Below are 57,671 nucleotides of genomic sequence, written 5' to 3'. Positions count from 1 at the left end.
GCAGCGCCTGGCGGGCTCAGCAAGAAGATATTGGTAGCCGTTCGTCGTCATCCACCGAGCGCGGGCAGCCGTGACCGTTCATGGTGAAGATGCGGACCTTGCCGGCGTCAAAGACGATCTGCGATCGATAGCCGTCGAACTTGACCTCGTGAATCCATCCGCCCCCCTCGGAAGGTTCCTCTACGAGCGGCGGAGCGCCGCACGGAAAAAGGCCTGGTGGCCCGTGCCCTGCCTCCCCCGTCAGGGCGCTGCGGCATTGTCAGGTTCGCAAGGCGGCTGGCCTTTGAAGTCACGAGCAAGGCATCCATACTCGTCGAACGTCTGCCCGGTTTCCCTCGCAGCTTTGGCCATACCGCAGCCCGATATGGCCAGGCAGGAGAGCAGAGCAATCGCAGTTCTCTTAGCGAGCATCGATTCATGTCTGTCTCGGGGTAACTTAAAAGCAAGGATTCCCGTCCGGAAAAACGCGAGGCTGCATTGTGACTTCTCTGACATCTGACATTCCTCTGACAGCTTCGTCATAAGGCTTCGAACATCCTCCCGGCAGGGCTCCAGTCCCCTATTGGCCGGCGCTGCGGGACAGGAGAAATGGATCGGACGCGGTAGCCGCCTGAGCCTGGCGCGTGCGGGTGATGCCCCCATCTCCCGTCCGGACCGCACCGCGTCCTTAAAGCCCATTTAGCATGCCATTGAGGTGTGAGAGGGTAACATGCCAGTGAACGACGAGCGCAACCAACCCCTCCGCCGCTCGTTGACCCTGGTTGATCCCAGCACTCCAGGCCCTGCCGCCTTCCCACAGGCGGGCTTTTTTGATCTCAGCAAGATCCTCAAAGGCTCAGAGCAGCAGGTGAATTGCCAGAAGCTCGATGATCAGCAAAACGGCGCACACCGCGCCCCCAAGGGCATAGCCTCGCCAGTACTGGCGGATATCCTCATCGGTTTGGAATGCTTCTACCCAGAGCGCTTGAGGGGCGAGGCCAAGGCAAATGGGGACCGGCATCGTGGCGGGCACGACTGTATCACGCGCTAAGGCAGGTCGATCCGACATGCAGGCGGCCCTCTCGACCGCGAACAAGTCAGCATATTAGTTGTCTCTAACTAATGGCGCAATCGCCTTCGACTGTCCGACGTGCACAGGCACACATTCGCCGGTCTGTATGACATCTGCCTTGCTCTTACCAAAGGGCAGCGGGTCGTCGGCAATGATCTGGATGCGGACGACAAGAACATGGTCGTCATCACCGGCGCCAACCAGGGCGGCAAGTCAACGTTTCTGCGCGGGGTTGGCCTTGCGCAATTGATGATGCAATGCGGCATGTTCGTGCCGGCGGCCTTTTGCGGCAGTGTCTGTGATGGCGTCTTCACACACTACAAGCGCGGGGAGGATGCCACGATGAAGAGCGGCAAGCTGGACGAAGAATGAGCGAGATCGTGGATCATATGGCATCCGGCTCAATGGTCCTGTTCAACGAGTCGTTTGCCGCGACGAACGAAAGAGAGGGATCGCAGATCGTAACCCAAATCGTAAATGCGCTGACCGAGGAGGGATCACGGTCTTCTTCGTCACGCATCTGTACGAGTTTGCACATGATCTTCACGACACGAAACGGCCTGGCGTGAAATTCCTGCGTGCCGAAAGGCAGGCGGATGGCTCACGAACTTTCAAGTTGAGTGAGGCTGAGCCGTTGCAGACAAGCTACGGCGAAGATCTGTATCATAGGATATTCGAGGCCCCTTCGACCGGCTATGAATCCCACCAGTAGTAGCATGCATGCCGCAAGTCCAAGCACGCGGGGAGGCCGGGTCGTAGAGGCAGGACGATCTGAGGACCTTTTTGACAATCCGCAGAGTCCACGTCTTCGGCGCTTTTTGATGCTGTGCATGCCCGGCCACGTGCGTGATGATCTACAGTCCACGTTAATAGCGATAGGGACGAGGATAAACTAATCCGTCACTTTACACGCGGAAGATCGTTTGGAATGCGAACTTCGCAGGCGACCGCAGAATGAGCTCGGCTCTTCGCGGGTACCACTCTCCACAATGCGCCAAACGCGGCCGCTCTCGTAGGATAGCGAGTAGCCACCTGCGGTTATTCTCGGACGGGAGAAACCCGATCGCTGCCCCAACGAGATTGCCGCTCTCGCGGCTCTTCAAATGGCGCGCAGCCAAGCCTCCCAACGCGGGTCGTACATGACATCGCGTGCGCGCATATACTTCCAGACACCGTATTTCTGTAATCGAAATCCCACGTCTTGAGCTTGCGATTCACCACCGCCCAGGACGCCCATTTGACGTCGGCCAATGCGCGGTTGAGCATAACGCGGGCGACAATATCAGGTCTGATCGAGCCATAATATTGCTCGATCAGCTCAAGGATGAGTTTCTCTTCGTAGAACATTTCCGCAAACAGGACGCCGAGTTCGTAGGCGCGCTCATTGTTGGAAGCGAACTCGTAGTCGATCAGCTTCATCGGCAGCTGGTCCGCGGTGCCGCCGAGGCTGATCAGGAGTTTGCCGGGCATCGGGTCATTGAAGCAGGGAACGAGATCCAGGCCGGACGCCATGAATGCGGATCTGGCTTGCTCGTAGCGATGTTCGATCCACGGCATGGCAGGCGGAAAATGCGAGCCGAGCTGGCGGCCATGGTCGATGTGCTCATCGATCATGTCGAAGATGGTTTTAGTCAGCGACAGCGCCGGGCTCGCGTGAACACGGCGATAGATGTCGAGAACCGCGCTCTGGATCGCGGCGTTGGAGAAGTCCGCATTCGTACGGGCCCGATATCCCTGGAGGAATTCGCTGATCTCGACGCCGTCGACAGGGTCGAAGAACACGACCCGAGGGCCTACGCCAATGGCATGCGCGTTGCGTGCGGCCTGGTTGGCGACCACGCGGTCGACGAACATTTCCGATCCCGCGCCCGGGACCTTAACGAAATAGATTCGGCTGTCTCCGGCGACCTCGACGACCCAATTCTGGTTCATCAGGCCACCGACGAGTGCGCCATAGCGGATATCGCGGCCCTGCCATTGCGGCACCCGGCCGATGACCTGTTCCAGCGTGCGTTCGTGATCGTTGGCTGCCTGGCCAAGGGGCTTTCTGACGGACATCAGATCCTCCGCAGCGCTTGGCCGAAGCGCGGGTCGCGCAGGGCCATCCGGCAACGCAGGAATCGCCAGCTGGCGAATTTGTAGAATTCATGCGTATCGCGCGACGACTTCGCCGCAACCAGCGCCCCGATCAGGCCCCAACGCAAATCATCGGCGATTCCGTAGAGCCACGCCCGGTTGAAGGCTCTTTCGTCGAAGCCGCCGGTCATGCGCGAAAAGGCGTCGCGGGCTTCGGGCACCTCGTCGAAGGCCTCGACAAGAAAACTGCCGAGATCTTCCAGCGGATCGGCATTGGCCGCCCGGTCCCTTTGCCGAGCTCAGCCACCTGTTCGGCCGGCTCGACCCAGCGCACCCCACGACGAAGTCGGTCCTGAAAGTGGTTGCAGGCACGATTGAAGACATCCCAGTGCACCGGCTGCATGCACCCGACGCCACCGCCTGGGGACGCGCCGGCATGCTTGCCGGCCTGCTGTTCCGGCTGAGCCGTCTGCCGAAAGGGGAGGGGCATGAACGCCGCTTCCTCAACGATGCGCTGATCTTTCACCAGGCCGGTCTGCTGGGCGCGACGGTCCTGACCGGCAATGTTCGGGATTTCGATTACCTCAACCAGCTTGTTCCGTCGGTGCGTGTGATCTTCTACCGACCGGTGACAGACTTGCGCCCGCAGGGTTGAAAGCGTCTGTGGCAGATATGCCCGTGCACCGTGATCGTCCACCCTCTTTTAATGACCACCAGTCTTCAAAAAGGTCGCTGACACTCTCCTGCGACCGTTGAAACGCGGGCGACAACGGCCATTTCTAACGTAAGGACAAAAACGAGCGATAATGCCTCCGCGCGTTCGACTGGGGCACGTCGCATCGTGGCCTGCATCCTTCGCTAGGGGCTGCCTTCGCCAATTCCTGCCAGCCCTTGCAGCTGGGAACTGCATCATGCGGAAACCATCGGGGGGTGACCCCGCTGACTTTCATGACCTGTGATTCGCTCACGCACAGATGGCATCAGTCGAACAACCTTCGCCTGCCAGTGAACACTCAATGCCCAATCGATTGCACTGTTTGTCAAACAAGCGCTGGAAACATGGTGCTGTGCGTAGAAGCAATCCGCCTGCCCATCACCACTGGGGCAGGAAGTCCGATCGATCCGTAATCCGTTATTTCACCGGGCCGCGTGCTGCGCGAACGTCCGCCGGGCGAACGGAGCCCTTGGTCTCACCGAAGTGGGCCAGAACGAAATTCGCAAGCTGAGCAACCTCAACATCTGAAAGGATGGGAGCGAATGCCGGCATCGTTTCTCCTGTTCGACGCTCTTCGTTCGATGAGCCCTGCAGGATTACCCGCAGCAGATTGGCCCCCTTCGGATCGGCGAAACTATGGGCGCCGTCGATTGCCGCGCGCGGGTTAGATTTGCCCAGGGCATCCCACCCGTGACAGGCGGCACAGGCGCCGGCAAACAGTTTGCGCCCGGGATCATCGGATGTCGCGGAGATCTGATCGAGACCGGAATTCGTGCGAATATTTCTGTCCACGCTTAGTGAGAGACCGGTGGAAACGGCGGGCACTGTTCGCAAATATGCGACGATGGCCTCGATGTCGGTTTTCGGAAGCTTGCTCAAGCTGAGATCGACTGCCTCGCGCATAGAACCAGATGCTGATCCATGGCCATCAGAATGGCCACTGGCAAGATAGTCCGCAATCTCGCCGTCAGTCCACCAGCCGATGCCGGTCTGGTTGTCGCTTGTGATATTCCAAGCTTTCCAGCCGTCGACCTCGGCCCCGGACAGAGCTTTGCTTTGCACCCGCTGAAACATGAGGCCACGAGGGGTATGACACTCGCCGCAATGGGCGAGCGCCTCGACGAGATAAGCACCCGTGTTCCACTGCTGGTCGTGCGCGAGATCGGCCTTCATTGCGTCGTGCGGGACGAAAAGAATTTTCCAGGCTCGCATCAAGTAGCGCTGATTGAAGGGGAAGGCGAGTTCACTCGGTCGGGATGCAGCCGCCACGGGCTGAAGCGTACTGAGATAGGCTCGGATGGCTAGAACGTCGTCGTCGGAAAGAAGCGCATAGGACGCATAAGGAAACGCCGGATAGAGATCCTCGCCGTGTTTTCCAACTCCCGCCTTCACGGCACGGACAAATTCTGCGTCGCTCCAAGCGCCGATCCCTTCGACCGGATCAGGCGTGATATTCGATGAAAATATTTCTCCGAACGGAAGCGCAAATGCGACCCCTCCCGCGAATGGCTTGCCGCCTTTCGCCGTATGGCAAGCTGCACAGTCGGCGGCGACCGTCAGATACCGGCCACGTTCCACCAGTGTCGTACCGGTTGGCTGCCTGCTGCTGGCAGAGACCTCATTCAGACCGTGGGGCCAAAAGAAGAATGCCGCCGCGCCCGCGGCGCAGATCACGGCGACCACAGCCACCGAATAGATTGCTTTATGAAATCGCGTCACGGCCGATACCTTTTTGAATTCGACTGACTGAGCGAGCCCGGGTTACCGGGGCCTCGGCTTGCCGAACACGATGCGTCCCCATTTAGGGCACGATCTCGTAGCCAGTTGTTCCGGGGGTATATTGTAGGATTCAGGCCCGGGACCGCCGGTCGCTGCGAACTGGCTCCTTTGAAACCCACGCAGCGCTGGATGATACAATTCTTGGAGCCCGTCGTTGAGTATCCAAGCGCGAGGCGTGGTCCGTCCGTGCATGCGCTCCGCTGAGGGAGCTGTTGCCGACGATCCCCAAAGCGAGATGAAAAATCGATGAAAACCCTGATGGTCAACGATCGTCGTTACGAGGTGGACGTTCCCGATGACATGCCACTCCTCTGGGTCTTGCGGGATGTCATGGGGATGACCGGTACGAAATACGGCTGTGGTATCGCTCAGTGCGGGGCCTGCACTGTCCACCTCGACGGCGAGGCCGTTCGGTCTTGCCAGATTACGATGGCAATGATTTCCGATCAGAGGATTACCACCATTGAGGGCGTAGGTTCGACTGAAACCGGCAAGCGCGTGCAAGCCGCGTGGCTGGATAAAGAAGTCGTCCAATGCGGATACTGCCAGTCGGGCCAGATCATGTCGGCGGCGGCACTCCTGAATGTTCAACCACTTCCGTCAGATGAGGACATCGATGACGCGATGGCCGGCAACATCTGTCGATGCGCAACTTACATGCGAATTCGTGAAGCCATCCACCAAGCTGCATCAGTGTGAGGGTCCGATGATCGAAAACCTTGTTTCACGCCGCGGGTTCTTGAAGGGAACCGCGCTTGCGACCAGCGGCCTTCTCCTCTCGTTCGGGCTGCCCGGCGTTCTGCGCAGTCGTGCCGCGTTGGCCGAGAACACGGCGCCGAATTTCGCTCCGAATGCATTCATGCGGATCGACGGGGACGGGGTCACGCTCATCATGCCGCACACCGAAGTCGGGCAGGGCATCTATACTTCCAGCGCCATGTTGTTGGCCGAGGAGTTGGAACTCGAGCTGGATCAGGTGAAGGTTGAAGCAGCGCCTCCGGACCTGTCCAAATACATGGATCCGATCTTGCACGATCAGGCGACGGGTAGTTCGACATCCACTCGATCGGATTGGCTACGCCTGAGACAGGCCGGTGCTGCCGCTCGGCTTATGCTGGTTGCCGCAGCGGCCGCGCGCTGGGGGGTGGATGCCGCCACGTGTCGGGTCGAGAAGGGCATTATCCGGGATACTTCCTCCGACCGAGCGCTCTCCTATCTCGATGTCGCCACCGAGGCCGCGCTGCAGCAGGTCCCACAAGCGATACCTTTGAAGAAGCCCTCAGAGTTTCGACTGATCGGCACTCGAGCCAAGCGTCTCGACACGCCGGCCAAGGTCAACGGCTCTATGGTCTATGGAATAGACGTCCGCGTGCCGGACATGAAGCATGCCACGCTTGCACTCAGCCCCGTGAAGGGAGGTTCGATCGCCTCGATGGACCTCGCTGCCGCGCGAGCAGTTCCTGGCGTCATTGAGATCGTGACGTCGGCCGGTGAGGCGGTCGCTGTCATCGGCGAACATATGTGGGCTGCGAAACAGGGTCTGGAAGCTCTGCAGATCGAGTGGAACGCGGGAGTACATGGAACGGTCAGCACCGGTTCGATCATTGCGAAGATGAAGGCCGCCTCGCAGTATCAAGGGGTGGTGGTCCGCGACGATGCGAACGCTGTCGAAATGATAGAGGGCGCCGCGATCAAGTTGTCGGCGGTCTATCAGTCTCCATTCCTTTCACATTCCCCGCTCGAACCTCTGAACTGTACGCTCCATATTCGTGATGATGGCGCGGACCTTTGGGTGGGCACGCAAGTACCGGTTCGAGCCCAATTGGCCGTCGCCCATGCGACCGGCCTGGCTCCCCAGAATGTCACGGTGCCTAACCTGCTCATGGGTGGGGCGTTCGGCCGACGGCTTGATATCGACACGATTGAGGTCGCTGCGCGTCTGCTGAAGGACATCCGCTATCCCGTCAAGCTCGTTTGGACGCGCGAGCAGGATATGATGCACGACTACTACCGGCCCTATTACTATGACAGGGTCGCCGCGGGCCTGGACAAGCATGGGAAGATCGTCGGTAGGACGCATAGGGTCACGGGTTCGTCCATCTTCGCCCGATGGGCGCCGGCCGCTTTCAAGAACGGGATAGATCCTGACGCAGTAGATTGTGCCGCCGAAACGCCCTACGACGAGACTGCCGTCTTGGCGGATTACGTTCGCGACGAGCCCGATGGCATGAATACAAGCTGGTGGCGCGGCGTCGGGGCGACCCACAATCTCTTCGTGATAGAAAGCTTTGTCGATGAGATGGCCCACGCCGCAAAGCTTGATCCGCTCACTTTTCGCCGCCGGATGTTGACGAAAAATCCCCGCGCTTTGGCGGTCCTTGATCTTGCGGCCGAAAAGGCAGGTTGGGGCAAAAGCCTGGCGCCGGGGCGGGGGCGTGGAATCAGCCTACAGGTGGCGTTTGGCAGCTACCTCGCCCATATCCTTGAAATCGAGGTCAGCGCAGATAACACGATCCGGCTGCTTCGTTCCGTAATCGCTGTTGATTGCGGCATCACCATCAACCCCGATACTGTAAGAGCGCAGATGGAAGGGGGCGTCCTGTTCGGACTGAGTGCTGCGATGTTCAATCAGGTGACTGTCACGAATGGCGCAGTGGACCAGGCGAATTTCGACAGTTATCGCGTCCTGCGGATCAACGAGGTCCCTCGGATAGAGGTTTACCAAGTCGTAAGTGACGAAGAGCCTGGAGGCGTGGGTGAGGCAGGAACAGCCGCAGCGGCAGGCGCGCTGGGGAATGCCATCTTCTCGGCCACAGGTAGACGAATTCGCTCGCTTCCGCTAGCCTGCAACCTGATATAACTAAAAGCTGCCCAGCATCGTAACTGGGCGCTTCCGCATCCTTGCCGATCTCATCGTGTGAACACGGCCCGAAGTAAACTCCGGGGTGCGTCATGTGCCTGATCAAGGTGCGCGCGGAACTCCGGAAGTCGCGGATGCAGTATCTATAGAGGCTTCAACGCTCATGCCCGGTCCAAGGCGCTCCGCATTCGCCTGATCCGGGTCGATTGCGATCTTGACTGAAATCCGTTGTGGTATTTTGGTGAAGTTGCCAATCGCATTGTCTGTGCGCAAGACGGAAAACTCCGAGCCGGCGGCAGGCGATACCTCCTCAACCGTTCCCCGAAAACGCGCGCCGGCAAGCGCGTCGACAGTGAACAAGGCTTTTTGACCGGGTAGGATAGCCGCAGTCTGTCCTTCCTTGAAATTGGCGATCACCCAACGGACGGAGGGAACAAGGAAAAGTAACTGGCTGCCGTTCGTCACGTACTGTCCTCGTCGGGCGCCTACGTCGCTCAGCCGGCCTGCTTCCGGGGCAGTTACAACCGTGTACCCGAGATTAATTTCGGCCATCTGCAGCTGCGCACGCGCGCTTTCGACACTTGCCTCCAAGGCCTTTTCATTGATTTCAGCGGCAGCTTTGGTCTGCACTGCACTCTCGCGGCCCGCCTGCGCTTCCTGAAGCCCTGCTGCTGCTGTATCTTTAGCCGCACGTGCAGTGTCTTCGCTGCTGATCGAGCCTGAACCCTGCACTGCCAGGTAGGCCGCTCGACGAAAGTCCGCATTGGACTTAGCCAACTGAGCCTTGGCGCTAGCAATCTTTGCGTCGGCGGTCACGATATCGGCCACCCGCTGCGCGATGGTCTGCCGATTGCTTGCGAGGTTCGCAAGAGAAAGATCCAGATTGGCCTGTGCTTCTGCGACTTGGGATTTGTAGATGCGATCGTCGATCCGAAGCAGTTCTTCGCCCGCGGCGACGTTCTGATAGTCGCGTGCGGTGATCCGGTTGATGTAGCCGCTCACTTGCGGGCTGATTACGGTCGTGTGGCCGCGGATATAGGCATCGTCGGTCTTCACGATTGCCGTCGCGAAGGGTGGCAATTGCCAAGCCGCGAGAATAGCCGTCACCCCGCCAGCGACGAGCAATAGCGCGATCAGGTAGGACGGGAAACTCGTGGCCGCCGGGCGCCAAGAGCTCGGAACCGCGCCGGCCGGAGTTTGCAAAGGGCCGCCCGGAATGCCTTCGGTTGCAAGGGAAGGAGGTGTGCTCATGAGAGATTTCTCCGGGCTTGTTTGAAGACCGCGATCAGGACCACGCTGAGAAGCATGAGAAATCCAAGGGTCGCGACCAAAGAAATGGCCAGATAGACGTCGTTGTAGGCCGCCATTCGAGCGTTCAGGAGAATCTGCTGTGATAGTGCCTGGACACCTTCCGCGGCTCGTAGCGTGGGATCAGCAAGGACTGCCGAGTATTGTGAAGCGAGCGTTGAGGCGGTTCTCATCACCGTCGGGTCAGACCTCTCGACCTGTGCCGCAAAGTTCGCGAGATGATATTGCTGAGCGTGAAACAGGTAACTCTGCAAAAGAGAATTGCAGATCAGGGTTCCGACCGATTGAGTAATGCCGAAAACCGCGATGAAGCTTGTAAGCCCCACACCCCTCCTGATGAGCACCTGCCCGAGACCGAAAATGAAAACCGGGCCAAAAAACATGGTGGTCGCCACACCCATCATCGCCTGAGATACCATCAGCTGCTGCCCCCTTGTTTGAAGGCTCGAGGATGAATCGAGAAATGCGGCGGTCGCAGCGAATGCCAGCGAGATCAGGACGAGAAGGGGGAGGCGTGTCGGGGAGGCGAGGGCAGCGCTCGTTAGAAGACCAACGCCTGCACCGGCCAAAATGACCAGCGTTAGCGGTCTGAAGTCGTCGTTGGTGAGACCGAAGTCTCGCAGCATCGAGATTACACCGACCGCTTGTTCCGATTGAGCGAGCCGGCAAATAACGGCGATCATAGCCCAACGCACGAACGTGCCCGCGCTTAGCCATCGCACATCGATCAGCGGGCGCGCCCGGTGATACTCGATGGCAGCCACCAGCGCCAAGCACGGTAAGGCCGCCGCCAGGCACCAACCGATCCAGGATACGTTCGTCCACCATAGATAGCTCCCGACACCCATCGCCGCCCCGAAAAGTCCGATACCCGCCGCGTAGAGGCCGAAGGTCAGGGCGTCGAGCAGTTCAAATACCCGGGCCCTGATGGTTGGCGGGAGGCGGACGATCATCACGAGACCCAGGCTGACAAGGGAAAGTCCGAGCTCGAACAGATACAGTCCGCTCCAGCTATCAAATGCCAGGAAGTCCTTCGGAATAATCCACGCGATAGGCAGGGCGAGCTGAGGGGTGCCTAGTCCAAGCGTGACGGCCATCAGCCGACGTGTCGCGGACATCGCCTGGATCATGTAGAAGACACCGAGCGTGCTCATCGCTGAAGCACATATTCCGCTAGCCGCTCGCACAAGGATCGCGCTGGCCAGACTGCTGACGAGAAGGTGCGCGGTGATCAGGACGGCTTGCAAGGTAAGGAAAATCAGACAAAACGATCGTATACCAAACTGTTGGCGATATTTGACGAGAATGCAGCCGGTGATAGCATTCGTCACCAGGTAAACTGCGGGCAGCCAGGCGATCTCGCTGGTATTAAGTTCCAGCGCGCCTTGCAGGTAAGGCAGGTTCGCCGACACGAGGCCGTTGCCCAATGCGCCTGTCATTCCCGTGATCAGTGAGGTGATCCCGTAGATTGCGCGTCTATGCGGCGGATGAACAGGCGTCCCCGGAGATCCGGGGACCGGAGGGCGTTCGCTTTCCGCATACTCGAACGGCTCATCGTCTTCGAAGAAATGCCTGCGTCTTTCACTCACCGGATTTCGGGTGCTCAACCACCCTATCCAGCCGCCCACCGTCGACAGCACGAGCACACCCTTTCCTTGGATCCATGCCTAGCACCAAGTTGGTCACCAAGCTTGACGAAAGGATAGCCATGACCGAGACGGACGATTGCACAATCGTGCCCTTTCGTTCTGCGGCTAGCTCCGAGGCCGAAACTTCGGTTGTGGCATCATGATGAGACAAGCACGCCGCATCATTGTGTTCGAAGCATTCGGACGCCGGTATGAGGCCCTGCTGGACAATCGTGACTATGTCTAGAGCGCGACCCTGGGCTGCGTGAATTCGAGCAGTGTCGCCTCCCCCTGGAAAATATCGCCGTATGAGACCCCACCGAGGCTGCCACTGCATTGATACCCTCGGTGCGACGAGACCTGTCCAATTCGGTTTTTAAAAGGTGATTATCTGACCGTTTCAGACAAATTTGGACCTCATGGGGATCGAACCCGATCGGATCCACCAATTCGCTCGACAAGGAACGCCTTACGTTTCGGATTGTCCGGTCGATGTCCGCCGGACACAATTGTCGGCTCTCAGCTCGCCTGTCAGAAAAGGATCTCTTATGCGCTCTTCCTCAGCAATCGCTGCAACTCTTGCCGCGGCATCCCTTCTGGTTTTTCGACCGGCGTTCGCCGCCGAACATGTTGAGGTTCGGAGCCTGGATTGCGACGTTTCCGCAGGGATCGGCGTCATCGTCGGCTCACAACAGGATATCGCCTGTGTTTTTAAGCCGTCGGCTTCCGGCGCGTCAAAGTCCTATATCGGTAAGATTACCCGAGTTCGGCATTGATGTGGGCGAAATAAAGGCCGCCAAACTGGCTTGGCTGGTCTTTGCCCCTGCCAATCGAAATGAGAGCGCCTTGTCTGACACCTATGCTGGCGTTAGCGCGGATGCTGCGACCGGGCGTGGCCTCGGGGCCAAGGTTCTTGTTGGGGGCGAGCATGGCACGATTTCGCTGCAGCCGATTTCCCTCGAAGAGGATCAAGGTTTCAATATTGCAGTGGGCATCACGTCTCTGACGGTTGGGCAGCCGACTGATCATTCCGGTTGGCTCGGAACGTGTCTCAGGCGCGATCGATCATCGGGCAAACTTTGGGCGCTTGGCGCCGGTGCGCAAGTCCGCCCGTTGACCCGACTGCCTCCCCGATCATGCCATTACGCTGCCCCTCGGACCCAAGTGTTGAATAAATCCGACGAGGAAGAGGCCATGACTACGATTACCCCAACCGAAGCCTTGGCGAGAGCTTTGAAGCGGGCAAGGGCCGAGAGACGACGGCACTTCGCGGTTGCCGCAATCTGCGGGGTCGCGGCAATGACAGGAATGGCAACGCTTCTCTTGGTTCCACCGCCATCGCTTGGGACCTTGGCAGGCCTCGTGTTGGTAGCGGGGTGGCTCCAATTCATCGAAGCCGCAACAAGCCGCGACACCGGATCTCGTTGAATCGCATCGTTCCGCCGAGAAGGTGAAACAGGATGACTGATTTCCATTTCCCGTCAATGAGACCGATTGCTGCCTCAGCCGAGCAACCGGGACTGCAGTCGAACCGACAGTATCGAGCCTTACCTTTTGCGGTATCTTTTTTGGCACTACGTGCAAATTTCGTGCGTATTGCACCCTTTCTCAGCATGGCGCCAACTCATGCGTACATCAATCAGCAACGGAGTAGTACAATGAAAGCCATCGGATACAAGCAAGCCGGAACCCTGGACAGGGATGAAGCTCTGGTCGATATCGATGTTCCTCGCCCGGCGCCGTCCGGCCGAGACATTCTCGTCGAAATTGCCGCGATCTCGGTCAATCCTGTGGACGCCAAGATTCGCAAGGGTGTTTCCCCCGAAGCCGGGCAGTGGAAAATTCTGGGCTGGGACGCTGTCGGAAAAGTGGTCGAAGTCGGGTCTGACGCCAAGCAGTTCAAAATTGGCGACGAGGTCTTCTATGCGGGCTCGCTCATTCGTCCTGGCGCAAATAGCCAGTACCATCTCGTCGATGAACGGATCGTAGGGGGAAAACCTGCATCGGCCTCGAATGCCGAAGCGGCCGCGCTTCCGCTTACGGCGATCACAGCCTGGGAAATGCTGTTTGATCGTCTTGATATCCGCAAGCCCGTACCGGGCGCTGCGAACGCGATCGTGATCATTGGCGGCGCCGGCGGCGTCGGTTCGATCGCCATCCAGTTGGCGAGGGCGCTCACCAATGTGACCGTGATCGCAACCGCCTCGCGTCCTGAGACGCAAGCATGGGTCAAGGAACTGGGCGCCCATCATGTCGTGGATCACAGCAAACCAATCGCCGCTCAGGTTGCCGAGCTGGGTATTGGGTCACCTGCCTTCGTCTTCTCGACCACTGAGACGGATTATCACCTGAAGGAGATCATCGAGCTCATCGCCCCGCAAGGCCGGTTCGGACTGATCGACGATCCCAACAGTCTGGACATCGTTCCTTTCAAGCGGAAAGCTGTCTCGACGCATTGGGAGTTGATGTTTACGCGCTCGATCTACCAGACGGCAGACATGGACGAGCAGGGGAAGCTGTTGAACGAGGTTGCCGCACTGATCGACGCAGGCAAGATTCGAACGACGATTACGGAGACGCTTGCCCCCATCAACGCGGCCAATCTCAAGAAGGCACACGCTACGATCGAAAGCGGCAAGGCAAAGGGAAAGATCGTTCTCGAACATTTCTAAGCATTTGTTGAAAGGACCCGGTCAATCAGGGCCGGGCTCCTGACCGATCGGAGCCTGCTCCAGTTTTGGGGACCAAACTCTCCGGCTCACGGTCTAGCCACCTCGCAATTCGAGTGATTCCAGCCTTTCCAACTTTTGGTCGCGAATGGGCGACCGTTACAACAGGATCTTCCTATGCCGAAATTTAAACAGATCTCCCCCGTCATCCTCTCGCTCGACGTCGCTCGCTCCATCACCGAGCGTGCGATCGAAAAGATTGCTGACGTCGGGGTCCCCTACACAATCACCGTGTTGGATGGCGCCGGCAACCTCGTGCTCGCAACCCGGATGGACGGCGCTGCGCTGGCATCTATCGATACCTCAGCGTCCAAGGCGCTGACGGCAGTATTTTTTGGCGTATCCACGAAAGACCTTTGCCTCGCAGTCTCGAGCGGGCACCCCTTGGCGACGATCGAAACCTCCATTCCGAGAAAGCTCGCTTTTGTGGCTGGCGGCGTACCGATCCGCGATCCCAAACGGGTGGTGATTGGAGCTGTTGGCGCAGGCGGTGCATCCCCGAACGAGGATCATCTCGTAGCGGAATACGCGGTGGCCTCTTATTCGGTCGGGTGAAGCAGTGACGTCTAGATTCTTGAAGAAGCCGGAACTCATCCAGGGTTTCCGCCATATTGGCCATTACGATCAAGGTGGTCGGCCTGACGCGATGCAGATCACATAGACCAGCGCCTTTACGTTGGCATTGCCGTTGGCGGCCTCGGTGATGACAGGCCCGCCACAGGAATGCCCACCAGAACGACCGGCCCGGGGATCGACCGGAGAATGGCCGCGACCGCCGAGGCATCGCTGGCGACGCCGCGGAGCGGCTTGGCTGCGGCCTTGGCTACATAGCCGTCCCTGTTGAGTTTGATGATGACTTCATCCCAGCTCGACGACTCGGCGAAGGCGCCGTGCACCAGCACGACCGTCGGCTTGGCCTCTGGGCCGACCGGCTGCGCCATCGCGGTGCTCGATACGGCAAGTGCCGCTGCGAGCGCCAGCATCCTAGTAATGTTCGGCATTTGCTTTCTCCTTTTGCGGCCTTTCATGACCGATGCGCAGAAGAATGCGCCGACCCGGCGCGTCGACCTATTATGCGGAATGGTCAGTCAGACGATGCCAAGGTCCAGGGTAGGTCATCGCTGAGATCGGGTGACCGGTGGCATGCTGCGGCGGATGGCCGGAAGCGCTGGAATGGTGCCGGGGCCGCGGCCAATAAAGATCCACGCAAGCGGCTGCTTCCAAATACCAATTCGCCCGACGAATGTTCAGCGCAGCGGCAAGGCTGCCTCCCGTCAACAACATTGTCCCTGCCCTTCGGCTTGCATCGCCCAATGCCAACGTATGGGTCACACAGCCGGATCGTCCAATCGTCTCGGGGGAGCGAGGCTTTATAGCTGGATGGGTGAAGACCACCAAGATAACGATGGAGTTACTAAAATGAAAATGACAGCTCTTGCTGCCGCCGCTCTTGTTGTTACAGCAGGAAGCGCAATTGCCGGAAGCGACCACTATGGGTCCAACGAGGCCCAGCAGCCTGCAACTGCGTCTGACAACACGTATACCTCCTCGACCAAAAGAATGAACAACGATACCGGCATGCCGAAAACCGTACGCAAGCCTGTTTCCAACGACGAATATGGCCAAGGCATCTGGGGTCACTGATCCTGACCGACACAAAATTAAAGGGCCGGGGCGAGACCTCGGTCCTTCGGCGGTATCTGAGTTGCTTCCTTGAGAGGTGAACCAACTTCTCTTGCCAGCCGATTCCTCTAAAATAGGTGCCGCGCATTGGGAAAGGTCGGCTGCCAGCGGCAATCGACGAGCCTCGTGTTCCACCCGACGTGATCCACGTGCAGATGCGTGTGGAGGACGTAGTCAACCTCATCGGGGGCAACGCCGAATTTCGTGAGGCGCGAGAGATAAGGCGTGTTTAGATGGTTGAAATACGGTGCGTGCGGACAGATAAACCGGCAGCCTAGCTTCCACGACGGCAATGACCTGCGGGAAAAACCCTACAAGCTTTTTCGCATCAACATCGACGGCGGCCCTGTCGTTTTGAAAAAGCCAAAGGGGGAGCGATTTCCTGCACGGCGACCGACGTGTTCCGCGGCATGAAGCGTTGTGAAAGCGTATAGGAATGCAGGGTCGGCGGCGTTTGCGAGCGGAACGAAGCCAAGGATGGACGTGTTGTTGATGATCGTCGCTCGCGCCTGCTTCTTCAGGTGTTCGATGAGGGCAGAGGTCAAGCGGATCGGACCGAGCAGGTTCGTCATGATGACCTTCTCAGTCATCTTCTCGTCGATCTCGCTGCCGGCGTCGTCGAATGGCATGATTTCAGCGTTGTTGATCAATACATTCTGTGAGGGAAACTGAAGGATCAGCTGTTCCGTGACAGCCCGGATGCCGTGCGAGTTTCCCACATCAAGCTGCATCGTCTGGATTCCTGGGTTTGCCGCGGCGACCTCTTCGAGCAGCGCCCGTCGACGCCCGGCGATAACGACTTCGTTGCCAAGTTCGTGGAATGCTTCCGCCAAACCGCGTCCGATGCCCGACGCGCCAGCAGTAATCAAGATCGTGTTGTCCGTAAGTTTCACTGCCTTCTCCTTCGCTATTACATGAGGCCAGGGATCGGGAGGTATCCTGCTTGCAGGATCCCCCCGCGCGCTGGAGCCGCACACGATGGCTCCCGTTGACGCCGCGACGCGGCGGTCTGGACCTATCGCCCGATCGGCCGAAGGGGCAAAAGTTTCCCGGTGAACAGGAGCCGAAGAGAGAAGAGCGCCAATGCAAGCAATGCGAACGTAACCGCCGCGAGCGCCGGCATGGCCAAATACTCCAACAAGCCACGATCGCCCCGACAGACCATCCGGATGATGTCCGTCGCAAGGGCCGTGAGCCCGAACGAGAACGCCCAGTAAGAAGCATTGAGCGGTTGCTTAAGGACCCAGGGGAAAATCCTGATCATCAAAATGAGCTGCAGGAGCGCGTAACCCACCATTGCGTGAGCCAGCATGTCGGGTGTCCCGTCCGTCACACCGAGATAAGCGGCCGCACCGACAGCGGGAGGAGCGAGTTGGACCCCTATCGTCGGTCGAAGCGGCTCGGCCAACTCCGTCGTTGTCAACAGACGGTTCAACAGGACCGATTCGATTGCAAGCCATGAGAAGAATGCGGCGCCGAACGCGAGCTTTGCGAGATCGAGGTATCCCAAAGGTGCGCCCACTATCGCGACCACGTAGAAACCCGCGACGGAGGGCAGATATAGGACGGCGGTTGTCGTCGTCGCGTCGCGGCCGCCGTGCCACAGGGCGCCAGTCCTCCAAACTGAAAATCCTGCCGTCCAGATTGCGCCGGCCCAATAGAGAACATTTGCAGTTATGTCGGAATAGCGGGCGAGCACCAACCCCACCAGCATGGTCGAAACACCGATCAGACCGACGAAGCAACATTGCACGGGATGCCCAAGCTCCTGTTTGGCCTCGGCGGGAAACAGAACCCATTTGGTAGCAAAAAGCGCGATAAGCGCTACCCAGATGGCCGTCGCGACGAGGCCAATGACGTCTCCGATCGTCGATTGGAAATGCCAGAGTTCGCTGGCTGCTCGCCAAGCGTTGGCAAGACCGGCGGTTCCCAGCACGATCCCAAACATCGAAGCGGGAATTGCGGGCCCTAGGTGCGATTTCGTCGAATTCGTCGGTTCGATATTTTCAGAAGAAAGGGCGATCATCACAGCCTCCATTGTTCGATGTGAACTGGTAGCCAAATGACAAGGTCGATATTGTAAGATCCAGATGTTCGGATAACGACTTTCAGGATCATGAGCTCTTTCGACAAAACAAGTAGCTCCTCGATCGGTTTTGATCAGGTCTCGCGCGATCTGAAAACGCGATTGCACTTGAATCTATCTTCGAGGTCAGTACACGCACATTATCTATCATGTCGGAGCACACGATGGCGGCTATGCCTATCGCCTGGGGGGCATGCGGTCCGAGCCTTTCTCCCGACGATGATGCCGCTCTCTCGCTGCACCCGACGCGGCCAGGCGCCGGCAGTTGGGTTGTCGTGACACCCGGATCTCCTACCAATCGGCAGACGGAAAGTGCGCGACGAGCTCTCAAGCGGCGGCACGGGTGCGCAAGTGGTGAATGATTGAGCCACGCCTGGAAGAAGCTCAATCGTACAATCCGAAAGCGTGAGGCCTCTTCAGGATATAACCGTCGGGCCGCTTCAGGTCCCCCTTACTGAACCCCCGACCAGACGAAGGCGTCTCCGCCCCGCCTTCGGTCCAAGGCCGCGTCACGTCGGCCTTCAAGCGCGACCCTCGTCTCTCCTCCCAGCCTCGACGAGGGTCGCCCCTTTTTCAAACCGTGCCCAGATCGAAACCTTTCAGCGAAGCGGCCGTTGGAAAATCGACCTCGAATAATGCCCCGCCGCCTTCATGATTACGAACAGTCAGGGAACCTCCATGCGCTTCGGCAATGGTCTTGCAGATCGCAAGGCCCATACCCATTCCTTCGGCTTTGGTGGTGAAGAATGGGTTGAAGAGCTTTGAAAGGTTGTCCTCGCTAATACCGGTTCCATTGTCTTGGACCGAGATCTTGATGGTGTCACCTGCTGCGGTCGCAACTGAAATTTTGATTTCTCGCCGGATCGGATCTGTTGCGTGCATCGCATGCAGCCCGTTGGTAATCAGGTTGGCGAGCAGCTGCTGGATCTCGACACGATCCGCCGTTATGAACATGTCGTCCGAAGCTAAATCAACCGAAAGCCTTGCGGACATGGAACCAAGTTCCCGTTCCAGCAGGCCAGCGACATCACCTAGGACTTCCTTGATGTCGCAAATCTCCGGCTGTCGCTTCTGGCCTTTCAGCTGCTCCCGGGTCCGCTGGATAATCTGGCTGGCGCGCAAGGAATGTTGTACCACCCGCTCGGCCGCCGTCGAAGCTGCGGCGATGTCTGGCGGCGTCGCCTGAAGCCAGCGAATGCATGCCTGGGCAAACATGACGACCGCTCCGATCGGCTGGTTAACCTCATGAGCGATCGAGGCAGATATCGCCCCAACTGCTGCGGCCCGCCCGGCTCTGGCGAGCTCTCCTTGCGCGGCGTTCAAGGCCTCCTTGGCTTGCTCCCGCAAGGTTACATCGATCATGGCGCATGCCACGCGGTCGAACGCCTGCTGGTCATCCGGGAAGGCAAGGATGAAGAGTACGATGACCTCTCGTCCGTCGGCTCTGATGAGGCGGACCTCCCGTTCTAATCTTTCCGCGCCCGCATCGGCGGCGAATATCAGGTGGGGCAACAGATCACTTCCCGGTGGAAGGAAGCGGCTGATAGGCTCGAGTATGGCTTGGCGCGATCCACATCCGAGCAGCTCCACAGTCGCATCATTGACGTCGGTGAATCGGATCAATTTCGCGCAATCGGTGAAAAATCCCGAATACCTTTCTGCAAAAGCCGGGAGATCCATGACGCCTTTGTTTCTGATGCTTTCAAGGTACGCTCGCAGGTCGGCAAAATCCAGTTCGCACAGCGATACATGGGTCTGTTCGAAGATCGACCGATAGCGGCGTTCGCTGCGTTCCAGCGCGCTGACTGCTCGCCTGCGGGCGCTCGCGTCGAAGCCGATAAGGCTAAGTCCCCCCGTGATTGCAAGATAAAAGCCGACAGAGACGAGGCCGCTGCTATCGGCAAGTGCTTGCGCCACGATCGGAGAGAACGCTCCACCAATAATGCCCCCGATGTTGAATGCGAGGGACGTCCCTGAATATCGGATGCGCGCGGGAAATAAGCTCGGCAGCCAGGCCCCCAGTGGTCCGTTGACGAAGCCCATTACGGTGAGCGAAAACGCGAGATAGAAAAAAATAACCCACAATGAACCACCACCGAGCATGGGAGCGAGAAGCATGCTCGATGTAATGGTGCCGATGCAGCCAACGATAAGGATTCGTTCCGGATCAAAACGATCCGATAGCCAGCACGCCCCGACAATGGACGCGGCCATGAAAAAGATTGCCCCCAGTTCAATGATCAGAAGGTCAGAGCGGTCGATCCCGAGATTTGCTGTCCCATAACCCAGTGCGAACGCAGTGATCACGTAATACAGGGAGAAGCAGGCCACGACGCCGAGCGAGCCGATGACAACCTGCGTGAAATGGTCCTTGAGCACTTCAATGATTGGAACGCGGGCGGGCTTCGCTTCGGCGATCGCGGCTGCGAATTCGGGCGTTTCGACGAGATTGAAACGAACCCAAAGCCCGATCCCGACCAATGGCGCGCTTGCGAGAAAGGGTACACGCCAACCCCAGTCGAGAAACTGCTCGGGCGTGAGCAGCAGCGTTAGAGCGAGGAATAACCCATTTGCAAGGACGAAGCCGATCGGGGCGCCCAGCGGAGCAAACATGGCAAAACGCGCTTTCCAGCCAGGAGGGGCGTTCTCCAAAGCCAGCAGAACCGCTCCTGTCCATTCCCCACCCAGTGCCAATCCCTGCCCGAAGCGGAGGACGCACAGAAGCGCGGGGGCCAGCCAGCCAGCTACCGCATAGGTTGGCAAAAGGCCGATCGCTGCTGTCGACGCGCCCATCAGCGACAAGGCCGCAACCAACGTTGCCTTGCGTCCAATTCGATCGCCGAAGTGACCAAAAACCGCCCCTCCCATTGGCCGGGCTAGGAAGGCTATCCCGAAACTTGCATATGCACCTAGGAGTTCGGCCGCAGGAACGGTGGCGGGGAAGAACAGCGGGCCGAATACAAGGCTCGCTGCCGTCGCATAGATGTAGAAGTCATAGAACTCGACCGATGTGCCGATCAGACTGGATAGAAGGACGCGGAACGTCATGGGCCCGTTCAAAGCGCCGGGGCGGGTGTCACTCTTTGCTCTGATGATGTCTGAAGGCATTGCGACGGATCGTTATCTTTACTGCTTTGCGGGAATTTTCCGCGGACTTTCCTGTAGCCGAGGAGGGCCGCCAGCTTGGCCCGGGTGTTGATAGCCCCGTTTTCATTTGGGAATTTGTACGATCCGGCACTGGCGTGCCGGGGCATTATTGGCATCAATGTAGGAAAGGGTTAGCGCTCGCGCTGATCGAGCTCGCCGGTGCACTACCGCGTGGGGATTTGATGCAGAAGGTAATGGCGGAACGCATGGCAGCTGCCGCAAAAGATACGCCACTGGTGGTCATCGTCGATGACGACGATGGGATGCGCGAAAGCGTGGCGGAGATCCTGCGCTCGGTAGGCACTGAAACCATAGGCTTCGGGTCGACCGCAGATCTTTTGGCCTCGTCGTTGCCAGATCGCCCGGGCTGCATGGTTCTAGACGTTCGGTTACCGGGGTCTAGCGGGCTGGAGCTGCAGGCAAAGCTCGCTGCTATGGGTAACAGGATGCCCATCATCTTCATGACCGGCTACGGCGATGTGCCGATGACGGTGAGGGCGATGAAGGCAGGCGCCCTCGATTTCCTCATGAAACCATTTCGCGATCAGGAAATCCTCGATGCGGTCTCGCTGGCAATAGATCAGGACCGCACCAGGCGGGCGGAATCCTCCGCATCAGCTGAAATCGCGGAACTGGCGGCCGGACTCACCCCCCGGGAGCATGAGGTGATGGACGCGGTCGTTGCCGGACTGTTCAACAAGCAGATCGCGCACCAGCTGGGTATCACCGAAATCACCGTGAAAATTCACCGCAGCAGGGTCATGCGGAAAATGAAGTCCATCTCCGTGGCAGATCTGGTGCGCAAGGCAGAGCACCTCAAGGCTGCGGTCTGACCATCGAGTAACGCGGTCGGTCGGCTCTCCCTTCCGTCAGCGCTTCAACAAGCGAACGTCGGTCTGATCGCCTACTCGGATTGGATCGAAACGTCATGGAAGCATCCTCTGGTTTAATTACGTGAAGAAGCCGGCCCGCGTATTTGAGAGGATGCGTCCTGGCGGCTATTCTTACCAAGCCCGCCGGACGAGGAAGGACGTAACGGTGTCTGGCGGCAAGAGATCAGTAGCGATCGTCGATGACGATGAAGGGTTGCTCGAGGCGACGTCGGGTTTCCTTGAATCCATGGGTTATCGCGCCATACCATTCAGCTCCGGCCGCGAGTTCCTTGACTCAGGGCTGGTCGAAGAGGTTTCTGTCCTTCTTACCGACGTCAATATGCCGGGGATCACAGGTCTCGAGCTCCAGAAGATTGTGCGCACGCTTCGCCCTGCGATTACGATTGTCATGATGACGGCTTTGCAGGACGAGAACATTCGGCGCAAAGCTATGGCGGGTGGAGCGCGAGAACTCCTGCACAAACCGGTCCTTGCGGATGCATTGATCCGCTGCCTTGAAGACGCCTACGGCGGCCCAGAAACTTGATAGTCTGATTGCAGGAGCCGCCGGGCGTTTCGCGTAGGGCGGCTGGCTGTCCTTGGATTCTTTTGTCTTACTTGGACGGGCATGTGCAGCGGCGTCGGCTCGGTCATGAACGAAGCACGGCCCATCGCCGTTCGGTCGGCGATGGGCCTTGAGGTGGGGCGAGCCCGGGCTGACTCAGTGAACCGTGCGGACCGACGGTGCGATTGCCGTCTCGCGATTGGGCCCGCGCCAGCGGTTTGGCGAGGTACCGAAGGTTTTCTTGAAAACTTTGCAGAAGTGGGCCTGGTCGGTCATTCCACAATCGAGAGCGATCTGGCTGAGTGACGTACTGGTGCCGATCATCAGTTCCTTGGCATAGCTCATCCGGCGCAACAAGATATATCCATATGGTGGCTGACCGAATGTCAGTCTGAAGGCGCGGGAAAAGTGACTGATGCTCAATCGGACAAGCTCGGCCAGCTGCTCAATGCGGATGGTCAAAGACAGGTTCTCCTCGATAAAGGCAACGACCTTCTTGCGTTGCCAAGGAGCCAGGCCGCCCCGATTGACGACATTCCCCACCGTGTTGGGGAAATAGGCCGGTGCATCCTGCTGCGCGGGCACGATTGCCGCGATTTCGAGGCTGTCGGGAGTGCCGACCGAAGTAGCGTTGTCTAGAATTCGGCGTGACGCGATGTTTGCTTGGGCATTCATTTTGGAACCTCTTTGGCTTGTCGTGAATGCGCCGAAGGTGCCGAATGCCTGCCGATTTGACGATTGAACTCAGGTTCGCCCAGAATTAAACCATAGGATGATGTCTCGCATCACATGACGTTATCTTCCACTATCGCCTGCCAAATACCAAGCATACCCTCCGGCTGCCTTCGCCGTGCCTTGGCCTGTCGAGGGGAGGGGCCCATCAACTTGCGCCGAAAGATACAATAAGCGCGGACGTCAGCCTTTTAGTCTGCCTCCCATCGTGACGGTCGCGGGTTTCCGCCAACCGAGCGACGACAAAGGAGTCGGAGATGAACCGCAACCATTCTTTCGAACTTTCGCGCAGGCAGACCCTGCTTGCGGGAGCAACCCTGTCGCTTGCAATGGCCAGCCCGGTCTTTGCCGCGACCAAAACCTCCTCCTCAGACCACAAGCAAGGATCATTCCCAATGACCGATTCATTCGTTAAGACCAAGGACGGCGTCGATATCTTCTACAAGGATTGGGGTCCGAAGGACGCTCAGCCAATCGTCTTCCATCATGGCTGGCCGCTTTCATCCGACGATTGGGACGCACAGATGCTGTTCTTCGTCAAGAATGGCTACCGCGTCGTCGCACATGACCGTCGCGGCCACGGCAGATCTCAGCAGGTCAGCGATGGTCACGATATGGACCACTACGCTGTAGACGCCTGGGCTGTCGTCGAACATCTCAATTTGCGAAATGCCGTTCATATCGGGCACTCGACCGGCGGCGGCGAAGTCGCGCGTTACGTTGCAAAGTACGGTCAGCCGAATGGACGCGTCGCCAAGGCTGTCCTCGTGAGTGCGGTCCCGCCGCTGATGGTTAAGACTGCCTCCAATCCCGGCGGCACTCCGATTGAGGTCTTTGACGGCTTCCGTTCGGCGCTCGCCGCCAATCGAGCACAGTTCTTCCTCGATGTTGCGTCTGGACCGTTCTATGGCTTCAACCGGCCGGACGCTAAGGTTTATCCGGGCGTTGTGCAGAATTGGTGGCGCCAGGGGATGATCGGAAGCGCCAAGGCACATTACGACGGTGTCAAGGCGTTCTCCGAGACCGATCAAACGGAAGACCTAAAGAAGATTACCATTCCGACACTCGTTCTGCACGGTGACGACGACCAGGTCGTTCCAATCGACGACGCGGGACGCCTGTCCGTCAAATTGGTCAAGAACGGAACGCTGAAGGTTTATTCTGGCTACCCGCACGGCATGTTAACGACGCACGCAGATGTCATCAATCCGGATCTCCTTGCGTTCGTGAAGAGCTAAGCGTCAGCAGCCGGATAGAGAATGGGCTCGGCATGTTTGCATGCCGGGCTCCGTGGTACTGCGGTCGCCGCGATGGGGCAACAACGGGTTGGCTATGCGGCAAGAACCTGCGCGGCCGCGGTGTACTCCAAAGCAGGCGGGGCCTGCGGAAAGGCGGCGAGGATCTGTTCGAGTGTCCGTCGCGCTTCGCCGCGCTCTGGTCCCGTCTCGAGTTCGACGAGTGATGTAGCACAACGCAGCTGCCACAGTAGTGCCTTCTGTTGGTAGGCGAGTTCGAGACCCCGTTTGATCCAGTTTCGGCCGTCGCCTCCGCTGCGCGCCGAAAGCTCGCCCTTTAGCCGAAAGAGTTCCGCCTTGCACCATCCTGCCTCGCCAGAAATGGCAAGGTCGAGAAGCTGTTGCGGGGCGCGACCGCCGGCGACGACGACGGTGTTCTCCAGTCGCGGTCCATGAGCACCCTTCAGGAGATCACGGATTACGTCATCAGCGTCCTTTGTGGGGGACCTTCCAAAGCCTAAGAGTTCATAACTTTCAGCCCACTCCTTCCACCGAAATAGCGAGTTGGTCTCAGACACGTGCTGCAGGCGATCGAGATATTTACGAGAAAGGTTCGTGTGGCCCATGCAATGGTACATCGGCACGGCTCCTACCGAGAGCACTAGGCACGATGAAACGCCATGATTTATTTCGGCAGCCTCTCCGAGGAGCTCGTCGAGAATCGCGAGGGCTCTATCAGTGGAACCCATAATCCATGCCGTCTTCGCCATGACCATAAGCGCAAGATGCCTTTGGCTAAAGTGTACGCCGCTTGTGCGGGTACCTTTCCTGAGAGCACCGTTTGCGTCTATGGCCTCGAGGGCAAACCGCACAGCGTCGTCATTCCGGCCCATATAATGGGAGTTATGAGCTGCGATGCGAACGATCGTCGAGCGAGCCGGCAGTCCCAACTCCTTGTCGACTTTCCATGTGAGCTTATCGGCGGCCTCATACCGACCCTGTACGATCAGAATGGCACAGATGCCACTATAGGCCCGCACAGCTTGAGCGGGCTCGCCGACGAGTTCTGCCGCTTTTGCCGCGAGCTCAAACTGTTGGATGGAGTCATCGTCGCCTTGGACGCTGTGAAGATTATAGGAGATTGCCCCGTACGCGGTGCGCAACTTCGCTTCGGCAACCGGATCCTGTCCAATTTTCGCAAGTTTCTCGATTGCCTGCTGGACCACCAGGAACTGCTCACCCATAAGCCCGAGCTGGGTCCAGAGGAGGTCAGAGTTGGACGCCAGATCGACGAAGAGTCGATGCTCGGCTGCTGAATCAGCCCACTTCAAACCCGCTCGCAGGTCGTCAATGAGACTTCCGTGCGTTGCCAGCCACTCATGTGTCGTCTGTTTGTCCCAATCCTGCTCGGTTGCAGGCAATTGACCAAGGACAAACCGTGCATGTGTCCCCCGGACGTCTTCGGCATAGGTCGTCTCGTTCAGTTTGACACCAGCATACTCTTTGGTCGTCTCAAGCAGCTTGAGCTGACCGCCAGCCTCACGCTGCGATATCAGCGACTTAGCAAGCAAACCGGTCAGCGCGTCGTCGAAAGCCTCCGGCCCAAGAAAGTCTCTGGAGATTGCGGTGGCGGCGTTGTAGCTGAAAGCGCGGGCAAAACTCGAAAGCAGCATCAAAAGCTGCTTTTCGTCCTCGGACAGGTAGCTGTAACTCCAATCAAGAGTTGCTCTTAGCGTCTGCTGTCGCGGAGGAGCTGTGCGGCGTCCCCGACGCAAAACCGTCAGTGGACTGTCTAGTGACTGCAACAAAGCGGAGATTCCGAGGTCGACGATTCTCGCTGCGGCCAGTTCGATGGCTAGGGGGATCCCGTCCAGTTTGCGAACGATCGTTGCGATGTTCGAAAGATCTCCTGGACTGTTTGTCCACGAGTCGCCCATGGACAGAGACGCGCGTTCAAGAAACAGCTCGACGGCCGGGAACTTGGTGAGAAACGCTTCCGCTTCGATCTCACTTGGCATTTCTAGCGGCCCAAGCCGCCTGACGGTCTCTGATTGTATGCGAAGCGGCTCGCGGCTTGTTGCAATGATTTGGGCCTTCGGCACCCTGCGGGTTAGCTCTTCGATGACGTTTGCTGCCTCATCGACAAGGTGTTCGCAATTGTCAAAGAAAAGTAGGACCCTTTGTCCGCCGATCGCCTTGATGATGCCCGGAAGAGGGCTGTCGCCGTAGGACGTGAGCCCGAACTGCGAGGCCAGAGATAGCGCGATGCGACCCTCTCCGGCGAGAGCGCCCAGATCGACAAATACTATCTTCTCAAAGTCGCCCGCCGCCTCTTGGACAATCAAGGAAGCGACGGTCGTCTTGCCGATGCCACCTGGGCCAACGATTGTTAGCACACCTTTGTCGAGGACGGCCAGACAACTCTCGACGAACCCGCGTCGGCCAATCACGTTCATGGCGAACGCTGGCAAGCCGGCCAAGTCTGCGCGCCGGGGGTTTTTCGGGTCGACCCCGCGCTCTTCGACGTTAACCTCGAAGATATAGCCCTGATTGGCAACGTGCCTGAGGAAGGGACATGGTGAGCCGAGGCCTAGTGCCTTGCGAAGCGAAGCCATATGCACCCGCAACGCGCCTTCGGATACGGTAGTGTTTGGCCAGACTTCTCGAATGAGATCTTCTTTCGCAATCACCTGGTTTGCTCGCAAGACAAGCGCCGTGAGCAGGTCAAAGGCCCGAGATCCTAGCCGGATCAACGCTCCGTCTTTGAGAAGTCGGCGTTGTTGAATGTCGAGCTCGAATTCAGCAAATCGAAGAATTATCAACTCCACTGCTACCTTCGTATGTCTTCGGCGCCATCGCGTGGTGCGTTTCGAGATGATGCCTGCTCTGCTCAAACGAACGAGGAAACAGGACCGGGTGAAGCCTCACGGCTATCAGTATTACCCCTTTCAGGAAAGCTACACTCGTGTACAGGGTCACATCCGCTTGGTTGTGCGAAGCGTAAGAATCCACGCCAGACCAGCGGACCTAAAAATTCGGTCAGGGCATACGCTGCAACAGGAACAACCGCCGCCGGCCCGAAGCCGACCGAGGCACAGCGCCTTGTTACACCGGTCACTGTCAACCGGTGCAAGTGGCACTTCCTTTTGCCAACTTCGAGGCAGCCTCAAGCCGGTTTATTCGTCGTCTGCCACGAAGATACATTCGTAGCCGAGGCCTGATTTTCCACCGACTTGGCAACAATAGGGTGCCGCAAAATGGCCAGGGAGCAGTGTCGTCGACGTTCCGCTGCAGTGTTCCAAGAGGCTACGTCTGGTCTGAGTAGCTTGTTCACCATCTCGGCAAGCGTGACTGTTCCAGTCCGGATACCAAACCTGGATAGGGTGATGAAGTATGTCCCCGACGAAGATCAAATCGCCGTCTGACTCCTGTACTCGAAGCAAAACGTGACCGGGCGTATGGCCGGGAGCCGGTTCGATGAATACGCCTTCCGCAAGCTCGAAAGGAGGGTCAAGAAGGAGAAGCTGTCCGGTTTCAATTAAAGGCTTGATAGAGTCTGCAAAAATCCGGGCGTTGTCTTCGAGCTCGGCCTCATGCTCGGCGAGAAATTCAAACTCAATGCGGGAAACCAGGTATTTCGCATTCGGGAATGTCGGAATCCAGCGCCCCAGATGCTCGTAGGTGTTCCATCCGACATGATCGACATGCAGATGCGTGCAGAGAACATAGTCCACGTCTTCCGGTGCGATTCCCGTAGCTGCGAAGTGTTCGAGATAGGACGTCTCCAGCATCGAGAAGAACGGCGTGTGCGGCCGTTCCTTTCCGTTCCCCGAGCAGGTGTCGACGAGCACGGTGATCCCGGATGTCCGGACAATCCAACTGTGGACGGATCCGATGAGGCGCTCGTGTTCCGGCGCGTAATAACGGGGTATCATCCAGTCCGCGTGTTTGGCGACGGCCTCTGCTGTCCAAGCGGGCAGGTGATACTTGGGGGGAAAGCCGAGGCCCTCATATTCCTGAACGCGGTATACTTCCGATCGCCCAATTTTCAAAACACGCTCCTCATTTGAACCGAGACTGTCATATTTCAGAATTGCTGCTGCTGTCAGGTACCTGAAAGTGATAGCTCGAAGGCTTTTCGATCTCGATGACCACGATCGCTTCGGGATCGTCTGCGGGAAGATTTTTGAAGTAGCCGATCGATGTCACCGGGGCCTCCCTGGAAGTGAATGGAATTATCTGCAATCCGAAGTGGAAGGCCCGGGAAGCACAGGTTATTGGAGCATTCGGGATATGCCTGTCCGGCGTTCGGGTAGCGGCCCGAGGCCGCAAATGGCCTGTGCGCGCCACAGGGGCTTTGTTTCCAAAGCCCCTCCGTAGACGTCATTCAAAGTGGAAACCGGACAAATCGACCGACACGATTAGCGGCTCAGACAAAGGCGTGTTGTCGGGCTGACGCGGGAAAATTCTCATCTTTGACGGCAACGTTATGCCTTCGACCTTCACCGGGTCCGTCAAATAGCGGGCCGCGGCGTTTTTGCCCTGGATATCTACCTCGTAGTCGTGGCGAACGAGAATTCCATCGGCATTGTAGTAGAAGCTCTGCACCGTGCTGTGGGTTGCGATGGAGGCGGGGAAAGTCACGCGGAGCCGGCGCCAGGTCTCGCCGTTTTCGTTCCAGCTCTCGACCTCCTCCGAAACGACCCCTGGCTGTTTCAGAATGAACGGTGAGGTGAGATAGGTCCACATTGTGTAACCGGAAAAATAGGCGACCTGCGGATTGCTCCAGTGGGTTTCCATTTCATAGCCGTCGAACGACGCGCGCGGGTTGAGAAGCTCCTCAACGACTTCGCCCGCCGGCGTTTCGATGGTAACGCGGTCAGGGGTAAATGCCGACTTGTTATTGGTCGGGGAGAACGGCCAATGCGAAACCCATTCCCGCTTCAGATCGACTTTGACATGGCAATCTTCGAGAACGGTCGCTTTGCCCTTGAGACCCCAGAGAACGCCACCCTGATGAAGCTTTGCCGTCAGGAACGAGAAACGAGAAAATCGCTCCATTCCGCCATGCGCCTCGATTGCGGTTTCGACTAGATTGGTCACTGTTACTTCCTTTCTTTTGATGATTTGATGGTTGCGAGCGCCGCTTCGGCAACAGCCGTGTCCTGCTCGACCGTGCCTCCGCTCACACCGATCGCGCCGGCCACATGTCCGTCGATCTCGATGGGTAGACCACCACCTAGAATCACGTATTTGCCTCCTGCCGCATTACCGATCGAAAACAACGCAGCCCCGGGCTGGATCATGGGAACGAACGCCGCAGAAGGCGCGTGGAACGAGCGTGAGGTCTGAGCCTTTCCGACCGCGACGTCGAAGGCGCCAGGCCAGGCGCCGTCCATGCGCGCCATTCCGACAAGTTCTCCGCCGTGATCGAGAACAACGATTGTGGATCGTACCCCGATCGCAGCGGCTTTTTCCTCGGCAGCAGCGAGAGCCAGCTTCGCCGCTCCCAAGCCAATTTGTGGGACGAACATCTCTGTTTCCTCAATCATTGATTTGAGGGCGGCGCGATACGTCGCCCAAGCTGTTCAGCGCAGCTCGATATCCGAAAGGTCGATCGACACTACGAGAGGTTCCGACAGAGAATTTCCGTCGGTCTGACGCGGGAAAATGCGACGCTCAGTCGGGAACTTCAGGCCTGAAACTGTCGTGTAGCCCGAAATGTAATGGGCGCCCGGCGTGTTTCCGGCAATCTCGACATCATAGTCATGCCGCTTCAGAAGGCCGTCAGCATCGACGTAAAGTGTCTGCACGGTGCTGTGCGTGGCGATTTCCTTCGGGAAGGTGACTTTCAGCCGGTTCCAGGTCTCACCCTTTTCCGTCCAGTCTTCGAACTGTTCGCTGACGACGCCAGGCTGGGCGAGCACAAACGGCATGTTCAGGTATGTCCACATCGCAATGCCCGCGAAATAAGCAAGCTGCGGCTCGGACCATGGCGTCTCGAGGGTGTGTCCTGCGAACGATGCGCGCGGATCGCTGAGCTCTTCAACGACGTTGCCCGAGCTGTCCTGGATCTCGACCTTGCCCGGCCGGAATTGCGAGACCTTGCCGTCGGGACCGAACGGATGATGGGAGGCCCACTCATCGCGCAAGCCGACGGTCACATTCGTTTCGTCAAGCTTGCCGGCATGACCCTTGAGCACCCACAGGGCGCCTCCCTGTGTCAGATGCGCGGTCAGGCTTGTAAACCTGTTCCAGGTTTCGAGCCCGCCATGGGCGTCGACAATCTTCTGTGCGAGCGAATTCATTGAAATGTCCTTTGAAATTGACTGATCAGGCGTCGAGGAAAGTGCTTACGTGGGCGACGAACGTTTCGGAGTACTGGAACAGTGCCCCGTGACCCGAGTCGGGATAAATAATCAGCGTGCCATCGCTCATGTTTTTGAACATCTGGTAGGCGTTGATCGATGGAAACATCGTGTCGTCGCTGCCGTGAACAATAAGCGTGGGCTGCTTGATCGCCCTCAGCGAGGCGTGAGCTTCATCCTTCTCTGCACACCAGCCGATGATCGCCTTCGCCTGCGGATTGCTGACATTCTCGCCACTGTCCGGATCACGATCCTCCTTGCGGGCGGCCGCACGATCGACGAAGGCAGCGCCTGCGGCCTGGCTTGCCTTTGTGGGCGTGAAGAACAGCGGAAGGCGGACATCGCGTGCATTTTTCGAGAAAGCCTCTTCGACGACCTGTAACAGATGCTCCTCGCCGCCCTTGGGCGCTGATCCGGCAACGATCAGCTTGCGAACGTTGATGGTCGACCGCGGTGCCATGATTTGAGCAAGGAACCCACCGAGCGAGAAGCCGAGTAGATCCACTTCCTTCAGGCCGACGGCGACAATGAAGGCCTCGGCGTCATACGCCATCTGCTCCACATTATCAGGGACTTCGCCCGTGGATGTCCCGACGCCGGTGTTATTAAAGACGATTACCGGACGTTCGGTCGCAAGCGCGTTGACGACCTTGGGATCCCAGGCATCCATCGTGCCCGTGAAATGCTGAAGGAGGACGAGCGGAACGCCGGTTTCCGGACCGAGCCGACGATAGGCGAAATGGATGCCGTTCGCTTCAACAGTTTCTGTTTTGGAGGTTTCGAGTGTCTTTCGCATCTGCGTTTCCTTTTTGGTTTGAGCGAGTGAATTTCCGGCGGCTGCCCGACGGGAAAATGCAAATTGGCAATCCGTTAGGCGAGTTAAGTGCTGTTAAGTCTTGTTACGTGGGCAGGCGGCGTCGGTATTGGCACATACTGCTCACGAACCGTGCGGAGGTTCAGCATGCAGGAGATTTCTGATCTTCTGAGAGAGCGTTGCAGTGTGCTCCGCGTTGCGAAGACCCGCGGTGGGGTTCGCTGCAAGGTCCGTGTGTTTGGCGACGATCGTCCCGAGCTCATCAGCAATGGCGGGTCTGTCACTTAAGAGCGCCGCGATACGCTCCTTGGAAATCTCATAGACGACGACGAAGGTTGCAGCCCGGATGGAGGCTCTCTCGGCTGCTGCCATCAACACACCAACTTCTCCAATGAAGTCGCCCGGGGATAGCTTTCGCGCGTCTTCGTGCTTCGAGCCGTCCTTCCCCTCAACAATCGCAACGCCGCTTCTGATGATATAAAGCGAGGCCATCTTCGTGCCGCGCTCCACAATGGTGGAGCCCTGCTGGAAAGTTAGACGGGTCATCGAGGCCGCAAGCGCTCCCTTTTCATCTTCGGTGAGCGCGGCGAAAAGGTTGATGGCATTCAGAAGTCGCCACGCCGAACTCGGGTGGTGTTCTGGCGTAGTCCTGCTTCCTTTCCCCGTAGAGCCTTCGCCAGGCTCCGGTGCAAGCGAGAGGCCGGCCGCCTTCAGATGGCGGTAGATGAGGTCGAATATCTCAGATTGCGCCGCATCGGAGAGGCTCAACGAACTCACACTGAAACTCAGTTCGACTTCGACGACCTCCCGGCTCAGACCCGTTACGCGTGTCGATGTGGGCGGCTCTCTGGCAATGAGATTGCTGCTGGCCAATGCGGTGCGGAGCACCGCCTCGATCGTTACCGGCGACTTGTCAAGCGTGACGCGAACCTTGAGCTTTTTGCCGTGACTGTGGGAAGGGCTGCTGAGGTTTATGAATATCGCTTTGGCGAGGGCGCTGTTTGGAATAACGACGAGATCGTTGGCCGAATTGACCAAGTGCGTCGAACGCCAATTGGTCTCGATCAGCTTGCCCTGTGTACCGGCGTCCAGAAAGATCCAGTCTCCCACGGTGTAGGGATGACCGAGTTTCAGGGCAATTCCGGAGAACAGGTCATTCAGCGTACTTTGAAGCGCAAGTCCAAGAATGATTGCAAATGCGCCCGAGGTCGCAATGAGCGTGCCAACGGGTATCCCGAAGACATAGCGCTGATCGACAGGAATGATCCAATATAGACAATTGCCACCACCAGGTCCTGGAGCAGGCGTCCTTCCTTCGAATTCCCCTCGAAAATCAGGAAGAGACGCACGGCGCTTACGACAACACTCGCGCCCGCGGCCCACCAGATCGCCTTCATCAGATCAAGGAGAACGGTCTGAGTGATGTCGGGGTCCCTCGCTTCGGCAGCAAAAGGGACATGTCCAGCGACAAGCAGAATCGTGGTCAGCAGCAAGAAAAAGCAAAAGTTCACGACAAGTCGAACAGCCGCGGGCCTCCGCCCGAGAACGACTCGAACCAGAAGACGGAAAAGTATCAGGGCCGTTGCTTCCGCAAGGGGGTCAAGGGCGATTTCGCGCATCTCGACTGGCTAGACGATGCGTGCTGGGCGAGTCTTGTGCGATCCCGCTCCATGGAACGGGATGTCGTTTTCAGACAATGCCTCGGCTACCGAGTCCTAGCGAATGCCGCTCAAAGCGACGCCATTGCGGGTATCGCCCGTCGCAATTCTCGGCTTCAGACGAGACCAGTTCCGGACTCCAGAAGAGCGCGCGCCTTTAGCATATCCGTTGTCGTAAGGTTATCGTCCACTTTTGATAGCGCACCGACTAGGGCAGGGCGGAAGGTTCCAGCATCGAACTGAAACGCAGACAATGCGCATCGCAGTTCCCAGAACGAGGCTCCCATTTCCTGGGAAAGCTGTAGCGACTGAAGAACCAGCGCTCGAGATTGCGCTTCATCAACCGCCAGCAGTCGCTCAGACTTGAGCCGCAGCAGTTCGGGTCTGCTCCATCCGACTTCACCAGAGAGTGCACGGTCCAGTGCGTCGAGGGGGGCTCGATCTCCAGCCAGGGTCACAAGATAATCAAGCAGGGCGCCACGCGCATCGGCGAACTCATCGGCGAGGCCTTCAACCGGCGCGCAATCGACAATGATCCTTCGATAACCTCGAAGCCATAACGCCCAGCGCTGGAGGTTATGAGCTTGGACCAGGCCCGCGACGTGGTCCAACTGCCGGATCGCCGTCGTCCTGTCGCCGACAAGATAGGCCACGGGACATGCAGCGGTCATGAGGAGAAGCAGGGTCGAGATTGCGTAATCCAGCTCCTTTGCTTCTTTCTCCAATGCCTGAAGATGCTTGAGGGCCTTCGAGGTTTCGCCCCGCAAGAAACCGGAAAATGCGACAATCGTCGAGGCGATCATCCGTTGCTCGTATCCGACACCGGTATTCTGCGTTGACCGCAGTAGACCCTTCGCATTCTCGATAGATCCTTCGGCTTCCCGGATCGCATCCGAAAGATCTCCACGGAAGAAGTGGGGACTGTCCAGCATCCGGCTGAAGACATTCGCGGGTATCTGCGAAAGCTCCGATCGGATGGCGAGCGCTTTCTCAATCGATCGAGTGTAGTGTCCGTTTGAAGTCCAGATCGAGTTCGCGCCGGTCATCGCCTGGATGTATTTGGGGATGTCGCCAGCCGCACGCGCAATTTCCCCGGCCTTGACGAACTCTTCGGCGGCGGCCTCGTCATCGATGAACGCGCGAGTATGATACAAAAGCCCGCCACGGGCGATGCGAAGTTGAATTTCAACTTCGGTGCCTGCGTGGCCGGATCTGGGTAGAAATCCGAGTGCCCATTCGACGAGTTTCGCCTGTTCGCTCATCAATCCCAGTTGAACCCAAAGTACATGGGATTTGGCGATGAGCGCAACGGCATACTGCTCATAGCCGGTCTCCGGCATTGACCATCGCACGGCCAAACGCACGTCGTTGACGAGAGACAGGTATCGTTGCACCCAGTCCTTCGTCGTCAAACTCTTCCAATCGATTTCGGCGGCAGCGAGTTTCTGCTCGCAATAAAGTGCATGTGCGGTGCGCTGCGAGATGGCTCTGCCTGCCTCCGTCAGTTTTTCCAATGCGTAACGGCGCGTCGTCTCAAGCAGACGGTATGTTCCATCGCCTCCAACGACCGAGAGAAAGGACTTTAGAAACAGTCCGTCGAAAGTCTCGTGAAACTTTTCCTGGCCAATATGAGATGAGCTCAAGGCTTGGGCAGCCGAGGCTGTGAATGGGCCTGCGAAAACTGCGACGTCCTGGAGAAGCGTCCGCTCTTCCGTCGTGAGGCTGTCATAACTCCAGTCGAGCGTAGCTCTTAATGTCTGCTGCCGTGGCGGAGCGGTCCTTCGTCCCTTTCGAAGGATCGCGAAAGGATTATCCAGCGAGGCAGCGAGGTGCGCCAAACCCAAGCTCGCGGCGCGAGAAGCAGCAAGCTCGATCGCCAAGGGGATCCCGTCGAGCTGCCGGACGACAGAGGCGACCATCAAGACGCTGTCGGGCTGATCCAGGTCCTCAAGATCCGACGACTGTGCAACGCGTTCAATAAAAAGTTGCACGGCTGAGTACGAAAGGGCTTCACTCGCCGACAAGCCTTCGGGCGGAACCTGCAGCGAAGGTAGCTGCCGGATGCGCTCGCCTGCTACCCTGAGCGGCTCCCGGCTGGTTGCAAGGATCGAAATACTTGTCGCTGATCCGAGGATGCGTTCGACAGCTGTGGCAACTGCGTCAATCAAATGCTCACAATTGTCGAAGATGAGCAAAAGATCCTCCTCAGCCAAGACATTGAGAACGCCCGCCTCGATATCATTGGCAAATGCGGTGATGCCTAATAGGGACGCCAGCGTCGGCATAATCTGTTGGCCGTCATTCAACGCCGCCAGATCAACAAACAGCGTTCGCTTGTCTCGGCTGTCGCCAACTGCCAACGCAACGGAGGTTTTCCCAATCCCGCCCGTGCCTGAGATCGTCACGAGCCTGTTCACTCTCAGTGCTTCGGCTGTGGCGTCGATGAACTCCTCCCGCCCGATCAGTCGGCTTGCAAGCCGAGGGAGGTTTGATGCGATCGACAACACACCGGTCTGATTGGTGGAGGCCGATGCTGGTCCATCGCTGTCAAATGCTTTCGCCTCCGTGACGGCAACGACAAAAACGTAGCCCCGGCCTGGAACGTTCTCGATATATCGCCCACCATCAATGTCGCTCAAGAGCTTTCTCAGGCTGACAATATGGACGCGAAGCGCCCCGTCTTCCACGGTCGTATCCGGCCACACCAGGGAAATCAGCTCTTGCTTGCGGATGATCTCTCCGGCGCGCGAAGCCAGAACAGCCAGAATGTCGAAAGCCTTGCCGCCGAGATGTAAGGCGTTCCCGGCCGCAGACAGACGCCGCCCCGGTATGTCGAGTTCGAAGCTACCAAACCTCAGTTGGCCCATTCGTTCAATCAGATGTTTGACGGGCCTGGGCGATAGGCGGGGCAGCTCAAACGGGCGCGCCCTGCAGAGCACGCCACCCCGCAGCCATTCCCAGGCCCCCCAAATACCTATAGGGTTCTGAATGGTCTTGGGCAACGCCTTCAACTAATGTTGTTTTCTGATCCAATGCTTTAGGCGTTGTAGCCACCGTCAACGTTGAGCACTGCGCCGGTGATGAAGGACGCCCCTGGGCTCGCGAGGAAAAGGATCGCATTTGCCACTTCTTCAGGTCGACCAAGGCGCTTTAATGCATTCGATTCTCGCTCAGCTTCCATTATTTCGGGGAGCGCAAAGCCTTGCGTCGTTTCGATCGCACCGATCTGCACAACATTAACTGTTATGCCGCGAGGGCCAATATCGTGAGCGGCTCCCCGACAAAATGCCGATAGTGCAGCTTGGGTCGCAGCAAAGTCCGCAAGGCCGGGCGTTCCGACGCGATCTGCCAAACTCGCTCCGAGCGCGACAATCCGGCCACCCGAGCTCATCACCCTCACCGCGGCGCGGATCAGCGCCGTGGTCGAGCGTATATGGATTGCAAGCTGGTGCTCGACTGCATCTTCGTCCAGGTCTTCATCGTCAATCTGTCCGTGGACACGGTTTTCGCAGTTGGCGATCACGATATCAATCCGGCCGAAGTCCGCTATGGCTGTTCGGGTAATTCGGAGGAAATCAGCCGGCGAGGGGCTGGCGGACGAAGGATATATGGCAACACGGACGCCGAAAGGTTGAATGGCCTGGAGTATCCGCTCGCCCGCCTCCTGCGTGTTCAGTGTTAGCACCAAGTCGGCGCCGCTCTGAGCCAACGCGCAGGCAGTCGCAATGCCCACGCCCTGGTCCGCATTGGTCAAAAGTGCCACTCGCCCGGCGAAGGGACGGGGATGGATCCCTGTTCGCTCGTTCAAAATTATCTCCGTTTAAATTCCGTCAGTTGTTAGCGCCTCGGCTTTATAATGTTCGTTGACCGCTAAACCGCATTTCGTCCTAATTCTTGTAAAATCAAGTCTTAACGCGTCAACGTCTGCGGACGGTGGTTCCAAGGCCTAAGGCGCTGATTTTGGACGACGTTGCGGCGCGAAGGAGCACCCATAACCACTCTTAACATCGCTTAACTCGCTTAGCGTAGCGGCGCCACGTTAGCGTTCCCTCGTTACAGAAGCGAGGTATGCAGCGATGGGTGAACCGGTTTCATTTTCTTCAAACCTGATCCAGATCAGCTTTCGGTACGATCCGAATATCACGTTGCCGGAGTTCGCCGGGGCTGTCGTGGCTCCACGCGACGCGAAAGCTGCCCAAGAAGCGGCGGGGCCGCGCCGGAAACTCGCTGGCCTTTCCGATTGGCAGAAAAACAAGATCGTCCGGTATGTTGACGACAATATTGACGGAACTATCCGCGTCGAAAGCCTCGGTCAGCAGGTTCGACTGAGCGCCAGTCGGTTCTCAAAAGGCTTCAAGGAATCGTTCGGCCGCTCGCCCTACGACTATGTCCTCCTTCGCCGCGTGGAAGCCGCAAAATACCTGATCGCGACGACCGAAGAGCCGCTCAGCCAGATCGCACAGGCGTGCGGGCTAAGCGATCAAGCCCATCTTTCAAAGATATTCAAGCGCTTCGTCGGAATGACTCCTTTGCGATGGCGGCGCGCAGAGTCGGGCGCTAGACCAGCCCCTGCCGACGCTCACAGGTGGCGAAGGCTGAGCTGCTCGACTGCGGAACTCGCATAATGTTGTCGCGGCAGTACTGGGCCTCAGCATGCTGGGCGTCAGCGCCGGCGAAGTGATGACGGTGGTCCAGATGGCAATGCTTGGCGAACTGCCCTTTACCGCTTTGCGGGACGGCATTTTCGCGCACCCGACTGTCTCGGAGGCATTGAACATGCTCTTCGCTGCAGTCGGTGAACCGGAAAACTAACACGAAAGGGGTCGAATAATGATAACTTCCAGCTCGGTCAGCGCGCCTACCGAATTTGCTGAAGTTGAGGGCAGGACACTTGCCTACCGAAAAATCGGTAAGGGCACGCCGCTCTTCCTTGCGGTGCGGTTTCGAGGGACCCTCGATGTATGGGACCCGCTTTTCCTCGATGAACTTGCAAAGCATTTCACAGTCGTGACATTCGACTACACGGGTCTTGGGGCGTCGACGGGCGAGCCGACCTATATTCGTGAGTCTTTGGCGAAGGATGCGAAGGACCTGATGGATCATCTGGGGTTTGACAGGGTGATCATGGGAGGATGGTCTTTAGGGGGCGTCGTCGCTCAAGTCGTTACGGCGATCTATCCAGAAAGGGTTTCTCACGTCGTCCTGATTGGAACTGCCCCGCCCGGAAAGCCGCAGGTCCCGGGGGAGGCAGTGTTCATGAGGACCGCGATGAAGCCCGTCAACGATCTTGAGGATGAACACGTCCTGTTCTTCGAACCGGAATCGGAATCGAGCAGAGCGGCAGCCACCAGGTCGCACGCACGCATCGCAGAGCGTCAAACGGACCGATCGCCCGCCATCGCGGAAGGGACGTTTTTGAAGCTGCTGAGCGAAGCGACGGACAGGACGACGATTTTCCCGGATGCAGATGGAAGATACATGTCCTACCTGTCGGATTGTGAAAAGCCGATGCTGGTGATCGGCGGTGACCACGATATCGCGTGCCCGGTCGATAATTGGTACGGTCTATCCCGTGCCTGGAAGACAATGCACCTCCTCACGATCCCCCAAGCGGGCCACGCGCCGCATCATCAGGAACCTGAATTCGTCGCCGATGCCGTCGCGTCGTTCATCGCTCGTCATTGACTTTCCCTGAAGGGCTAGTGCCTGAGCTCGCCCTTGCAGCGCCATGATTCCTACTAGAGAGAAGACCAATGCCCCCAGCAATCGTCCCGAATATCAGTTTTCACACGCGCGTGAGAAATGACGCCCTTGAAGGTCCTAATCCTTTTGAGTGGAAGACGATTACGTCGGATGAGATTTTTTCGGGACGCAACATCGTCCTGTTTGGGCTCCCAGGTGCCTTCACGCCCGCCTGCTCCGAAAGCCATTTGCCCGGTTTTGAGCAAAATTATGATGACTTTCGTGAAGTCGGTGTCGATGAAGTCGTTTGCGTTGCGGTGAACGATGCCTTTGTCATGTACCAATGGGCGAAAGCACGAGGCGTTCAGAAGGTTCGAATGCTCCCGGACGGTAATGGGGATTTTACGCGGCAAATGGGAATGCTGGTTCAACAAACCAGCAACGGCATGGGATTGCGGAGCTGGCGATATTCGATGCATGTCGTCGACGGAGAGATCCGCTCCATTTTCACAGAGCCAGGCCTTACTGACAATTCCGACGGATTGAGCGTGACGGTATCGGACGCAGCGACAATGCTCAGCTATTTAAGGGCCCATAACTACACAGCGCCACAAGTCGGGGAACGAGGTGCGGCGAACAGATTAACGCACGCGCCGCGGTGAGGTCTGCCACTTCAAGCTCGCCCTCAAAAGCGGAAAGCGTGTCTCGAAGGCGGTGCTTGGCCTTGCTTTTGACAACGGCCTTTGGGTGAACGAGAAGACTTGCCGCAGCTCTGGGTTCACAGAATCTGGCGCCTTTGCCGCGAGCGAACTCATACGCATCCAGCATCATCTGACGGGACGCCTCAGGGTTGCTTGCGAGCCGCAGTCCCGCGTCCAAATGCATGAGCTCGGCCTTGCACCAGCCGGGGTTTCACGGCGCGGGCTATCGTTTCACTGTCCGCGAGCCCGCCGCACACGATAAGGCAGTTATCGAACCGCGCACGGTCGCGGAACTCAAGCTCGCGTTGAATGGCTTACGGTCGCCAGCGTCGAACGCGTCTCCACATGTCTCCCCCTATTGCCGCCAGCGCAAAAGTGAATTGCTCTCGGATATGCGCCCGCCGTCACCGGCAGGTCTCCCGGCTGAAAGCTTCCATACGCGTCCTCCCGCTCGACCGAATAGCTGGCCGATCGCTTTCCGCCAAATCCCATCGCTCTGCTGCCTCCATCAGCATAAAAGCAAATTCGTCTTCATCGATGCCATCTGCTGCGTTGAGCATTGCGACAAGCGGATCGGAAAGTACCTCGTTCAAGGTCATGGGATTCATCGGTCTCCGTCGTTCGCTCCGGTTTAGAATGCAACCCAGGAATAGTTCTTGTCTGAAACGGTCGCATTGAGACGCGCACATGCAGAGGAAGGCCGCTGTTTTTCGACCGGATCGTCCAAGAAAGCGTGTTTGTCGACTGTACGGTGTCGCGCGAGCACAAGCTGTGATTTCGATGCGCTAATTCTTTACTTTGACCGACACAAGGAAGCCAGATGCGTGTCCTAGTTCTGTTTGCGCATCCCGCCCAGCGGAAATCCAGCATTAATTTGTCGATGGCCCGGGAAGCCAGAGGTGTCGAAGGCATCTCCTTCGTGGACCTCTATGCAGAGTATCCACGCTTCGACATCAATCCCGATCGAGAGCAAGTTCGCTTGCTCGAACACGATCTGATTGTGCTTCAGTTTCCAACATTTTGGTATTCGACCCCTGCCATTTTGAAGGAGTGGCAGGATCTGGTTCTCGAGTACGGCTTCGCCTATGGACCGACAGGCCGAAAGCTCGAGGGGAAGTTCTTGCTTATCGCTACGACCACCGGGGGAAGCGATGGGGACTATTCGCGGTCAGGGGGAAACCGGCATCCGTTCGGCCAATTTCTTCTGCCGCTTGAACAGACCGCGTCGCTATGCGGCATGAACTATCTTCCCCCCTTCGTGCTCCACTCGGCCAACCACATCGACAGCCCCTCGGCGCAGGCTCACATCGCGGCCTATCGCACCCTCCTTGGGGACCTGGTTCAAGATCGCTTTGACCTGAAGTCGGGAACCGCGCGTGAAATGCTTGCCCAGGTGACACGTTCCGGCGACATGGGAGCCTAACTTCTGTGGAAAGCCTTGCAGTATATGCCTTTGGTTACCTGGCCGCGGCCGTCGTGGCCGTGATCATTTCTCATCGCATCGGGCTCGGTTCTGTTGTCGGATATATCGCAGCAGGCGTCATCGTCGGACCGGTGCTGCATTTTTCCGATTCGGCGTCAGGATACCTGGAGCACTTTTCCGAGTTCGGCATCGTCATGATGCTGTTCCTGATCGGCCTCGAGATCGACCCGCAGATGGTCTGGCGCTTGCGCACCAAACTGGTCGGGCTTGGAGGACTGCAGGTGCTTGCGACGGTCATCGCCGTTTGCGCTGTATCGGCTGCATTTGGCTTTACCTGGCAACAGGGCGTTCTTTTCGGCTTCGTCGCTGCGCTATCTTCGACGGCGATCGTTCTGCAGACGCTGAAGGAACGCGGGCTGTTGGAGTCAGACGGCGGGCGCTCCAGTTTCGCGGTCCTGCTCTTTCAGGATCTCGCAGTCATCCCGATGCTTGCGCTTATCCCTCTGCTGTCCGTGGGATCGGCGGTCGGTCCACAACATGTCACCCAGGGTCTCCTCTCGAACTTGCCAGCCTGGGCCTCCGCGATCCTGACCCTGGCCACTGTCGCTTTCGTTGTTGCGGGCGGTCATTTTCTATCGCGCCCGGTGTTCAGAATGATCGCAATGCTGGGCCTGAGGGAGGTCTTCACCGCCGCAGCCCTCTTGCTGGTTGTTGGGATTGCCGTATTGATGATGTCAGTCGGACTTTCCCCGGCTCTCGGGGCTTTCTTGGCCGGCGTCGTGCTCGCAAACAGCGAGTTCAAGCACGAGTTGGAAAACGACATTGAACCGTTCAAAGGTCTCCTGCTCGGCCTGTTTTTCATGACGATCGGTGCCAAGATCGAGCTCCGGGTGCTGTTCGAAAGCTGGCCATTCATCCTAGGGGCTGCGGGCCTGTTGATTGTCGTTAAGATCGCAGTGCTTTTGCCCCTGGCCTGGTTGTTTCGATTAAGGTCTTCGGCCGGATGGTTGCTTGCCCTCGGCCTGGCCCAGGCCGGCGAGTTCGGCTTTGTGCTCCTGTCTATCGGCGAGCAGGCTGGTCTGCTCACGTCATCGCTTTCATCGGTCGCGGTCCTCATCATCGCACTTGGCATGATCCTCACGCCAGGTCTGTTCATCGTCTTCGATCGCCTGGTGGTTTTGCTGGATCGAAGGGACATCGCCAAGCGACCCACAGATCATCCCGACGAGGGGACCATCATTGTCGCGGGCCTGGGACGCTTTGGGCAGATCATTACCAGAATGCTGCTTGCTAACGGCTACAAGCCAGTGGTTCTCGATTTTCGAGCAGACGTCGTGGACAACCTGCGCAAGTTCGGAATTCAGTCTTTTTTCGGAGATGCCGGTCGACCGGATCTGCTGGAATCTGCCGGTGTCGGAAACGCGAAGTTGCTGGTTGTCGCCATCGACGACACCGATCGCGCGGTAGAGATAGTCGAACATGCACGCCGGGCAAACACGCGGCTCAAGATCATTGTTCGTGCCTATGATCGTCTTCATCATTACCGGCTGGAGCACGCGGGCGCCGATCAGATCGTGAGGGAGGTCTTCGCGAGCTCGGTCGACACAGCCGGGAATGCGCTCCAGTTTTTGGGCATGCACCCCTACGAAGTCGAGAAAAGAAAACAGCTGTTCGTCAGGGAAGATCTTGCCGGCTTGGGTAAGATGGCGCCGCTTTTCGATGGCGTGACGCCGGTCGCCGACAATCCGGACTTTATCGCCGGCTTCAACGATATCGGAAAGATCATCTCCAACGCAATGTTGGGCGACAGAGATGCCTTCGAGGAAGCGGTGGCACGAGGATGGAGCCCGCCTGAACTTGAGAGCAGCCACAGCCGGTCTAAGAAACGGTGACGCCGGAGCGTCGATGGGCCTTTGGACTCGCTCCGGGAGGGATGCGCCGAGCGTTCGTCGGCCGTGGAGAACAGGTTCTGTCCCACTTCCGCATTCCGCGATGCGGCGTTCGCATACATATTTAGCAATGGCGAATCGTCGGCGACAACGCGCTATGCCGAATAGGGACTTGCTGCCAAAGGCAACCTTGGCGACGAGGCGCTTGCATGGGGGATGGATTGTCGGCTGCTCGGAGAGCCACTTGCGGCATGATCGCCGACGGGGGCGGGGCGCATCCTTGGCCGCCATACGCGCGGTTAGCAACGCGGGAGTGGAGGTTATCTCGATCCGATCATCGCGGACTGCCTTCTTCGCGCGGTATAAGCGTTGCGGGTGCCGGCTCGAACGAGACGTGTCGGCTGCCGTTGAACTGGATCCAGTAGCCGAAAGCCATGAAGATCGAGCCCCCGAGCAGATTGCCCACGGTTACGCAGAGCAAGTTATGCGCAGCCGCCATCAGCGACAGGGAATCAGGGCGAGGGCCAAGAAGCGCCATCGAGAACGCAAACATGTTCGCAACGGAGTGCTCGAAGCCAGCAGCGACGAAGATCGTGATGGGCCAGAAGATCAGCATAATCTTGGCGGCAGCGTTCTCGGTGCGACCTGCCATCCATATCGCCAGGCAGACCAACCAGTTGCACAAGACGCCCTTCGCAACCAGTTCTGCAGAACCTGCCGAGAGCTTGCCCTCGACGACCGAAAAGAACAGAGATCGTCCATCACCCAGTATCACACCACCGCCTGCCGCGTAGAGGAGCGAGGCGAGCAAAATAGCACCGACCAGGTTGCCGCACCACGATGCCACCCAGACAAGCAACACATCGGATATCCTTGCTTTGCCGGTCAACACCGCCAGCGGCATGTACATCGCAGTCCCTGTGAAAAGTTCCGAACCGGCGAAAACGACGATGGTCAGGCCAGACGAAAACACGATCCCCATGACGAGATGCGCCCAAGCCGGATCGACATGTGCGCCGGCCGTGAACATGAGAAGATCGCCGAATCCGATGTAAACCCCGGCCATCATCGAGCCCACGAGGAACGCTAGGAGCCTACTTCTGACCAAGTCAACCTTATGGGCGCCAGCCTGCGCAAAGCTGATGACTGTATCGTCGTACATGTTCGTCTGCTCCGTGAAAGGGAAATCAGGAATGTGCCCCGGCTGCGTTTGATAAAGTCACGGCTTTAACCCCGACAGGCGACGTCGACAAAAAGAGCAGCTTTTTCGACCGTCACCGGAGCGCCCTTATAGGCAGGCGTACCAGACTGGGCGTCAAAGTCCGAAAGAGCGATGATCCGGTTCATTTCGGGATAATAGCCGGCAACTGATCCGGTCGGGATGTCGTACTCGATGGCAATGAAGCCGCTCACAACCCTTCTCGGTGCAGCCGGATCGTGGTCTATGCCAATTACGTCGACCTGGTCACCCTGTGCAAGTCCACGGGCCGTCATGTCGTCCCGGCTCATGAATACGACATCTCTGCGCCCGAAGACACCGCGATAGCGATCGTCCAGATTGTAGACCGTGGTGTTGTACTGTCCGTGGCTGCGGATCGTCGTCATCACGAGACTATCGGGACCGGTCATACGGCGATCCTCTTCCAGTCCTTTTGCGACGAGGAAGTTTGCTTTCCCGTTCGACGTCTTCCAAACTCTCTTGGCTGCCGGAATGCTGAGCCGAAAGCCGCCAGGCTTCCTGACGCGACGGTTGAAGTCCCGAAAGTCCGGAAAGACGATTTCGATCTTGTCCCGAATCCGGTCGTAATTTCCGACCAGCTCGTCCCACGGAATTCCGTACCTGTCTCCCAATGTCGCTTTTGCTATTGCCGCAATGATCGCCGGCTCCGACATCAGCGTGTCCGTCGGCGGTTTCAAGAAGCCTCGGGAGGCATGAACCATCGACATGGAGTCTTCAACGGTGACCGACTGCGGTCCGGAAATTTGCATATCCTGATCGGTCCGCCCAAGCACAGGGAGGATGATTGTGGTTTTAGCGGTGAGGAGATGTGACCTGTTCGGCTTTGTTGCCAAGTGGACAGCGAGATCAAGCTTGCGCATGGCCGCGAACGTCCTTTCGGGATCGGACATGGCGACGGCAAGGTTTCCGCCTAGACAGACGAGCGCCTTCGAGGCGCCGGCTATGATTGCTTCGATGCTCTCAACCGCATTATGGCCCCTGGCGGACGGCGGCCGGAATCCGAAGGCGCGCTCCATCCCGTCGATGAGGTCTTTGTTCGGGATCTCGGTGATGCCCACCGTCCGATCACCCTGCACGTTCGAGTGACCTCGTAGCGGACATATCCCAGCGCCTGGTTTGCCGATATTGCCGCGCAGCATAAGGAGATTTGCCAGCTGCTGGACAACTTCGGTCCCGGTTGCATGCTGGGTAATGCCCATGCCATAACAAATAATAACCCGTTTGCTTTGTATATAAGCATCGGCGATCGATTCAAACGCTTCCTTGGCGATGCCAGACTTCCGGCAAATCTGATTCCATTCTGTGGACGCGGCGTCGCTGCGAAGCTCATCGATGCCTGAGGTATGGATCAAGATGAAATCTCGGTCGAGATGTCCGTCTCCACCGGCGGCGAGATCTGCCTCGTCCCGCTCGACAACGAGCTTGATGATACCCTTCAGCAAAGCTAGATCGCCGCCGGCCTTCACTTGGTGGTAAGCCGAAGCAATCGGGGTCGACGTTAGGGTCACCATCTCAACGGGGTTCTGGGGCGCGGCAAACCGCTCAAGCGCGCGCTCCTTCAACGGATTGAACACCAGGATGGGAACCCCCCTGCGGGAGCAATCATGCAGCGTTGTCATCATCCTCGGGTGATTGGTACCCGGATTGTGACCGATGCTGATGATCAGGTCGCATTCGTCGAAGTCACTCAGTTCCACCGTCCCTTTACCGACGCCGATGGACTTGGGGAGCCCAACCGACGTCGCCTCATGGCACATGTTCGAACAGTCGGGAAAGTTGTTCGTCCCATAGGCTCGCACGAAGGTCTGGTAGAGGAAAGCCGCCTCGTTTGACGCACGTCCGGAGGTGTAGAATTCTGCCTGATTGGGATCGGAGAGGCCTCGCAGGGACGCTCCGATACGGCTCAACGCATCGTCCCAGGCGATCGGGACAAAATGGTCGGTTGTGGCATCGTATAGCATCGGGCTCGTGAGACGGCCCGCATCTTCAAGCTTGTGATCTGTCCAGGTCCACAGCTCGGAAACCGTGTGACTTGCGAAAAACCCGGGATCGGCTCGCTTTTTCGTGGATTCCCACGTTATCGCCTTCGCCCCATTTTCGCAAAACTCGAATGCCGAGGTGTGGTTGGGATCGGGCCAAGCGCAGCCGGGGCAATCGAAGCCATCTGGCTGATTGGCCCGCAAGAGAGCGTGAACGCCGCTAAATACCACCTGCTGCTCTTTCAACGTGCGAGCAAGGGCCTTCAAGGCACCCCACCCGCCCGCCGGCGCGTCATATCGAACGATGCCCTCTGGATCCTTCTCACTCATCAAAGTGCCCCAACTGTTGAAGATGGCTAATTGCCCACGACCATGAGCGCTCGATTTCGAAAATACGGTGCGTGATCGGGACGCGATTGTACGATCCGCTACCTGCAGCTCGACAGCGGTACTCACTCGCACGTGAGAGGGCATCGGACGATAGAAAGAGGCGACGCCGGCGGGATGAATCGGCGGCGTCGCCTACATACGTTTGCCGAGGGAATATCCGCCGGCAGATGCAAAGAATCACATCGTCAGGACGATGCGGAACTTCGCCTGACCGGCCATCATCTTCGCGTAGGCGTCGATCGCGCTTGCGAGCGGCATCTCTTCGATGATTGCATTGACGCCCTGGAGCGCGCTGAACTTCAACGTCGTTTCGCTCGTGCCCGGATCGCCCGTCAGGGCGCCTTGGATCGATCTGCTTCCGAACAGAAGCACGTTGGTGGGAACCTCGACCGGCTCCGGCGTGGCCCCGAGCACGATAATCTGACCGCGGGGACGAATTGCCTTGATTGTATCCTTTGCAGCCGCGCCGCCTGATGCCGTGGCGAGCACAAGATCAGCCCCGCCGAGCTCAAGGAGCGCCTCTGCGACATTGCGCTTCGACGAGTCGATGTAGTGGTGTGCGCCAAGCCTCATGGCCAAGGCGCCGACGGCTTCACTTCTTCCGATCGCAACCACCTCATACCCCATGCGACGTGCATATTGGACCGCAAGATGACCGAGGCCACCGATACCAAAGATCGCGACCCGATCACCAGGCCGTGCATTCGAATTGCGCAGAGCGCTGAATGTGGTGAGGCCCGCGCAAAGGAGCGGTGCGGCCTCTACATTGGAGAGGTCGTCGGGAATGAGGACGAGGCCTGTCTCCTTTGCAATCATATATTCCGCGTAGCCGCCATCCAGTTGAATGCCGGTGAACTCTTGGTTCTCGCAATTAACGAGATGGCCCGAACGGCACTGTGAGCAGTGGCCGCAGCTCCCACCCAGGAAGCCCACGCCAACGCGCTGTCCGGACTGCCAGCCTTCGACGCCGTCGCCGACCACATCGATTTTTCCGACAACTTCGTGGCCCGGCACGCGCGGCCACTGGATGGGGAAGGCACCTTCGACGGTTGCGCCGTCCGAGTGACACACGCCGCAGGCCTCAACCTTGACACGGACAAAGCCGGCCGGCGGATTGCGGAGTTCCTTGCGCACGAACTCCAGTTTTCCAGGCGAGACGGCCTGGCATGCGAGATATGTTGTAGGTTGCTCCATTGCGTTCTCCAGTTCGCGATCGAAACTGGGCGAACCATGTCAAATACCCGAGGGGAAAAATTGTATCTATCGGTACTTTCCGCCCGGCCAGCTTTCCCCAAGACGTCACGAAGCCGCCTCGACGAGGATATTCAAAACCTTCTGATCGAGCGCTCGCGCGACTTCGAGGGCCGGCTCGGATGAATAACTCTGCAGGCAGCTTTCCATTCGATCATAGGCCAGCTTCACTAAGCCGCCCTCCTCGTAAATCAAGATCGTCACGGGGGCATATGAGCCCGCATGTGGAACCGCAGCAACCATCTGACGCATGATAAGCGGGTTGCCAGCGACGATCCTGATTATTCTATAGGCTGCGGAGTTCCCATCCTTGCCGAGCGCGTCGCCCAGGTCATAAGTCGCGAACTCCATTAAGCCAGACGATCCGATCGTCGACTTGATCCGCTCTGAAAACCGAAGAAAGTCTTTTTCGGCGAGAATCTCTTCCAACGACAACCGATCCGTTCGTCCAATTCTCTCAAAAATTCGTTCCACGACGGTGTCAAAATCCACTTTGGACTCGATCACCTCGCGCTCTATCGCATTTTTGGAGTTCGTCATCTGTCTGCCTCCTATTCTATGCGGGTCATCCTTCAGGACGGCCGCCCACCAACCGGGGGAAGCAGATCTGAGCACCTGCCGACGCTGAGGTTATTGTAGATTTCGGGCCTGGGACGAACGCTTAATGAATTGAGTGCCGTTCGCCGGAGTGGCCGGATCGTGCAATACGGAGAGGGCATGCGCGGCCGATTTCTCGTGACCGCGCTCAGATGCGGATCAAACGCCGTCAACCGGAAGAGGAGAGACAATCGTGCCAAGATGGTCGATCAAAAATCGACTGAGGACGCTGTTGCGGGCTACAAAGGTCTGCTGCCCGGCGACGTCAAGAAGCGCGCCGGGTTATACGAGCCGTGCCCGCGCGAGAATGAACGCCTGGGCGAGGGTCTCCTGGAGACCTTTCCGGCAAGCGATCCACTCGCCTCCGGACGGTTTGACTGAAACCCTGCAACTAGGAGAACCCAGATGGACCATTTCGCCGAATCTCGCCGTAAAGCACCCCTAAAGACGGGCTTGTCACACGCTATAACCAGGGGCCAAGTTATTGATATGTCGATATAAAATCGAGTTCCATAAGATAGATTATGCGACTTTCACCAGTGTAAGTTAATATTTCTCCACTATTCAAAGTATGAATAGCTCGCGTTTCGAGTCTTCGAGCAATCACCTAGAGGAACTAGATCAAGTGTTCTGGCGGTCACTCTTACTCTAAGTCTCGATACGACGGATCGATATTACCAACCATCACCTCACCGCCCGATAAAACTGGACGGAAGACTCTGAACGCTTCTGAGCGGCGCGGGATTGCGGAGCAAATGGGCGTCCGGAGCGAGATCGAGCTACGTCCGGACAGGGAGTCGACGCACGAGCAAACTCGGGCCGACGCCAGGCGCAGCGGCCGAGCATCGAGGCCGAAAAAATGGCCGAGGATCCACGCCAAGTTTCATCGTCAGACCATCGGGCACATACATTTCGCCTGTCTGCTTGCGATCTCGCGCGCTTCGGCTTGTTGTTCCTCAATGGTGGCCAGTGGCTCGAAAAGCAGGTTGTTCCAGTCTCATGGATCAAGATATGGCTATCTATGGTGGATTGCACCGTCTGGTGGTCCGTTCGGGGCGGATGCTTATTTCGCGTTGGGATCGGGGACAAGGGCTAGCAGTGATGCCCATCTATAATTTGGTCGTTGCCCAAATTATAGATGTGCACAAGGGGGGGTGGACGTCTTGGTTCCAACCATTTCGCGCAGCTTCTTAGGCAGATCGTTGCTACCTCGCATAATTCCTAAAACCTGCGACAGATCGGCCGTCCCCTGAAAATCAGGGGGTTTTTGTGTCGCATGTCTTTGTCGCAAGTGGTAATTGTCCTTGCGACATAACTTGCGAGGAAACCCGCCACGATGATGATTGGCTATGCCCGGGTCTACACCCAGGGCCAGGACCTCGACCAGCAGCACGCGGCGCTTGGCGCGGCCGGCTGCATTCGCCTCTTTGAGGAAAAGGTTTCCGGGGGAAAGCGAGACAGGCCCGAGCTTGTGAAGCTCCTCGACCATTTGCGCCCCGGCGACGTGGTGACGGTCACCAGGCTAGACCGCCTCGCCCGATCGACGCGCGACCTTCTCGATATTGCCGAGCGGATCAGCGAGGCCGAGGCCGGCTTGCGATCTTTGGCCGAGCCATGGGCCGACACGACGACGCCGGCCGGCCGCATGGTGTTGACCGTGTTCGCCGGCGTTGCGGATTTCGAGCGATCCTTGATCGTGGAGCGCACCAGCGGGCAGGATCGCGGCCAGGGCACGTGGAGTGCGGTTCGGTCCTTCCCCTGCCCTATCGGCCGACCAGGTCACGCACGCCCGTCAGCTCATCGCCCAAGACAAGCCAGTGACTGAGGTTGCACGGCTCCTGAAGGTGCATCGAGCAACCCTTTATCGGGCGCTAAATAGTGTGGAGGGATGGCCAGCCGCCTTTGTCGAGTGAATGAAGTACGGCGGGACTTCAGCATTGGTTTTATGATGATAGGTTTCCGACCTGCAAGAAAGGAGAGAAAATGTTCCGTTATCTAGCGCGCCGTTATGATCGTAAGCACGTTCTGAGATCATTAGAACGCCAGAGGCGTATTCATGATAAGGCGATTCCATTTTCTCGCGATGGCTCTGACGCATTGGTCTTCAATGAAATTTCCAAGGGCGAGATGTTTTTCGCGACGATATTTCCAGCTGTTCCGTTAAGGGAAGAATCGGATAGTGTTATCTTCCAATCTGATATTTCAACTGAAGATCAGGCGAACAATACGTTCGAATGCGTTGTTACCGACAGTGGATTTAAACAACATGCGCTTGTTGTGTTTCATCATTGGTATGCTCGGAACCGGTATCCGCGATTTTCCAAATACTTCGCTAGAAAGGGCATAACGGTTATTGAAGCTACACTTCCGTATCATTTTGGGCGAGCTTCGAATGACTATTCGGAGGAAAAACTTTTCAACGCGAATTTAGGGCGCACCGTCCAGTCGATGAGACAGGCTGTCCTAGATGGTCGTAAGATTGTTCGTTGGCTTTATAGTCAGGGGTATCAGAAAATCTCGGTTGTAGGGATGTGTTTGGGTGGCACTGTTGCGGGTCTCGTTGCTGCCCAAGAGCAGAAGGTTGATAAGGCGGTTCTCATGGTATCGCCGGGAAGCCCTGCTGATCTCGTCTGGACTGCGGAGACCATGACGGCCTTACGTGGTCGTATTGAATCGTCCATGTCACTGGAAGGGCTAAGAACCGCTTGGGGTCTCATCGATTTAGAGAAGCATCTTTTCGGCCTTACACGTCCTCGTCTGGATTTGATGTTCTTGCTCGGTAAGGACGATACGGTTGCGCGCCCAGGAGGCTCTGAGCGTCTCATTGAGTTGCTGGCGAAGTGCAATCTTCCACCTGAGGTCGTGCGGCTGAATTGTGGGCACTCATCTATTGGAATGTTCCCCTTCAATTTGATCGCGGCTCGGAAGGTTCTTCGTTTTTTGAAAGAAACCCCGACCCTGTCAGAGCTTTGGGAGGTTCGCGGGTTTCGCTACGACTTTAGCGAAGTTTGAGCTATTTGATGGCTCCGCGCCGGATCGCGGCCAGGGCGCGCGGGATGTGGTTCGGTCCCTCCCCCAACCAGGTCGCGCATGCGCGACAGCTCGTCAACGACGATTTCAAGCCGGCCGAGGTCGCCCGGCTCCTGAAGGTGCATGGCGCGACCTCAGCCCTCTCAGTTCGGCCGAGAGTACAAGAGCATCTTTGGCAACTCCCCGAATGCTGATCTGCAGCTCTGAACTGTACCGGGCCCATTTGTGACAATGAACGACCACCTTGCTTAAAGAGTAGTCATTCGCCGCGGCCTGCGACGCCGACGGGATAACGCAGCCGGCCCCACGGCGCTTCCCTACTGCTTCAGCCGTGTCGACTGAGATTCGCGCGCTGCAAGACGTTCAGTTTCGGCCTCTTGTCTGGACGCGACTTCACCCGATCGGGCTGCGGAATAGAGAGCCGCGGCCTCACCCAACCTGACCTGATCGGATTTCCGCACGGATGGATGTTCAAACGATTTGCCCGAGGCTGTCGCACGAGCGATTTCGCGTGCGCCGTCTTCACCGAAACGGACTTCAATCGATTTCTTGAAGGTGGCGATCTCCCGTCTGACCTCCTGATCGGCTGACACCGCCTTGAAGGCTTCGGCCCGCTCGCGATCATCCTTGGCCATTGCAATTTTTTCCAGGGCAGCTTTCGCCCGATCAGAAACATCTCTCACCTCAACCGCGTCAGCCTTGAGCTGCTTTTCGACCTGGGTGCGATAGGATCGTTCGGCTCGGTTCTCGAACTCGGCGGTCCGGACAATGTTCGGGCCAATCGCGGCGGCAGCCTGTTCAGCGGCGGTCCGCTCTTCCCGCGCCCTGGCACCGGCGAAGAACCCTTCCCTGCCTCGCAGCTCGCCGACCAAGCTGGTGTCCGCCGATATCCGTTGTGCAGCACTTGTCGGACCGTCTCGAGCAATGATCTCGTCGAGACGCTGCGCCGCCGATTTCGGATCACGGTAGGCGGTCTCCAGATAGATTGAGCGAGCCTCGCGCTCGCGCTGTACATCCGCATCGCGACTGACAGCAGCGGCGATGCTTTTTTCGTCGATCGATCGCCCAAGGCTGTCGCGGCGCACGCCACCAGCAGCCACATCCTGGAACGCAGCTATCAGTACCCTGACGTCCGCTGGCCGGCCGGCTGCGGTGCTGCGCGACCGCTCTTCATTTCTGCCATTTGGAACAGCCTGCCGATCTTCGGTTCCGCTTGCTACGACCCGATCATCGGCTGACCCGGGACGATCGCTGCCTCCTGCCTCTTTTGACTTCTGCGCCACGACGGGCTCAGGCGTCCCGCCTCGATGCTCAGGCCGACGCTGGCCCTCCGCGTCCTTGGCAATGGCGCCGGACTGCATCTCCGGTGTGCGCGGATCAGCCTGACGCATGTCCACCCGTGCTTCTTCAACAACTGAAGCCATCGGCTGCTCCTCTTGTTCCCTGCTTTGGTGAGCTTTCCCAACTTGCGACACTGGCCGGGCGTTCTCCGCCGCCCGTTCCTCGTCCAGCTTCGCCCGTTGTTCCGCGCTGAACTCGTCGCGTGTTGCATAAGCCACTGACGCCGACTTGATCTCGTTGCGACCGAGCTGCCGGGCGAGCTGCCGCAAATCCCGGGCGGTCTGCGTCGCTACGAAGATCGTCGCGCTCTCACGCTGCCTAGTCAGCGCGACATAGCTCGAGGCGGCGCGCCAGTGATGCGTGTGCATGAGATAGGTGTGGTCAAGCGTCTTGCCCTGGCCCTTGTAGACCGATCAGACTTTGCCTGGTCCGCCATTTTGAACGCAGCCGACATGGCCATCTTTTATGCCGGGGTTGTCGGCTTTCTCGCGACCACGGCCGGCGTCAGGATGCTGATGGGAAAATCGCTGCACGCCCAAAGCGTCAAGCCGGTTGAGCGTGCCTCCTCTGACATCTTTGGCCACGCGGACTGGATGGACATTCGCGAGTCACAAAACCTGTTCGGTGGTTCGGCCAAGTCGACAGCCAATCCGCGCTGCGGCGTCGTCATCGGCGAAGCCTACCGCGTCGATCAGGATGCGCCGGCCCGGCGCGGACAAAAGTTTGATCCGCGCGATCCAAAAACATGGGGCAAGGGTGGCAAGTCGCCTTTACTCACCTTTGATCTCTCCTGGGGCGGCACCCACGGCCTCGTCTTCGCCGGTTCGGGCGCCTACAAAACCGTCTCCGTCTGCGTGCCGACGCTGCTCACCTGGCGCGCCTCAATTGTCACCCTCGATCCCTCCTCCGAGCTGGCGCCGATGCTGACGGGCGCACGCACGGCGATGGGCCGGCGTGTCATCTCAATTGATCCGATGACGGGCAGCGGAGCCTTCAACGCGCTCGACTGGCTGACAAAAAGTTCGCCGCTCATCGATGGCGACATCCGCTCGGTCGTCGACTGGATCTGCGGCGAGAAACACACCGCCACCCGTGATGCGCCGCACGGCGCCTCGGGCAAGGCCTTCTTCGAGGGCCGTGGCAAGGCCATCGTCGAGACCCTGCTTTCCGACATCGTCTTCGACAAAAATCTGTCCGACGACAAACGCAATCTCGTCACTCTGGCGCAACGGCTCGCCTTGCCGGAGGCAAAAATGCGGAACGAGCTAGCACGCATTTTTGAACACTCCTCCTCGCATCGCGCCCGCCATCTCGCAGGCCAGTTGATGGGGCTGGTCGCCGAGACGTTCTCCGGCGTCTACGGCAACATGAGCGAGCAAACCGAATGGCTCGCCAATCCCGCCTACGCAAAACTGGTGTCGGGTAACAGTTTTCGCACTGCTGATCTGGTCGCCGGCAAGCTCGACCTCTTTATCAACATCCCGATGAAGGTGCTGGAATCGACGCCGGCGCTCGCCCGTGTCGTTGTCGGATCCCTGCTCAATGCCGTCTATGAGGCCGACGGCGTCTTGCCGGGCGGGCGTATCGTCTTCCTACTCGATGAGGTCGCCCGCCTCGGTTACATGACCTCACTGGCCCGCGCCCGCGATGCCGGCCGCAAATACGGCATTACGCTGGTCATGCTCTATCAGTCCGAAGGCCAGCTGCGCGAACAATGGGGCGATGGCGGCAAGAGCGCCTGGTTCGAAAGCGCTTCCTGGCGATCCTACGCCGCGATCGGCTCGCTCGAACAGGCCCGCGCTGTCTCCGAAGCGCTGGGCGAACATGGCGTCGTGCTGAACTCCGAGACAAAAAACCGGGGAAAAAGCGCAAAGCCGCTCGAGATCGGCACCGCCTCGACCGGCGCCTCGGAACAGCGCTCCGAGCGTGGCAGACGGTTGGCGACCGTCTCCGAAATTCTTGCCGATGCCAGAGCCGACGAGCAGTTCGTCTTCGTCCAGGGCCGAAAGCCGTTGCGCTGCGGCAGAGCGATTTATTTCCGCAGGCCGGAAATGGTCGCCAAGGTCGAGCGGAACCGTTTCGCGCCCCAAGCCGCGTCGGGTTGAGGCGGCAAGAGATGCAGCGCATTCTGGCCCCGATTATCCCTGGCCTTGCCGTCCTGATCGTCGTGCTCGCCCTGCTGGAAACCTATTCCGGCGTCATTCTTATCGTCGCGGTTATCGTCATGGGCTGGCGGCTGGCGCATGCTGCAAAGCATGGCGTGCCGGTATCGCCGAAATTCTCGAAGGGTGAATGGGACGCGCAAGCAGGCGTTGAACGGAAACCGGCTCTGCCGATCCGTGCAGCAAGACATCGGCCGCTCGATGACGTGCTGGCCGAACTCGACGCCATGACCGGGTGGCGCTCCGTCAAGGATGAGGTCAAGAAGCTGGTCGCGGTGCTGCAGGCCGAGCAGGAACGTCGGCGCCACGGCATCAACGCCGCACCCCCAAGCCTGCACCTGATCTTCCTCGGCAATCCAGGGACCGGAAAAACAACGGCGGCGCGTCTTATGGGCGAGATTCTTTTCGCACTCGGCCTGCTCAGATCCGGCCATGTCGTCGAGGTCGACCGCAGCCAGCTTGTCGCCGGCTATATCGGACAGACCGCAATCAAGACACGGGAGGCGGTCGAGGCGTCGCTCGACGGCGTGCTGTTCGTTGACGAAGCATATGCATTGGCCCCCGAGGGCCAAAATAACGATTTTGGCCGCGAGGCGATCGACACGCTGCTGAAGCTGATGGAGGATCATCGGGATCGATTGTGTGTCATCGCCGCCGGCTATACCGGTGAAATGCGCCGCTTCCTCGAAGCAAATCCCGGCCTGCGCTCCCGCTTCACCAGGACAATAATGTTCGAGGACTATTCGGCTGAAGAGCTGGCGGGGATTTTTCGCAACCTCGCCAACCGTGAAGGCTTTGTGCTCGACGCCCCGGCCGAGAACTCGGCTAACCTTGCCTGCGTCCGCATCCAACCAGAGCGTGGAGACGATTTCGGCAATGCCCGCGCAATCCGCACGCTTTGGGAAAGCACGCGCGAGGCGCAAGCCATGCGTCTTGCTACCCACGGCATCGGCAGTGCTGGCCGCGACGCCATCATGACCATCGAGCCAGGTGACATTGCGGCGGCGATAGCATCACACGAGCGGCAGGGATCAACTACATGACGGCTCAAACCCTCCTCTCATCTGTGCGAGCCACGCTGGTGCGCTGGCTCCAACTTGTTCCCGCCCTGTTCCGGCGCGATCCGCTGTTCCGCTATGCCACGATCGCCGCCGTTCTGGCTTTGATCTTTCTGGCTATTAGTATTGTTCGGGATGTCGCCGGCAATCGCGACGGCCCCGTTGCCGGCGCTGGAAAGAACGCCGGCACGCCGACGTCGACTTCGGAAAAATTCGAACAGGGCAATGCATCTACAGCCGCAGGGTCGCGGACCCAACCGCCCGCGCCTGGATCAACCTCGGAGCCGGCTCAAGACCATACGCCTGCTGTCGCTCCAGGCCGGCCGCTGCAAGGAATAAAGGTGGCGCCCGCGCCGCACGACGATTTTGGAACCGTACCGTAGGAAGGATCATCCCCATGATGCAAAGAAAAAGCGTGGGCAGGCTGGCGCTCGGCATTGCAATCGCAGCGTTGAGTTTCGTTGAGGGCTCCGGCTTTGCCTTGGCGCAAGACCAGCAGGCAAACCAGCAGCAATTGGACCGCATCGAGCAAAAACTCGATCGAATTATCGAGCATCTCGGCATCCCCGGACAGGACGGTGCGTCGGCAAAGAGCAACGGCAGCTTGCCCGCCACCGGAAACGATGGCGCGAAGAAGCAGGCTTCCTCCGAAGCCGGTGCCAGCCAAGGTTACCAGCGGGGCGCGCTCGCCATCGCCCGGGTTGCGCCGGCCAAAAAAGACGATCTTCCAGAGATCCCTGCCGACAGCGTCGGCAGCTTTGTCTATATCGGCGGCGCCATTCCCCTCAATGAACTGTCGCGCAAAGGTGTGCTCTACACCGGCCTCACCTCAGTCGAACTCCAGGGCTGGCTGAAGGTCGCAGAACCCGGCCGCACGCAACTCGCCGTCGAATACCGCGCCACCACCGGATCCAACGTTTTTGTCAATGCCGGCTGCATAGCCTCGCTGTGGCTCGAAGATCGCTCGATCGGCTCCCAGCATGGTGAAATTCCGATGCCGGCCAGAGAGCAAAAAAGCGTCTCCTTCATCTTTGGCGCCGATCTTCACCCCGGTCTTTACAAGCTTCGCGCCTGGCTGGCCTGCACCGAGCCGCGTGACCTGCATGTTCTCAATGCCCAACTGCTCATCAAGACCCCCGCCGACATGAACCTGCGCATGATCGACAGCGGCGAATTGCTGCACCAGGGGTAGCAAAAGGTCATGGCGAGAACCAAAAAGCACCACAGCCGCCGTCAATCAGGGTCCGTCGAAACGGATGAACGAGGTTTTGAAAAGCCGATGTTCCGCAGGCCTGGCTTCAACGGGTTGTGTCTTTCGGTGAAATGGAAAAGAAGCTCAGCAAGCAAACGCCCAAAAGCCGCGAGATGCGCGGGCTCGCCGCGAACAGCTTGCCGCCATGCTGGGTCTGTCGACGGGCGTTCTCGCAATTCCGCGATCGCGGAAATCTCGGTTAAGCGCTCCCGCCCGTCTGCCTGTCGACCGTCCGCACCGGCCGATAGGCATTGGTCTTCAGCCACGCTTTGCATAAGAAAAGGCCGGCCAGGGGCGGGGACGTCGGCGGCCGGATTGTGGGCGGGGCGGCGCCCGGGGCGGAGGAGCGGGGGAGGGTGTGATCACACAA

Annotated in this window: 50 protein-coding genes and 5 pseudogenes; 27 read left to right on the top strand and 28 right to left on the bottom strand. The window is 58.3% G+C overall.

The features are described 5' to 3' along the window. Positions 1-715: 715 nt before the first annotated feature. The 3 genes from NKH19_RS22435 (at position 716) to NKH19_RS22425 (ending at position 1,620) form a co-directional block, all read left to right on the top strand. Positions 716-1,030, top strand: a complete 315-nt coding sequence (locus NKH19_RS22435) for a hypothetical protein (protein WP_352869798.1) — start codon at positions 716-718, stop codon at positions 1,028-1,030. A gap of 198 nt (positions 1,031-1,228) precedes the next feature. Next, positions 1,229-1,423 (top strand): MutS-related protein, encoded by a 195-nt coding sequence (locus tag NKH19_RS22430; RefSeq protein ID WP_352869800.1) that lies wholly within the window; start codon positions 1,229-1,231, stop codon positions 1,421-1,423. Continuing rightward, positions 1,420-1,620 carry a P-loop NTPase family protein gene (locus NKH19_RS22425; RefSeq protein ID WP_352869802.1) on the top strand — a complete coding sequence of 67 codons (201 nt, stop codon included), beginning with the start codon at positions 1,420-1,422 and terminating at the stop codon, positions 1,618-1,620. Before NKH19_RS22430 ends, NKH19_RS22425 begins: the two co-directional genes overlap by 4 nt. Before the next feature lie 469 nt (positions 1,621-2,089). On the opposite strand, the gene NKH19_RS22420 is transcribed toward NKH19_RS22425, so the two are convergent. Further along, complete coding sequence (locus NKH19_RS22420; RefSeq protein ID WP_352972415.1) at positions 2,090-3,109, bottom strand: choline/ethanolamine kinase family protein; 1,020 nt, start codon at positions 3,107-3,109, stop codon at positions 2,090-2,092. Continuing rightward, complete coding sequence (locus NKH19_RS22415) at positions 3,109-3,318, bottom strand: hypothetical protein (RefSeq protein WP_352869806.1); 210 nt, start codon at positions 3,316-3,318, stop codon at positions 3,109-3,111. The genes NKH19_RS22420 and NKH19_RS22415 overlap by 1 nt, the downstream gene beginning before the upstream one ends. A 101-nt stretch (positions 3,319-3,419) precedes the next feature. Here NKH19_RS22415 and NKH19_RS22410 point away from each other — a divergent pair. Further along, a pseudogene (locus NKH19_RS22410) lies at positions 3,420-3,782 on the top strand (type II toxin-antitoxin system VapC family toxin); the annotation flags it as partial. A gap of 477 nt (positions 3,783-4,259) precedes the next feature. On the opposite strand, the gene NKH19_RS22405 reads toward NKH19_RS22410, so the two are convergent. After that, positions 4,260-5,561 carry a cytochrome c gene (locus tag NKH19_RS22405; protein ID WP_352869808.1) on the bottom strand — a complete coding sequence of 434 codons (1,302 nt, stop codon included), beginning with the start codon at positions 5,559-5,561 and terminating at the stop codon, positions 4,260-4,262. Between the two features lie 306 nt (positions 5,562-5,867). Between NKH19_RS22405 and NKH19_RS22400 the strand changes: the two genes are divergently transcribed. Beyond that, complete coding sequence (locus tag NKH19_RS22400; protein WP_352869810.1) at positions 5,868-6,320, top strand: (2Fe-2S)-binding protein; 453 nt, start codon at positions 5,868-5,870, stop codon at positions 6,318-6,320. A 7-nt stretch (positions 6,321-6,327) separates the two neighbouring features. Continuing rightward, on the top strand, positions 6,328-8,481 hold the full coding sequence (locus tag NKH19_RS22395; protein ID WP_352869812.1) for a xanthine dehydrogenase family protein molybdopterin-binding subunit: 2,154 nt from the start codon (positions 6,328-6,330) through the stop codon (positions 8,479-8,481). A 102-nt stretch (positions 8,482-8,583) separates the two neighbouring features. On the opposite strand, the gene NKH19_RS22390 is transcribed toward NKH19_RS22395, so the two are convergent. Together NKH19_RS22390 and NKH19_RS22385 are read right to left on the bottom strand one after the other, a co-directional pair. After that, positions 8,584-9,732: an HlyD family secretion protein gene (locus NKH19_RS22390; RefSeq protein ID WP_352869814.1), complete on the bottom strand. Its 1,149-nt coding sequence runs from the start codon at positions 9,730-9,732 to the stop codon at positions 8,584-8,586. Further along, entirely contained in the window at positions 9,729-11,435 is a 1,707-nt protein-coding gene (locus NKH19_RS22385) for a hypothetical protein (protein WP_352869815.1), read from the bottom strand. Before NKH19_RS22385 ends, NKH19_RS22390 begins: the two co-directional genes overlap by 4 nt. Before the next feature lie 401 nt (positions 11,436-11,836). Between NKH19_RS22385 and NKH19_RS22375 the strand changes: the two are divergent. Then, positions 11,837-12,845 (top strand): annotated as a pseudogene (locus NKH19_RS22375) (DUF992 domain-containing protein). Here NKH19_RS22375 and NKH19_RS22370 read toward each other — a convergent pair. Then, positions 12,832-13,014: pseudogene (locus NKH19_RS22370) on the bottom strand (winged helix-turn-helix transcriptional regulator); the annotation flags it as partial. The pseudogenes NKH19_RS22375 and NKH19_RS22370 overlap by 14 nt on opposite strands. Positions 13,015-13,075: 61 nt before the next feature. On the opposite strand from NKH19_RS22370, the gene NKH19_RS22365 reads away from it, so the two are divergent. Both NKH19_RS22365 and NKH19_RS22360 read left to right on the top strand, forming a co-directional pair. Then, positions 13,076-14,089 carry a zinc-binding alcohol dehydrogenase family protein gene (locus tag NKH19_RS22365; protein ID WP_352869819.1) on the top strand — a complete coding sequence of 338 codons (1,014 nt, stop codon included), beginning with the start codon at positions 13,076-13,078 and terminating at the stop codon, positions 14,087-14,089. 174 nt (positions 14,090-14,263) lie between these two features. After that, positions 14,264-14,701 (top strand): GlcG/HbpS family heme-binding protein, encoded by a 438-nt coding sequence (locus tag NKH19_RS22360; RefSeq protein ID WP_352869820.1) that lies wholly within the window; start codon positions 14,264-14,266, stop codon positions 14,699-14,701. An 87-nt stretch (positions 14,702-14,788) separates the two neighbouring features. Here the strand turns inward: NKH19_RS22360 and NKH19_RS22355 are convergent. Next, a pseudogene (locus tag NKH19_RS22355) lies at positions 14,789-15,147 on the bottom strand (alpha/beta fold hydrolase); the annotation flags it as partial. A gap of 418 nt (positions 15,148-15,565) precedes the next feature. Between NKH19_RS22355 and NKH19_RS22350 the strand changes: the two are divergent. Further along, positions 15,566-15,790: a DUF680 domain-containing protein gene (locus NKH19_RS22350; protein ID WP_352869821.1), complete on the top strand. Its 225-nt coding sequence runs from the start codon at positions 15,566-15,568 to the stop codon at positions 15,788-15,790. A 113-nt stretch (positions 15,791-15,903) separates the two neighbouring features. Here the strand turns inward: NKH19_RS22350 and NKH19_RS22345 are convergent. From NKH19_RS22345 to NKH19_RS22330, 4 genes and pseudogenes are all read right to left on the bottom strand, one after another. After that, a pseudogene (locus tag NKH19_RS22345) lies at positions 15,904-16,086 on the bottom strand (MBL fold metallo-hydrolase); the annotation flags it as partial. Between the two features lie 54 nt (positions 16,087-16,140). Further along, a complete protein-coding gene (locus NKH19_RS22340; protein ID WP_352869823.1) occupies positions 16,141-16,722 on the bottom strand; it encodes an SDR family NAD(P)-dependent oxidoreductase in 582 nt (193 codons plus the stop codon). A gap of 122 nt (positions 16,723-16,844) precedes the next feature. Then, a complete protein-coding gene (gene tehA / locus NKH19_RS22335; protein WP_352869824.1) occupies positions 16,845-17,855 on the bottom strand; it encodes a dicarboxylate transporter/tellurite-resistance protein TehA in 1,011 nt (336 codons plus the stop codon). A 633-nt stretch (positions 17,856-18,488) separates the two neighbouring features. Continuing rightward, positions 18,489-20,963, bottom strand: coding sequence for an MFS transporter (locus tag NKH19_RS22330; RefSeq protein WP_352869826.1), 2,475 nt, complete (start codon positions 20,961-20,963; stop codon positions 18,489-18,491). A gap of 281 nt (positions 20,964-21,244) precedes the next feature. Between NKH19_RS22330 and NKH19_RS22325 the strand changes: the two genes are divergently transcribed. Beyond that, positions 21,245-21,895, top strand: coding sequence for a response regulator transcription factor (locus NKH19_RS22325; protein ID WP_352876592.1), 651 nt, complete (start codon positions 21,245-21,247; stop codon positions 21,893-21,895). A gap of 205 nt (positions 21,896-22,100) precedes the next feature. Next, positions 22,101-22,481: a response regulator transcription factor gene (locus NKH19_RS22320; RefSeq protein ID WP_352869828.1), complete on the top strand. Its 381-nt coding sequence runs from the start codon at positions 22,101-22,103 to the stop codon at positions 22,479-22,481. A 174-nt stretch (positions 22,482-22,655) separates the two neighbouring features. Here the strand turns inward: NKH19_RS22320 and NKH19_RS22315 are convergent, their stop codons facing one another. Continuing rightward, on the bottom strand, positions 22,656-23,174 hold the full coding sequence (locus NKH19_RS22315; protein WP_352869830.1) for a helix-turn-helix domain-containing protein: 519 nt from the start codon (positions 23,172-23,174) through the stop codon (positions 22,656-22,658). A 314-nt stretch (positions 23,175-23,488) separates the two neighbouring features. Between NKH19_RS22315 and NKH19_RS22310 the strand changes: the two genes are divergently transcribed. Beyond that, positions 23,489-24,469 carry an alpha/beta fold hydrolase gene (locus NKH19_RS22310; RefSeq protein WP_352869832.1) on the top strand — a complete coding sequence of 327 codons (981 nt, stop codon included), beginning with the start codon at positions 23,489-23,491 and terminating at the stop codon, positions 24,467-24,469. 92 nt (positions 24,470-24,561) lie between these two features. Here the strand turns inward: NKH19_RS22310 and NKH19_RS22305 are convergent, their stop codons facing one another. The 10 genes from NKH19_RS22305 to NKH19_RS22260 form a co-directional block, all read right to left on the bottom strand. Beyond that, complete coding sequence (locus NKH19_RS22305; protein ID WP_352869834.1) at positions 24,562-27,294, bottom strand: ATP-binding protein; 2,733 nt, start codon at positions 27,292-27,294, stop codon at positions 24,562-24,564. Between the two features lie 348 nt (positions 27,295-27,642). Continuing rightward, positions 27,643-28,518, bottom strand: a complete 876-nt coding sequence (locus NKH19_RS22300) for an MBL fold metallo-hydrolase (RefSeq protein ID WP_352869835.1) — start codon at positions 28,516-28,518, stop codon at positions 27,643-27,645. A 28-nt stretch (positions 28,519-28,546) separates the two neighbouring features. Beyond that, positions 28,547-28,675, bottom strand: a complete 129-nt coding sequence (locus tag NKH19_RS22295; protein ID WP_352869837.1) for a hypothetical protein — start codon at positions 28,673-28,675, stop codon at positions 28,547-28,549. Positions 28,676-28,849: 174 nt separating this feature from the next. Further along, on the bottom strand, positions 28,850-29,569 hold the full coding sequence (locus tag NKH19_RS22290) for a hypothetical protein (protein ID WP_352982801.1): 720 nt from the start codon (positions 29,567-29,569) through the stop codon (positions 28,850-28,852). 2 nt (positions 29,570-29,571) lie between these two features. Then, positions 29,572-30,000 (bottom strand): GlcG/HbpS family heme-binding protein, encoded by a 429-nt coding sequence (locus NKH19_RS22285; protein ID WP_352869840.1) that lies wholly within the window; start codon positions 29,998-30,000, stop codon positions 29,572-29,574. Between the two features lie 54 nt (positions 30,001-30,054). Beyond that, positions 30,055-30,774: a hypothetical protein gene (locus tag NKH19_RS22280; RefSeq protein ID WP_352869842.1), complete on the bottom strand. Its 720-nt coding sequence runs from the start codon at positions 30,772-30,774 to the stop codon at positions 30,055-30,057. A gap of 25 nt (positions 30,775-30,799) precedes the next feature. Then, positions 30,800-31,630, bottom strand: a complete 831-nt coding sequence (locus tag NKH19_RS22275; protein ID WP_352869844.1) for an alpha/beta fold hydrolase — start codon at positions 31,628-31,630, stop codon at positions 30,800-30,802. Between the two features lie 141 nt (positions 31,631-31,771). After that, positions 31,772-33,031, bottom strand: a complete 1,260-nt coding sequence (locus NKH19_RS22270) for a mechanosensitive ion channel family protein (protein WP_352869845.1) — start codon at positions 33,029-33,031, stop codon at positions 31,772-31,774. A 391-nt stretch (positions 33,032-33,422) separates the two neighbouring features. Continuing rightward, entirely contained in the window at positions 33,423-36,317 is a 2,895-nt protein-coding gene (locus NKH19_RS22265; protein WP_352869846.1) for an ATP-binding protein, read from the bottom strand. 26 nt (positions 36,318-36,343) lie between these two features. Then, entirely contained in the window at positions 36,344-37,114 is a 771-nt protein-coding gene (locus NKH19_RS22260; protein WP_352869847.1) for an SDR family NAD(P)-dependent oxidoreductase, read from the bottom strand. A 268-nt stretch (positions 37,115-37,382) separates the two neighbouring features. Here NKH19_RS22260 and NKH19_RS22255 point away from each other — a divergent pair, with 268 nt between their 5' ends. The 4 genes from NKH19_RS22255 (at position 37,383) to NKH19_RS22240 (ending at position 39,650) form a co-directional block, all read left to right on the top strand. After that, a complete protein-coding gene (locus NKH19_RS22255) occupies positions 37,383-37,931 on the top strand; it encodes a helix-turn-helix domain-containing protein (protein ID WP_352869849.1) in 549 nt (182 codons plus the stop codon). Next, positions 37,915-38,118 (top strand): oxidoreductase dimerization domain-containing protein, encoded by a 204-nt coding sequence (locus tag NKH19_RS22250; RefSeq protein ID WP_352876626.1) that lies wholly within the window; start codon positions 37,915-37,917, stop codon positions 38,116-38,118. Before NKH19_RS22255 ends, NKH19_RS22250 begins: the two co-directional genes overlap by 17 nt. 18 nt (positions 38,119-38,136) lie before the next feature. Continuing rightward, complete coding sequence (locus NKH19_RS22245) at positions 38,137-38,991, top strand: alpha/beta fold hydrolase (RefSeq protein ID WP_352869850.1); 855 nt, start codon at positions 38,137-38,139, stop codon at positions 38,989-38,991. Between the two features lie 68 nt (positions 38,992-39,059). Next, complete coding sequence (locus tag NKH19_RS22240) at positions 39,060-39,650, top strand: peroxiredoxin (RefSeq protein ID WP_352869851.1); 591 nt, start codon at positions 39,060-39,062, stop codon at positions 39,648-39,650. Positions 39,651-40,093: 443 nt separating this feature from the next. Here the strand turns inward: NKH19_RS22240 and NKH19_RS22235 are convergent, their stop codons facing one another. After that, complete coding sequence (locus NKH19_RS22235; protein ID WP_352869852.1) at positions 40,094-40,288, bottom strand: hypothetical protein; 195 nt, start codon at positions 40,286-40,288, stop codon at positions 40,094-40,096. A 221-nt stretch (positions 40,289-40,509) separates the two neighbouring features. Between NKH19_RS22235 and NKH19_RS22230 the strand changes: the two genes are divergently transcribed. Both NKH19_RS22230 and NKH19_RS22225 read left to right on the top strand, forming a co-directional pair. Next, on the top strand, positions 40,510-41,112 hold the full coding sequence (locus tag NKH19_RS22230; RefSeq protein WP_352869853.1) for an NAD(P)H-dependent oxidoreductase: 603 nt from the start codon (positions 40,510-40,512) through the stop codon (positions 41,110-41,112). 5 nt (positions 41,113-41,117) lie between these two features. Beyond that, positions 41,118-43,004 (top strand): monovalent cation:proton antiporter-2 (CPA2) family protein, encoded by a 1,887-nt coding sequence (locus NKH19_RS22225; protein ID WP_352869854.1) that lies wholly within the window; start codon positions 41,118-41,120, stop codon positions 43,002-43,004. Between the two features lie 331 nt (positions 43,005-43,335). On the opposite strand, the gene NKH19_RS22220 is transcribed toward NKH19_RS22225, so the two are convergent. The 4 genes from NKH19_RS22220 to NKH19_RS22205 all read right to left on the bottom strand — a co-directional run bounded on the left by NKH19_RS22220 (position 43,336) and on the right by NKH19_RS22205 (position 48,401). Then, complete coding sequence (locus NKH19_RS22220; RefSeq protein WP_352869855.1) at positions 43,336-44,163, bottom strand: formate/nitrite transporter family protein; 828 nt, start codon at positions 44,161-44,163, stop codon at positions 43,336-43,338. A 65-nt stretch (positions 44,164-44,228) separates the two neighbouring features. Next, the gene (locus NKH19_RS22215; protein WP_352869857.1) at positions 44,229-46,550 is read right to left on the bottom strand and encodes an FdhF/YdeP family oxidoreductase; all 2,322 of its coding nucleotides are present in this window, start codon (positions 46,548-46,550) and stop codon (positions 44,229-44,231) included. Positions 46,551-46,787: 237 nt separating this feature from the next. After that, positions 46,788-47,804, bottom strand: coding sequence for an alcohol dehydrogenase (locus NKH19_RS22210; RefSeq protein ID WP_352869858.1), 1,017 nt, complete (start codon positions 47,802-47,804; stop codon positions 46,788-46,790). 105 nt (positions 47,805-47,909) lie between these two features. Next, positions 47,910-48,401 carry a DUF302 domain-containing protein gene (locus tag NKH19_RS22205; RefSeq protein ID WP_352869860.1) on the bottom strand — a complete coding sequence of 164 codons (492 nt, stop codon included), beginning with the start codon at positions 48,399-48,401 and terminating at the stop codon, positions 47,910-47,912. A 177-nt stretch (positions 48,402-48,578) separates the two neighbouring features. Here NKH19_RS22205 and NKH19_RS22200 point away from each other — a divergent pair, with 177 nt between their 5' ends. The 4 genes from NKH19_RS22200 (at position 48,579) to NKH19_RS22190 (ending at position 51,470) form a co-directional block, all read left to right on the top strand. Next, positions 48,579-48,839: a hypothetical protein gene (locus tag NKH19_RS22200; RefSeq protein ID WP_352869862.1), complete on the top strand. Its 261-nt coding sequence runs from the start codon at positions 48,579-48,581 to the stop codon at positions 48,837-48,839. 955 nt (positions 48,840-49,794) lie between these two features. Next, on the top strand, positions 49,795-50,283 hold the full coding sequence (locus tag NKH19_RS22195) for a recombinase family protein (protein WP_502911003.1): 489 nt from the start codon (positions 49,795-49,797) through the stop codon (positions 50,281-50,283). Then, the gene (locus NKH19_RS33585) at positions 50,276-50,371 is read left to right on the top strand and encodes a hypothetical protein (RefSeq protein ID WP_502911002.1); all 96 of its coding nucleotides are present in this window, start codon (positions 50,276-50,278) and stop codon (positions 50,369-50,371) included. The genes NKH19_RS22195 and NKH19_RS33585 overlap by 8 nt, the downstream gene beginning before the upstream one ends. A 70-nt stretch (positions 50,372-50,441) precedes the next feature. Continuing rightward, a complete protein-coding gene (locus tag NKH19_RS22190; protein WP_352869864.1) occupies positions 50,442-51,470 on the top strand; it encodes an alpha/beta hydrolase family protein in 1,029 nt (342 codons plus the stop codon). Between the two features lie 335 nt (positions 51,471-51,805). Here the strand turns inward: NKH19_RS22190 and NKH19_RS22185 are convergent, their stop codons facing one another. Beyond that, on the bottom strand, positions 51,806-53,197 hold the full coding sequence (locus NKH19_RS22185; RefSeq protein ID WP_352869866.1) for a BID domain-containing protein: 1,392 nt from the start codon (positions 53,195-53,197) through the stop codon (positions 51,806-51,808). Here NKH19_RS22185 and NKH19_RS22180 point away from each other — a divergent pair. The 4 genes from NKH19_RS22180 to NKH19_RS22165 are packed head-to-tail and all read left to right on the top strand — an operon-like array spanning position 53,186 to position 57,241. Further along, positions 53,186-54,934, top strand: a complete 1,749-nt coding sequence (locus tag NKH19_RS22180) for a type IV secretory system conjugative DNA transfer family protein (protein ID WP_352869876.1) — start codon at positions 53,186-53,188, stop codon at positions 54,932-54,934. The two genes, NKH19_RS22185 and NKH19_RS22180, sit on opposite strands and share 12 nt — an antisense overlap. Before the next feature lie 11 nt (positions 54,935-54,945). Then, a complete protein-coding gene (locus NKH19_RS22175; RefSeq protein WP_352869868.1) occupies positions 54,946-56,034 on the top strand; it encodes an AAA family ATPase in 1,089 nt (362 codons plus the stop codon). Next, positions 56,031-56,432: a hypothetical protein gene (locus NKH19_RS22170; RefSeq protein ID WP_352731731.1), complete on the top strand. Its 402-nt coding sequence runs from the start codon at positions 56,031-56,033 to the stop codon at positions 56,430-56,432. The genes NKH19_RS22175 and NKH19_RS22170 overlap by 4 nt, the downstream gene beginning before the upstream one ends. Positions 56,433-56,464: 32 nt before the next feature. After that, positions 56,465-57,241: a hypothetical protein gene (locus tag NKH19_RS22165; protein ID WP_352731729.1), complete on the top strand. Its 777-nt coding sequence runs from the start codon at positions 56,465-56,467 to the stop codon at positions 57,239-57,241. The last annotated feature ends 430 nt before the right edge of the window (positions 57,242-57,671 follow it).

The sequence above is a fragment of the Mesorhizobium sp. M1338 genome, assembly GCF_040318045.1.
In the GTDB taxonomy this organism is placed as follows: Bacteria; Pseudomonadota; Alphaproteobacteria; order Rhizobiales; family Rhizobiaceae; genus Mesorhizobium.
The sequence above is the reverse complement of the archived record's forward strand: the minus strand, read 5'-3'. Positions and strand labels throughout refer to the sequence as shown.

Excerpts from the sequence above, each read along its gene's own strand:
- NKH19_RS22255 (WP_352869849.1), top strand. The coding sequence starts at position 37,383 with ATGGGTGAACCGGTTTCATTTTCTTCAAACCTGATCCAGATCAGCTTT.
- NKH19_RS22235 (WP_352869852.1), bottom strand. The coding sequence starts at position 40,288 with ATGACCTTGAACGAGGTACTTTCCGATCCGCTTGTCGCAATGCTCAAC.
- NKH19_RS22190 (WP_352869864.1), top strand. The coding sequence starts at position 50,442 with ATGTTCCGTTATCTAGCGCGCCGTTATGATCGTAAGCACGTTCTGAGA.
- NKH19_RS22285 (WP_352869840.1), bottom strand. The coding sequence starts at position 30,000 with ATGTTCGTCCCACAAATTGGCTTGGGAGCGGCGAAGCTGGCTCTCGCT.
- NKH19_RS22325 (WP_352876592.1), top strand. The coding sequence starts at position 21,245 with ATGCAGAAGGTAATGGCGGAACGCATGGCAGCTGCCGCAAAAGATACG.
- NKH19_RS22275 (WP_352869844.1), bottom strand. The coding sequence starts at position 31,630 with ATGCGAAAGACACTCGAAACCTCCAAAACAGAAACTGTTGAAGCGAAC.
- NKH19_RS22215 (WP_352869857.1), bottom strand. The coding sequence starts at position 46,550 with ATGAGTGAGAAGGATCCAGAGGGCATCGTTCGATATGACGCGCCGGCG.
- NKH19_RS22230 (WP_352869853.1), top strand. The coding sequence starts at position 40,510 with ATGCGTGTCCTAGTTCTGTTTGCGCATCCCGCCCAGCGGAAATCCAGC.
- NKH19_RS22390 (WP_352869814.1), bottom strand. The coding sequence starts at position 9,732 with ATGAGCACACCTCCTTCCCTTGCAACCGAAGGCATTCCGGGCGGCCCT.
- NKH19_RS22245 (WP_352869850.1), top strand. The coding sequence starts at position 38,137 with ATGATAACTTCCAGCTCGGTCAGCGCGCCTACCGAATTTGCTGAAGTT.
- NKH19_RS22200 (WP_352869862.1), top strand. The coding sequence starts at position 48,579 with ATGCGCGGCCGATTTCTCGTGACCGCGCTCAGATGCGGATCAAACGCC.
- NKH19_RS22420 (WP_352972415.1), bottom strand. The coding sequence starts at position 3,109 with ATGTCCGTCAGAAAGCCCCTTGGCCAGGCAGCCAACGATCACGAACGC.
- NKH19_RS22430 (WP_352869800.1), top strand. The coding sequence starts at position 1,229 with ATGGTCGTCATCACCGGCGCCAACCAGGGCGGCAAGTCAACGTTTCTG.
- NKH19_RS22175 (WP_352869868.1), top strand. The coding sequence starts at position 54,946 with ATGCAGCGCATTCTGGCCCCGATTATCCCTGGCCTTGCCGTCCTGATC.
- NKH19_RS22395 (WP_352869812.1), top strand. The coding sequence starts at position 6,328 with ATGATCGAAAACCTTGTTTCACGCCGCGGGTTCTTGAAGGGAACCGCG.
- NKH19_RS22205 (WP_352869860.1), bottom strand. The coding sequence starts at position 48,401 with ATGACGAACTCCAAAAATGCGATAGAGCGCGAGGTGATCGAGTCCAAA.
- NKH19_RS22170 (WP_352731731.1), top strand. The coding sequence starts at position 56,031 with ATGACGGCTCAAACCCTCCTCTCATCTGTGCGAGCCACGCTGGTGCGC.
- NKH19_RS22195 (WP_502911003.1), top strand. The coding sequence starts at position 49,795 with ATGATGATTGGCTATGCCCGGGTCTACACCCAGGGCCAGGACCTCGAC.
- NKH19_RS22330 (WP_352869826.1), bottom strand. The coding sequence starts at position 20,963 with ATGACGTTCCGCGTCCTTCTATCCAGTCTGATCGGCACATCGGTCGAG.
- NKH19_RS22415 (WP_352869806.1), bottom strand. The coding sequence starts at position 3,318 with ATGACCGGCGGCTTCGACGAAAGAGCCTTCAACCGGGCGTGGCTCTAC.
- NKH19_RS22315 (WP_352869830.1), bottom strand. The coding sequence starts at position 23,174 with ATGAATGCCCAAGCAAACATCGCGTCACGCCGAATTCTAGACAACGCT.
- NKH19_RS22400 (WP_352869810.1), top strand. The coding sequence starts at position 5,868 with ATGAAAACCCTGATGGTCAACGATCGTCGTTACGAGGTGGACGTTCCC.
- NKH19_RS22240 (WP_352869851.1), top strand. The coding sequence starts at position 39,060 with ATGCCCCCAGCAATCGTCCCGAATATCAGTTTTCACACGCGCGTGAGA.
- NKH19_RS22180 (WP_352869876.1), top strand. The coding sequence starts at position 53,186 with ATGCGTGTGCATGAGATAGGTGTGGTCAAGCGTCTTGCCCTGGCCCTT.
- NKH19_RS22210 (WP_352869858.1), bottom strand. The coding sequence starts at position 47,804 with ATGGAGCAACCTACAACATATCTCGCATGCCAGGCCGTCTCGCCTGGA.
- NKH19_RS22350 (WP_352869821.1), top strand. The coding sequence starts at position 15,566 with ATGAAAATGACAGCTCTTGCTGCCGCCGCTCTTGTTGTTACAGCAGGA.
- NKH19_RS22365 (WP_352869819.1), top strand. The coding sequence starts at position 13,076 with ATGAAAGCCATCGGATACAAGCAAGCCGGAACCCTGGACAGGGATGAA.
- NKH19_RS22220 (WP_352869855.1), bottom strand. The coding sequence starts at position 44,163 with ATGTACGACGATACAGTCATCAGCTTTGCGCAGGCTGGCGCCCATAAG.
- NKH19_RS22310 (WP_352869832.1), top strand. The coding sequence starts at position 23,489 with ATGAACCGCAACCATTCTTTCGAACTTTCGCGCAGGCAGACCCTGCTT.
- NKH19_RS22280 (WP_352869842.1), bottom strand. The coding sequence starts at position 30,774 with ATGAATTCGCTCGCACAGAAGATTGTCGACGCCCATGGCGGGCTCGAA.
- NKH19_RS22425 (WP_352869802.1), top strand. The coding sequence starts at position 1,420 with ATGAGCGAGATCGTGGATCATATGGCATCCGGCTCAATGGTCCTGTTC.
- NKH19_RS22360 (WP_352869820.1), top strand. The coding sequence starts at position 14,264 with ATGCCGAAATTTAAACAGATCTCCCCCGTCATCCTCTCGCTCGACGTC.
- tehA (WP_352869824.1), bottom strand. The coding sequence starts at position 17,855 with ATGATCGCCCTTTCTTCTGAAAATATCGAACCGACGAATTCGACGAAA.
- NKH19_RS22185 (WP_352869866.1), bottom strand. The coding sequence starts at position 53,197 with ATGCACACGCATCACTGGCGCGCCGCCTCGAGCTATGTCGCGCTGACT.